General features: G+C 47.2%; 46 protein-coding genes (2 of these 46 cut by a window edge). 30 read left to right on the top strand and 16 right to left on the bottom strand.

Annotated features, from left to right (window positions below; translation table 11 throughout):
* Both JT717_RS17765 and JT717_RS17760 read left to right on the top strand, forming a co-directional pair.
* Positions 1-60, top strand: the final stretch of a protein-coding gene (locus JT717_RS17765; protein ID WP_205512018.1) for a hypothetical protein. The gene continues 909 nt to the left of window position 1, outside the view; only the last 60 of its 969 coding nucleotides appear in the window; its start codon lies off the left edge, out of view; the stop codon is at positions 58-60.
* 16 nt (positions 61-76) lie between these two features.
* Positions 77-634 (top strand): anthrone oxygenase family protein, encoded by a 558-nt coding sequence (locus tag JT717_RS17760; protein WP_205512017.1) that lies wholly within the window; start codon positions 77-79, stop codon positions 632-634.
* A 94-nt stretch (positions 635-728) separates the two neighbouring features.
* On the opposite strand, the gene JT717_RS17755 is transcribed toward JT717_RS17760, so the two are convergent.
* The 5 genes from JT717_RS17755 to JT717_RS17735 form a co-directional block, all read right to left on the bottom strand.
* Entirely contained in the window at positions 729-2,606 is a 1,878-nt protein-coding gene (locus JT717_RS17755) for a RagB/SusD family nutrient uptake outer membrane protein (protein ID WP_205512015.1), read from the bottom strand.
* Positions 2,607-2,680: 74 nt separating this feature from the next.
* Positions 2,681-6,217, bottom strand: a complete 3,537-nt coding sequence (locus tag JT717_RS17750; protein WP_205512013.1) for a SusC/RagA family TonB-linked outer membrane protein — start codon at positions 6,215-6,217, stop codon at positions 2,681-2,683.
* A 150-nt stretch (positions 6,218-6,367) separates the two neighbouring features.
* Positions 6,368-7,435: a FecR family protein gene (locus tag JT717_RS17745; protein WP_205512011.1), complete on the bottom strand. Its 1,068-nt coding sequence runs from the start codon at positions 7,433-7,435 to the stop codon at positions 6,368-6,370.
* A 201-nt stretch (positions 7,436-7,636) separates the two neighbouring features.
* Complete coding sequence (locus JT717_RS17740) at positions 7,637-8,143, bottom strand: RNA polymerase sigma-70 factor (protein ID WP_205512010.1); 507 nt, start codon at positions 8,141-8,143, stop codon at positions 7,637-7,639.
* A 141-nt stretch (positions 8,144-8,284) separates the two neighbouring features.
* Positions 8,285-8,803, bottom strand: coding sequence for a YybH family protein (locus JT717_RS17735; RefSeq protein ID WP_205512007.1), 519 nt, complete (start codon positions 8,801-8,803; stop codon positions 8,285-8,287).
* Between the two features lie 210 nt (positions 8,804-9,013).
* Between JT717_RS17735 and JT717_RS17730 the strand changes: the two genes are divergently transcribed.
* The 16 genes from JT717_RS17730 (at position 9,014) to JT717_RS17655 (ending at position 27,177) form a co-directional block, all read left to right on the top strand.
* On the top strand, positions 9,014-9,550 hold the full coding sequence (locus JT717_RS17730) for a phage tail protein (protein WP_205512004.1): 537 nt from the start codon (positions 9,014-9,016) through the stop codon (positions 9,548-9,550).
* 29 nt (positions 9,551-9,579) lie between these two features.
* Entirely contained in the window at positions 9,580-10,545 is a 966-nt protein-coding gene (locus JT717_RS17725; RefSeq protein ID WP_205512001.1) for a methionyl-tRNA formyltransferase, read from the top strand.
* 13 nt (positions 10,546-10,558) lie between these two features.
* The gene (locus tag JT717_RS17720; protein WP_205511998.1) at positions 10,559-11,893 is read left to right on the top strand and encodes a T9SS type A sorting domain-containing protein; all 1,335 of its coding nucleotides are present in this window, start codon (positions 10,559-10,561) and stop codon (positions 11,891-11,893) included.
* Between the two features lie 297 nt (positions 11,894-12,190).
* Positions 12,191-12,622, top strand: a complete 432-nt coding sequence (locus JT717_RS17715) for a CBS domain-containing protein (protein WP_205511995.1) — start codon at positions 12,191-12,193, stop codon at positions 12,620-12,622.
* A 151-nt stretch (positions 12,623-12,773) separates the two neighbouring features.
* Positions 12,774-13,157, top strand: coding sequence for an NADH-quinone oxidoreductase subunit A (locus JT717_RS17710; RefSeq protein ID WP_240348193.1), 384 nt, complete (start codon positions 12,774-12,776; stop codon positions 13,155-13,157).
* 141 nt (positions 13,158-13,298) lie between these two features.
* Complete coding sequence (locus JT717_RS17705) at positions 13,299-13,937, top strand: NADH-quinone oxidoreductase subunit B (RefSeq protein WP_205511989.1); 639 nt, start codon at positions 13,299-13,301, stop codon at positions 13,935-13,937.
* 194 nt (positions 13,938-14,131) lie between these two features.
* Positions 14,132-15,880 (top strand): NADH-quinone oxidoreductase subunit C/D, encoded by a 1,749-nt coding sequence (gene nuoC, locus JT717_RS17700; protein WP_205511986.1) that lies wholly within the window; start codon positions 14,132-14,134, stop codon positions 15,878-15,880.
* 67 nt (positions 15,881-15,947) lie between these two features.
* Positions 15,948-16,496, top strand: a complete 549-nt coding sequence (gene nuoE / locus JT717_RS17695) for an NADH-quinone oxidoreductase subunit NuoE (RefSeq protein ID WP_205511984.1) — start codon at positions 15,948-15,950, stop codon at positions 16,494-16,496.
* Between the two features lie 4 nt (positions 16,497-16,500).
* The gene (gene nuoF, locus JT717_RS17690; protein WP_205511979.1) at positions 16,501-17,787 is read left to right on the top strand and encodes an NADH-quinone oxidoreductase subunit NuoF; all 1,287 of its coding nucleotides are present in this window, start codon (positions 16,501-16,503) and stop codon (positions 17,785-17,787) included.
* 159 nt (positions 17,788-17,946) lie between these two features.
* Complete coding sequence (gene nuoG / locus JT717_RS17685) at positions 17,947-20,655, top strand: NADH-quinone oxidoreductase subunit NuoG (protein WP_205511976.1); 2,709 nt, start codon at positions 17,947-17,949, stop codon at positions 20,653-20,655.
* 249 nt (positions 20,656-20,904) lie between these two features.
* A complete protein-coding gene (gene nuoH / locus JT717_RS17680; RefSeq protein ID WP_205511973.1) occupies positions 20,905-21,861 on the top strand; it encodes an NADH-quinone oxidoreductase subunit NuoH in 957 nt (318 codons plus the stop codon).
* 126 nt (positions 21,862-21,987) lie between these two features.
* The gene (gene nuoI / locus JT717_RS17675; protein ID WP_205511970.1) at positions 21,988-22,503 is read left to right on the top strand and encodes an NADH-quinone oxidoreductase subunit NuoI; all 516 of its coding nucleotides are present in this window, start codon (positions 21,988-21,990) and stop codon (positions 22,501-22,503) included.
* Positions 22,504-22,690: 187 nt separating this feature from the next.
* Complete coding sequence (gene nuoJ / locus JT717_RS17670) at positions 22,691-23,284, top strand: NADH-quinone oxidoreductase subunit J (protein WP_205511968.1); 594 nt, start codon at positions 22,691-22,693, stop codon at positions 23,282-23,284.
* Complete coding sequence (nuoK, locus tag JT717_RS17665) at positions 23,277-23,582, top strand: NADH-quinone oxidoreductase subunit NuoK (protein WP_205511965.1); 306 nt, start codon at positions 23,277-23,279, stop codon at positions 23,580-23,582. The genes nuoJ and nuoK overlap by 8 nt, the downstream gene beginning before the upstream one ends.
* A gap of 215 nt (positions 23,583-23,797) precedes the next feature.
* Positions 23,798-25,681 (top strand): NADH-quinone oxidoreductase subunit L, encoded by a 1,884-nt coding sequence (gene nuoL, locus JT717_RS17660; RefSeq protein WP_205511963.1) that lies wholly within the window; start codon positions 23,798-23,800, stop codon positions 25,679-25,681.
* Positions 25,678-27,177, top strand: coding sequence for a complex I subunit 4 family protein (locus JT717_RS17655; protein WP_205511960.1), 1,500 nt, complete (start codon positions 25,678-25,680; stop codon positions 27,175-27,177). Before nuoL ends, JT717_RS17655 begins: the two co-directional genes overlap by 4 nt.
* A 32-nt stretch (positions 27,178-27,209) precedes the next feature.
* On the opposite strand, the gene JT717_RS17650 is transcribed toward JT717_RS17655, so the two are convergent.
* Positions 27,210-27,395, bottom strand: a complete 186-nt coding sequence (locus JT717_RS17650; protein ID WP_205511957.1) for a hypothetical protein — start codon at positions 27,393-27,395, stop codon at positions 27,210-27,212.
* Between JT717_RS17650 and JT717_RS17645 the strand changes: the two genes are divergently transcribed.
* Positions 27,388-28,824 carry an NADH-quinone oxidoreductase subunit N gene (locus JT717_RS17645; RefSeq protein ID WP_205511954.1) on the top strand — a complete coding sequence of 479 codons (1,437 nt, stop codon included), beginning with the start codon at positions 27,388-27,390 and terminating at the stop codon, positions 28,822-28,824. The two genes, JT717_RS17650 and JT717_RS17645, sit on opposite strands and share 8 nt — an antisense overlap.
* A gap of 20 nt (positions 28,825-28,844) precedes the next feature.
* On the opposite strand, the gene JT717_RS17640 is transcribed toward JT717_RS17645, so the two are convergent.
* The 3 genes from JT717_RS17640 to JT717_RS17630 form a co-directional block, all read right to left on the bottom strand.
* Positions 28,845-29,459, bottom strand: a complete 615-nt coding sequence (locus tag JT717_RS17640) for a hypothetical protein (RefSeq protein ID WP_205511951.1) — start codon at positions 29,457-29,459, stop codon at positions 28,845-28,847.
* 877 nt (positions 29,460-30,336) lie between these two features.
* A complete protein-coding gene (locus JT717_RS17635) occupies positions 30,337-30,717 on the bottom strand; it encodes a helix-turn-helix domain-containing protein (RefSeq protein ID WP_205511947.1) in 381 nt (126 codons plus the stop codon).
* A gap of 43 nt (positions 30,718-30,760) precedes the next feature.
* On the bottom strand, positions 30,761-31,729 hold the full coding sequence (locus tag JT717_RS17630) for an ABC transporter ATP-binding protein (protein ID WP_205511944.1): 969 nt from the start codon (positions 31,727-31,729) through the stop codon (positions 30,761-30,763).
* 613 nt (positions 31,730-32,342) lie between these two features.
* Here JT717_RS17630 and JT717_RS17625 point away from each other — a divergent pair.
* Positions 32,343-32,735 carry a hypothetical protein gene (locus tag JT717_RS17625; protein ID WP_205511941.1) on the top strand — a complete coding sequence of 131 codons (393 nt, stop codon included), beginning with the start codon at positions 32,343-32,345 and terminating at the stop codon, positions 32,733-32,735.
* Between the two features lie 122 nt (positions 32,736-32,857).
* Here the strand turns inward: JT717_RS17625 and JT717_RS17620 are convergent, their stop codons facing one another.
* From JT717_RS17620 to JT717_RS17605, 4 genes are read right to left on the bottom strand one after another with little or no spacing between them, the layout of a single operon-like run.
* The gene (locus JT717_RS17620; RefSeq protein ID WP_205511939.1) at positions 32,858-33,511 is read right to left on the bottom strand and encodes a response regulator transcription factor; all 654 of its coding nucleotides are present in this window, start codon (positions 33,509-33,511) and stop codon (positions 32,858-32,860) included.
* A gap of 18 nt (positions 33,512-33,529) precedes the next feature.
* Positions 33,530-34,321 (bottom strand): sensor histidine kinase, encoded by a 792-nt coding sequence (locus JT717_RS17615; protein ID WP_205511937.1) that lies wholly within the window; start codon positions 34,319-34,321, stop codon positions 33,530-33,532.
* A complete protein-coding gene (locus JT717_RS17610; protein ID WP_205511934.1) occupies positions 34,300-34,947 on the bottom strand; it encodes a hypothetical protein in 648 nt (215 codons plus the stop codon). Before JT717_RS17610 ends, JT717_RS17615 begins: the two co-directional genes overlap by 22 nt.
* A gap of 13 nt (positions 34,948-34,960) precedes the next feature.
* On the bottom strand, positions 34,961-35,338 hold the full coding sequence (locus JT717_RS17605; RefSeq protein ID WP_205511931.1) for a hypothetical protein: 378 nt from the start codon (positions 35,336-35,338) through the stop codon (positions 34,961-34,963).
* 233 nt (positions 35,339-35,571) lie between these two features.
* Here JT717_RS17605 and JT717_RS17600 point away from each other — a divergent pair, with 233 nt between their 5' ends.
* The 4 genes from JT717_RS17600 to JT717_RS17585 all read left to right on the top strand — a co-directional run bounded on the left by JT717_RS17600 (position 35,572) and on the right by JT717_RS17585 (position 41,565).
* Positions 35,572-37,065: a hypothetical protein gene (locus tag JT717_RS17600; protein WP_205511928.1), complete on the top strand. Its 1,494-nt coding sequence runs from the start codon at positions 35,572-35,574 to the stop codon at positions 37,063-37,065.
* Positions 37,066-37,134: 69 nt separating this feature from the next.
* Complete coding sequence (locus JT717_RS17595; RefSeq protein WP_205511925.1) at positions 37,135-38,349, top strand: hypothetical protein; 1,215 nt, start codon at positions 37,135-37,137, stop codon at positions 38,347-38,349.
* A 17-nt stretch (positions 38,350-38,366) separates the two neighbouring features.
* Positions 38,367-39,815 carry a hypothetical protein gene (locus JT717_RS17590; protein ID WP_205511922.1) on the top strand — a complete coding sequence of 483 codons (1,449 nt, stop codon included), beginning with the start codon at positions 38,367-38,369 and terminating at the stop codon, positions 39,813-39,815.
* Between the two features lie 34 nt (positions 39,816-39,849).
* Entirely contained in the window at positions 39,850-41,565 is a 1,716-nt protein-coding gene (locus JT717_RS17585; RefSeq protein WP_205511919.1) for a GH25 family lysozyme, read from the top strand.
* 42 nt (positions 41,566-41,607) lie between these two features.
* On the opposite strand, the gene JT717_RS17580 is transcribed toward JT717_RS17585, so the two are convergent.
* The 3 genes from JT717_RS17580 to JT717_RS17570 are packed head-to-tail and all read right to left on the bottom strand — an operon-like array spanning position 41,608 to position 44,728.
* Positions 41,608-42,030 (bottom strand): VOC family protein, encoded by a 423-nt coding sequence (locus JT717_RS17580; RefSeq protein ID WP_205511916.1) that lies wholly within the window; start codon positions 42,028-42,030, stop codon positions 41,608-41,610.
* A 32-nt stretch (positions 42,031-42,062) separates the two neighbouring features.
* Positions 42,063-42,806, bottom strand: a complete 744-nt coding sequence (locus JT717_RS17575) for a DUF6597 domain-containing transcriptional factor (protein ID WP_369411714.1) — start codon at positions 42,804-42,806, stop codon at positions 42,063-42,065.
* A gap of 8 nt (positions 42,807-42,814) precedes the next feature.
* A complete protein-coding gene (locus tag JT717_RS17570; RefSeq protein ID WP_205511911.1) occupies positions 42,815-44,728 on the bottom strand; it encodes an adenylate/guanylate cyclase domain-containing protein in 1,914 nt (637 codons plus the stop codon).
* Between the two features lie 642 nt (positions 44,729-45,370).
* On the opposite strand from JT717_RS17570, the gene JT717_RS17565 reads away from it, so the two are divergent.
* The 6 genes from JT717_RS17565 to JT717_RS17540 all read left to right on the top strand — a co-directional run.
* A complete protein-coding gene (locus JT717_RS17565) occupies positions 45,371-46,396 on the top strand; it encodes an endo alpha-1,4 polygalactosaminidase (RefSeq protein WP_205511908.1) in 1,026 nt (341 codons plus the stop codon).
* A gap of 651 nt (positions 46,397-47,047) precedes the next feature.
* On the top strand, positions 47,048-48,154 hold the full coding sequence (locus tag JT717_RS28430; RefSeq protein ID WP_240348191.1) for a hypothetical protein: 1,107 nt from the start codon (positions 47,048-47,050) through the stop codon (positions 48,152-48,154).
* Positions 48,155-48,174: 20 nt separating this feature from the next.
* Positions 48,175-49,308, top strand: a complete 1,134-nt coding sequence (locus tag JT717_RS17555; RefSeq protein WP_205511905.1) for a hypothetical protein — start codon at positions 48,175-48,177, stop codon at positions 49,306-49,308.
* A 24-nt stretch (positions 49,309-49,332) separates the two neighbouring features.
* On the top strand, positions 49,333-51,807 hold the full coding sequence (locus JT717_RS17550; RefSeq protein WP_205511902.1) for a hypothetical protein: 2,475 nt from the start codon (positions 49,333-49,335) through the stop codon (positions 51,805-51,807).
* A gap of 55 nt (positions 51,808-51,862) precedes the next feature.
* A complete protein-coding gene (locus tag JT717_RS17545; RefSeq protein ID WP_205511899.1) occupies positions 51,863-52,921 on the top strand; it encodes a hypothetical protein in 1,059 nt (352 codons plus the stop codon).
* 74 nt (positions 52,922-52,995) lie between these two features.
* A protein-coding gene (locus JT717_RS17540; protein ID WP_205511896.1) for a PA14 domain-containing protein crosses the window boundary here: on the top strand, positions 52,996-57,671 show its 5' portion. 3,298 nt of this gene lie beyond the right edge of the window; only the first 4,676 of its 7,974 coding nucleotides appear in the window; it begins with the start codon at positions 52,996-52,998; its stop codon lies off the right edge, out of view.

The following is a 57,671-nucleotide window of genomic DNA, read 5'->3' as shown; positions in this document are numbered from 1 at the left end:
GGTACCACCACGGTTGATACGGAAGGGCTTTCCCTGATCAAACAATATTTACAACTATAACATAAAACCATATACAATGACTTTCGCCAACATCACTCTTCTGGTCACCGCTTTTACCACCGCACTGATCGCTGGTTTGTTTTACGCCTATTCCTGTTCGGTAAACGCCGGACTGGGCAAATTACCCGATGCCGGTTACCTGGCTGCCATGCAGTCGATCAACCGCGAAATACTGAATCCTTTATTCTTTATGAGCTTTATGGGCACGCTGGTATTATTGCCGGTGAGCACCTGGCTGCAGTACAGCCATCCCGCTTCGATGCGTTTTTATTTCTTGCTTGCTGCCACCCTCGTGTATGCGATCGGCACTTTTGGGGTTACCATTATGGGCAATGTTCCGCTGAACAATGCGCTGGATGCGTTCAATATTCAGGCGGCTTCTCCTGAAGGGATCAGTGAGCACCGGGCGCAGTTTGAAAAGCCCTGGAATCAATTGCACCGCATTCGCACCATCGCCAACGCCATCGCTTTGATACTGGTATTGATGGCTTGTATTATTGGGCAGTCAAAGCAGTCAAATGAGTCAAAAGAGGCAAAGCGTCAAAATAGTCAAAAAGTAGTGCAATCGCTTTAACCTGTCTGACTGATTTTATCTATGTGACTTATATGACTCATTTGACTTAATATGACCCATTTGACTTATGTGACTCATTTGACCGCTTTCATCGCTACCAACCGGGTGTCTGCTGTAAGGCCGGATCTTTTATCAATTCATCCTGCATGATCGGGAAGAAATAATGCGTAGGCGCTACGAACACCCAGGTGGAAACATAAAACCGCTGCATGCTGTATTTTTTTCCACCGATCACTATTTTCCCATTTGGGTCTTCAACCGGTTTCATCCCATTTACCATGCGCTGGCATTTGGGATATGGCCAGAATTTCTGGGAGCGGGTATCATTATCACCACCGGCGGCCTGCCAGGCCTGCTCCCTGGCCAATTCCCTCGCGCTGCTGGGTTCTAAATATAAACGGGCCGTGAACCAGCGTTTGTTCTCATAGAAGAATTCCACCCGCCGTTCCCGTTGAATGTATTCATTGGTTTTTTCTTTATCACCTTTTACAGCCGGTGGCACCGGCGCCATAAACGACCGCTGCCGTATCGTATTCAGCATCGTCATGATCTCATCTGGTGAACCGCCGGTTTCATTCAGGGCTTCTGCATAGATCAGCATGATCTCCGGTAGTCTTATCAGCGGATAATGGATCTGGAAGCCTACGCCATTGCCAGGCCGGTAATCTTCGCGGTAAAACTTGCGCAGAAAATAACCGGTGGTCGTGGAATTGGTAGCGCCAATGCGGTCGGAGCCCGTTGCCATATTCTTTACAGAATTCCGGAACATAGCGCCATTGTAGATAACGTCGCGGTACAGCCGCGGATCGCGTTTAATGCCTTCGTAAGGGTTGGCGTCGTCGTAACCGTCGGCCACCGCCCGGGCATCGTACACCGGGTAACCATAGCCATCGGGCGCAATATATTCATACTCATCTACCTGTTCCTGCACGGGCTGTTGCCGGGAACCGCCGCCTTCCGATGGTGGATAATTGTCGCCCTGCCAGGCTTCCCATTTATCGTTCATCAGCATAAAAATACCTTCTGTTCTGAAGGCATTGAAGTCATAGAATAATTGGTACAAACGCGAATACACTTTATTGTTACTGCCCGAAACAAAATCATTCGGTCCATAATTCGTATACAAACCATAACGGAGCTGGCCGTTTTCCATTTTCAGGTCCAGTACGGCTTTGGCGGCGTCGCGGGCGGCTTCCCAGCGTTTATTATCCCGGGCGCTGTAGCTCGCTTTGCCGATGCGGTTATCGTTGGGCAGCACACCGCCGTTATAGAGTGGGGTAGCGGCCATCCATCGAACAATAGCCTGTAAGGCCAGGGCTGTTCCTTTTTCAACCCGCGCAAATTGCGGATCCGTTTGACTTACCGGCAAAAGGGCGATGGCCGAGTCACAATCTTTACTGATCTTGTCTACGACGGTATGAAAGGGTTCCTGCTTAATGGCCAGATCACCATTGGGATCGATCAGGTAATCGATATAGGGCACTTCGCCATACAACCTGGCGGCCAGGTAATGATAATAGGCCCGCATGAAATACGATTCACCCATCCGGATGTCAAGGTCGCCTTTGTTGAGTGGATTATCCGGCGTACCATAAGCTCTCACCCCGTGGAGGATCAAATTCGCAATGCGAAGGGTGGCGTAAATGTCGCCCCATTTAAAGCCGCTGCCTGGTTGATCACTGGGATTCCAGCCTCCCGTATTATAGGTACGTGACTGGCCATTTTCAACCGTTGATCCCCGGCATTCATCGGTGATGGCGCTGAGTGAAAAATGTTGCAGGAAGGCCAATCCACGCGAACGGGATTTAAGATCGCTGTAGAGATCGGTGACCAGCTTGTTCACTTTTTCATAATCGGCAAATACCTGCTGTTCGGTCATCTGGTCGTCGGGTTTACGATCGAGGAAGTCTTTTTTGCAGGCAGCTATGGAAATTATAAGGACGATATATATAAATAAAGTTGCTTTTTTCATAATAGATGAGTTATTGGTTACCGGTTACCAGTCGCCAGTTACCGGTAACCGGCGACCGGTAACCGGTGACTGTTTTACAATGTAATATCAAGCCCGAAATTCACCACTTTCATGATCGGGTACCAGTTGCCATTGGCATCGTTGGTTTCGGGGTCAACATCAACTGTTTTCAGGTTGTCGAAGGTTACCATGTTCATGCCCTGAATGTATACCCGGGTCCTTTGCAGTCCTGCCCGCTTCATCCACCGGGTAGGCAGGTAGTAGCCTACTTCAAAATTCTTTAAGCGCAGGTATTGGGCATTGTACAGGAACAGGCTGCTGTTGTATTGTTTGTTGTTGTCGTATTTGCCATAATGCAGGGCCGGGTATTTGGCGCTTGCAGCGGTTTCGGGCGTCCAGCGTTGCAGGTGCATGGGTTTTACCTTGCCCACTTCATCGTTCTGGTAAATCGGAAAATCATAGGTGGCTGGTCCGCCCAGTAACAGTGAAGTATGGGTAGCGCCCTGGAACAGGATGCTCAGATCGAATGACTTAAAGCGGAAGCTCATGGGAATCCCAAACTGAATTTCAGGTACCCGCGGATAACCTCTGGCTACCCGGTCATTGAGATCAGTGATCTGACCGTCGCCATCAATATCAACATACTTTACATCACCCGGTAACACTGTACCCCATTTTTGAAAGCCGGTACCATTATTCATTTGATTCAGGTCATCGGCTTCTTTCTGGCTGTTGATAAATCCATCGAACAGGTAAACAAATGGTTGTCCAACGGGCCGGCCTGTACGATATTGCCAGGAGTAATCTCTATTCACTTCGCGCTGGTATTTGATCTTGTTGCGGGCAAAGGAGAAGTTTGGCCGTATAGAATACGTGAAGTGGCTGCCGATCTTGTCGCTCCAGCTGATCTCAAAATCAATGCCCTTGTTGTCTACAATGCCTACGTTCAGGAGCGGAGCGCTGGTGCCTACGAGGGAAGGAAATCCCTGTTTATCGGCCCCGCTGAGATCGGTTATGATATCGTAGCGGTGTTCCTGGAACAGATCAACCGTAATGGTAAGTCTTCTGCTTAAAAATTCCAGGTCGATACCCAGGTTGATCTTTCTGGCCTTTTCCCAGGTAAGTATCGGGTTCGCGAGGCGGCCCGGACGAATACCGCCGGGGTTATTATTGTTTTGCGTGCCGAAATTATAGGAGTCGCCGGAGTTATTGTAAAACTGCAGGTAACCGAAGCGGTTATCACTGGGGTTTGACCCGGCCTGGTCATTGCCTACCAGTCCGACAGAACCTCTTATCTTTAAGAGGTCTAACCAGTTTTGCGTAGCCTGCATGAAACTTTCATTGCTCACTACCCAGCCTACAGAGCCTGCCGGAAATTTGCCATAGCGGCGGCCGGGGCCAAAGTTTTCCGAACCATTGTAGCCCATATTGAACTCGAGCAGATAACGCTGGTCGTAATTATAGGTGAGGCGGCCGGAAATTCCCTGGTAACAAAAAGGCACTTCGTTATTTTTTATTCTGATCGAACGGTTCGCCAGGATCAATCCCGATACATTGTGTTTGCCGAATGTTCTCAGGTAATCGAGTTTAAGCTGGTAATAGGTTCGGCCAATTTCATCGTCGCGCGAATAGGTATTGCCTAAAGTATTATCAGTGGAACGGCGCGGGGTGCTGTATGCTCCGGTATAATGACCACCTTTCATATACACATCTACACCATCTGTTGGATAAAAAGTTGCATAACCGGGATATACGCGGTAGCCTTGCGACTCGGTGGGTACAGAGCGTGTTACCCAGTAGCCACCCTGCCGGTCATAAGAGAACATGCCTTCGAACTTCAATCCTTTGGTGAGCGCGTCCAGTTTATACCCCATAATAAAAGTTCCATCAAGGTAATTGACGCGTTGATTGAGGTAACCGGTTTTTGACAATTCGCCCAGCATATTGAACCGGTAGGTTTGGGTGCCGAACAACATGCCATTGGGAAAATTCACATTGTAAGCTGCATTCGCAGGATGGTTGTTGCTCTCCAGCACGATGGGGTAGTGAGGAGGCTGGGTATTGGCGATTTCAATGACCCGGTTAGCGGTAGTACCTGGTGCATTGCGGTCGGTTAAGCGGGCGCCGAGGATGAGGGTGGCGTATAAAGAGGGCGTAATATCAACGTCGATATTCGACCGGAAATTATACCGCTTGAAAATGGCCTGGGTCTTATACGGGTCATTTATGGTTTGCCGGTAATTCCCGTTCTGTTGAAAATAATTACCCATGATAAAATACCGGGCTTTATTGCTTCCGCCCTGGATGGTTAAGCTATAATCCTGTTGAAAGCCGGGTTTGAATGCATAGTCGAAATAATCGATGTTATAGCCCAGGCCATCGGAATTGTCGCCTTTAGCCTTCCTGTAATTTTCGATCTGTTCTTCTGTGAACAGGTTCAGGTTGCCCGGAGAAACCCCGGGGTTATCATTGATCTTGGCTTCATTATAGAGCATGGCGTAATCGGCCGAGCCCAGGTATTCAGGAAAATGGATCGGGGTATTTATACCGTCGGATACTTTAAAGTTCAGGGATGCTTTTTCCGAGGCCTTTCCTCTTTTGGTTGAAATGACAATGACGCCATTTGCGCCGCGTACGCCAAATACAGCCGTAGCGGATGCGTCTTTAAGGATCGTGAAGCTTTCAATTTCGTCGGCGCTCAGGTAATTCAATGATCGCTCAACACCGTCTACAATTACGATGGGCCGGGCATTGCCATAAGTGCCGATACCCCGGATATAGATGTCGCTGATGTCTACCCCAGGTTCGCCGCCGGCAAACTGGTTAACGTTCAGGCCGGGCAATCTGCCGGCCAGGGCATTGGTTAAATTGGCGGTTGGACTTTGCTGCAGTTCACGGGAGGAGATGGCAGCTACAGCACCGGTGACCGTCATCTTTTTTTGTGTACCATAACCTACTATCACTACATCTTTTAAATTCTGGGCATCTTCTTTTAGGGAAACGGCCAGTGTCGTACGTCCCTGCAGGGCAATTTCTTGGGACTGAAAGCCGATAAAGGAAAATACGATGGTGGCCTCCGCGTAAGGAACTTGTAAAGAGAACCGCCCTTCGGGGTCGGTTGTGGTACCGGTAGAGGCGCCACGTACCATCACCGATACGCCAGGCAAGGGCGTGCCTTTGTCGCTGAGTACCTGTCCGCTCACGGTAATGGGTGGGGGCGCTTCGTGATAAAAGACCTGTTCAACTGTTTTTTTCGGACTGGCCGGCGAGTTGTAAAGCAAGATCTGTTTATCGTCTATGACGCTGAACAGAATGCCTACCGGTGAGAGTACATTGGTAAAAAGCTCAGCGAGTTTCCTGTTAACCAGCCGGCAGGAAATTTTTTTGTTCAGGTTAATGATGTCGCTGCTGTAAATAAATGATACGCCCGTTTGCCGTTGTATTTCTTTAAGTACTTTTTTTACTTCAACCTGTTCTATGCTGAGGTTGATCTTTTTGTCGAGCACATTTTGTGCATGGGCCTGTACTGTATTGCTGCAGGTAATGATGAAGATCAGTTGCCACAAAAGGAGGCGTGCAACGATCCCGAATTGCAATCGTTCTTTTCTCATAGTGAAGATTTTTTTCAATCAGTAAATAGGTTCGCAGTTTTGGTTTTACATAACAATAGGAGGGCCTGTCCGCATTATGCAGCGCAACACATACCACGGGTGGCCCGGTGTTTTCGGTTCAACAGATTTTAAGTGATGAAATAACAGGTGCTATTGATCGCCTGCTCTGGTTTCTTTTATAATTATTTGTGTGCCGTTTATCTCGTAGTAGGTTTGTGTTGACCTACAGATATATTCCAACTGGGTGAAGAGGCTATACGATGAAAGGTTTCCGGTAAAATGACGCCTGCCCAAAGATTCGTTTTCTATGGTTATCAAAATGCCATATGCATCGCTCAGGGTTTCTACCAACTGCTGTAAAGGCGTTTCTTCGAATACAAACGGTTCTTTCACTGGCTGGCTGCCGGTAACCGGTTGTGGTTTTCTATTTGACAGGGGTTGGGGATCGGCAACCAGACCGGTGATCATTTGATCGGAAACAGCATTGAAAGTTAGTTTTTTGTTTGGGGTGAGCACTATACCTGCACTGCTGTCCTGGCCGGTTCGGTTTTCACTTGGCTGCTGTTTATACACCATCACTTTTCCTGTAACGACTGCCACTTCTATTTTCCGGTCGCTAATATGTTGTGTGATATGAAAGCTGGTGCCCAGCACTTCTGTGGTTAATGCATCGTTCAGGTGCACCTTGAAATGTTTCCTTTCATCATGGTGCACATTGAAAAAAGCGCTGCCCTGCAAATAGATCTCGCGGGTTGTTCCCGTAAACACCGTTGGAAAATACACGATGGCGCCGGGTTGCAGCGTGATGAGGGTACTGTCTGCCAGTTGCACCAGCCGTTGCTGCCTGGTTGTATTGAGCGCGCTGTCGTACCCCGCCTGCCGGGCGATCAGGGCCAGCGGAAGGTTTTTAACGGGTTGTTGCCGGTAGAACAGGATGGCTGTAGCGATCAGGAGCAGGATGGCGGCTGCAGCGGCGATGCGATACCACATGCGCGTGGTGATTGGTTGGCGGCTCACCGGCGCCGGCTGCTCCTGCACATTGGCGCGGATCTTGTTCCAGAGCCGCGCTTCGATCAGTGATCTGTCGGCCTCTGATAGATGCAGGTTGCTGTTCCGGATCAAGGTTTCATACCATTCCAGTACAAGCTTTTCTTCTGCTGAACTGCACTTGCCTGCAAGGTATTTTTGTAATAGGTCATCAAAGTTCGACTGGCTCAATAACGGTGTTTATTATATGACGTAGTTTTGAAGGTGATCCCTAAAATATTGTGAAAGATTTTTTTGAAGAGAGCGGTGAATGGTGAATGGTCAATGGTGAATTGCCAACTGCCCACTGCCCACTGCATGGTCAATGGTGAATGGTCAATGGTGAATTGCCAATGGTGAATTGCCAACTGCTACCTGCCAACTGCCAGTGACCTACAACAATGTAAAGTAAGTGTTCAGGTAATTCCGTAAATGCTGGCGAAGCAGTTTGAGTGATTTAGTGATGTGGTATTCAACGGCTTTTTCGGTGAGTTGCATATGACCGGCAATTTCCTTTACCGATTTATGTTCATAGCGGCTCAGTTTAAAAATGGTTTGCGTTTTCTCGGGCAGTTCGTGCAGGTGGTTTTCGATCAGTACCAGGAGTTGCTCCTGTTCAAGTTCCTCCGCCATACTGGCTGTGGCGGCACCGGGTTGATAATTTTCCAGGAACTTATTTTTCACCGCCTGCTGGCGGTGAAAATCTATGACCATATTTCTCAGCGATACCGTGAGAAAGGCGCCCCAGTTCTTTACCTGTAAAGTGGCGCGGTTACGCCATATTTTTTCAAAGAGGTTTTGAACCAGTTCTTCGGCATCGGGGCCAGAACCGGTGTATTTAAAAGCCACACAATATAATTGGTACCAGTATTCTTTATACAAAAGTTCAAATGCAGCCATGCCATCCCGTTGGAGGCACAATTCATTTCCGCTATGTGAGGAAGCGCTGGCAAACATACTGTAGGAGGAAAGGGTTTACTTCTAATTTACTTTGAAAGTATGTGTTTTTTGCCAGATAAAAAACGATTTTGCAGAAATAAATTAGGGCTTTTTCATGGGCATGCTGCTGTTCCCGATATCGCGGTAGATCTTCCAGGTGCCGTTTTCGGGCTTCCATACCACTACGTATTTGCCTTTGTCGATTGTTTTATTGTTAGCACCGATCATTTCATAGGTTCCGGTTTCGGCCAGCACTTCGGCACTGCCCACCACATCCTGGGTAGTGATCTTCAGGTCTTTCATGCCCATTCTGATGGCGCTACCCCAGGCCGAAACAATGTCTTTCCCTTTAAAAGGTTCAGCGTTGTTGAACATCAACCATCCATCAGATGCATAATGCGCCGCCAGGGCGTTTGAGTCGCCTCTTCGTGCTTCTTCCATAAATTTCGCATTATCATTTTCGATGGCTGCTCTGGCTTTTGATAGATCAAATGCGGCGGCGGAGTCGTTCCTGGTATTGTTAGCCGTATTATCCGTGTTGCCCGTATTATCGGTGGCAGCATTTTCGCAGGCAGCGAGTAACAGCAGGCCCAGTATGGCGAGCGAGCAATATTTTTTCATGTTGGTATTTTGTACTAAGGTAAACGCTTTGGCGCCAAAAGTTGATCGCAGAAAAACAATTTTGATATATGTCAATTCACGCTGCTCTTCTATTAATACAACACTAACACATAAGTGAAAACATGATCATTATCAATTTTATTGATGTACTTCGAATATATAATTATCCTAATTTTAAAAAACCATTTTTTCACCATTAAACTACGTCTCATGGAGGGTTATATTGGTCAAGTCGTTTTATTTGCCGGTAACTTTGCTCCCCGCGGTTGGGCGTTCTGCCAGGGCCAGCTTTTATCAATCGCACAAAACACGGCGTTATTCTCTATTCTTGGAACAACTTATGGTGGTAACGGTCAAACTACATTTGGATTGCCGGACCTTCGTGGTAGGGTGCCAGTTGGAACCGGAGCTGGGCCAGGATTGAGTACCTGGGATCTTGGGCAGGTGGAAGGTGTAGAGAATGTCAGTCTGACCGTTACACAAATGCCTGCACATAATCATCTTGTTGAGGTAAGCACGGGAGCTGCAGATACAGGTACTGCCAGTAATAATTTTCTCGCCAATGCAAATGCGCAGTTTGGCGCTGACGAAATACCTGTAAATACATATAATGGAGCGCCAGGCGGTACATTGGCTGCTAATAGCATAGCTATTACCGGTGGCAGCCAACCACACGTAAACATTCAGCCTTCGCTCGGTATGAATTACATTATTTGCACACAAGGTATCTTCCCTTCAAGGAATTAAGGAACTGCTGATTAGGCCTGTAATAATTTATGAGAACAGGCATTGTTTCAAACTCAACACTTTGTTTGCCGCTTTTGAACTACCTGAGATCTGCAGGAGAAGATCTTATTGTCTATTCTGCAGAACCGGCGGTTTATGATAAAGGCGCTGTTGCTGCTTTTTGTGCAGGAGCAGGTATTACCTGTATGCACGAGAAAAGCAGCGGACAGTCTGTATACGATTGGGCAGCAGCAGAGGAACCCGACATTGTATTTGTTATTGGCTATGACCGCATCATCCGCACAAACCGGTTAGCCACAGTCATGCCCCATATTTATAATGTGCATTTTGGCCATTTGCCGGAGTACAGGGGACCTAACCCTGTATTCTGGCAATTAAAAAACAGCGCTCCGACACTGGCGATTACCATCCATCGCATTAATGAGCGGCTCGATGCTGGCCCCATAGCATGGACAAAAGAATATGCAAACGAAGCTTTTTTCAGTTACGGCTATGTGCATCAGCTGATGAGTTATTATCTGGTGGAAGGGGTTAATCACCTGCTTCAATTGAAAAAGCAGGCCCAGCCAATACCTGTTAAGGAGCAGGATGAACGAAGATCGGCCTATTTTAAACGGCCAAAAATCCAGGAAGTTTGCATTAGCTGGCCAACCATGAGCGCAACAGCGATCTGCAACCTGGTAAGAGCCTGCAATCCCTGGAACAATGGCGCCATCAGTTTTTACAATGGTTTTGAAGTGCGGATCTCTGACGCAGAGCCGGTTGATCATCCAGCCATTGCACATCGTGTTCCCGATCCTATCGCTAATGGAAGATCCGGCAATGACGTTCACCTTGCCGGGACGATCCTCGATACTTCCCCGTCGCTAATGGTCGCATGTAATAATAATGAAGCGATCAACATTCACACCCTGATAGTTAATGGCATTCTCATGCCTGGCCGTTTTGCAGCGAATTATGGCTTTATAAAAGGCCAACTATTTAGTAATATCTAAAACATCCCGTTTTATGATAAAAAAGTTACACTTCGCTTACATTGTAGGCGTATGGGGGTTGTTCTTATTATCCCATAATGCTACGCTGGCCCAGGGCACCACATTAACGGCCGGGGATATCGTTGTCCTGGGTTTTAATGCAGATGAAACAGGGCCCAACCAACGTTGGGCATTCATGACGATGGTAGATCTGGCGGCTAACACAAAGATCAATTTTACCGATGCCGGGTATGATGGCACTACCGGTGCCTTCAGGGTTGCAACTGCCAATGAGGGTCACATGCAATGGACTACTCCTTCAATGATTCTGCGGGGAACTATTATTTATGCCACAAATACTATGATAAATGGATCAACGGCCAATGTGAGCGGACAGGTGGGCGGTACGTCGGCTTATCTAAGCCCTGGCGGCGATCAGATCATTGTATACCAGGGTACGCTGGGTACTGCTGCCGGTGCTACCTTTATATATGCGATGAATACCGGGCAATCCGGTTCCTATCCGACAGATGGCAGCTGGATGACGTCAGGAAGTACGATTGCCGATTATCTCTCCTGGTTACCGCCAGGTTTGAACAGCAGTACTACGGCCACTTTAACCTCGAATATGCTGAATACTGCGGATGGTACCGGCACTTTGGGCTCTCCCAACTATGGTTTCGATAATATGTATTATGGAGGTACTACCACGGGTTCAAAAGCAACATTGCTCACAGCCCTGTCGAACCCTGCCAATTGGGTGGGTAGTGATGCGACAGTTTTTAATCTTTCCAGCGGCGGTGTTTTCCCTTCTACCTTCACCATACTGCCGGTTACTTTGTCGCATTTTGATGCACAATTGCAGGCTGGTGAAACCGTTCAGCTTCGTTGGGAAACTTTACTGGAAGACAATAACGATCATTTTACCATTGAACGAAGCCCTGATGGCATTCATTATACGGTGATTGCCACTCTGCCCGGCAAGAGTGATCATAACAGTCCAACAAATTATACCTATACAGATCATAGCCCGGAACAGGGAAATAATTTTTACCGGTTAAGTCAAACCGACCTGGATGGTAAACGCAGCATCCTGGGCGTGCGCGAAGTGAGTATACAAAACATCTCCCTGCGTTTAGGACCTAATCCCGCTGTTCAATTTATTGATGTGGCTTTTAACCGGGGCGACTGGACTGAAATAAAATTGTATAACAGTGCCGATCAGCTGCTGCAAAAATTGTCATTACGCGAAAGCGCTAGCCGTATCCGGATCAGTTTACAAAACTATCGGCCTGGTACTTATTTTCTGGCCTTCATTGGCAGCAATGGCAAAGCGCATACCGTGCGAAGGTTTTTGAAAAGGGAGTGAGGTTAATTTGCTAATGTGCTAATTGACTAATGTGCTAATTCCAACCCGGGCGTTGACAAGCAGCTGTAATTCGATAGAGTGATAATGAAAGAGCTGGCCATGGTATCTGTACTAAGATTTAGATAAACGTTGACCATAAGCAAGTTCCCTGAAACCGATTGCCAACTGCCTACTGCGAACTGCCAACTGCGAACTGCGAACCAGCCCCAATCGACCACCCGCATTTTCCCGGATAAATTTTTTATTTAATAAAAAAAATTTAACTTAACAGTATAAATAGCTCTTAAAACAATTACCATGGATACGGTAAAAGATATACTGCAGATCAAAGGACACGTAGTATATACGGTTAATCCGGAGAGCTCCGTGTACGAAGCGCTGGAAACCTTAGAGTCGAAAAATCTCGGTTCACTGGTTGTACTGGAAGAAAATGGTAAACTGGATGGCATTTTTACAGAACGTGACTACGCCCGCAAAGTAATATTAAAAGGAAGATCCTCAAAAGAGACCAGGGTACGGGACATCATGACCGAAAGCCCGGTGTTTGTTACTCCTGATTCAAAGATCGAATACTGCATGCAATTAATGACTGATAAACATATCCGTCATTTGCCTGTACTGGAAGACAATGAATTAATTGGACTCGTTTCTATCGGTGACCTGGTCAAATACATCATCGATCAGAAGGATTTCATTATTCAGAACCTCGAACATTATATTACCAGTTAAGCAACCAACCTGATCGTACTTACATTGTGGTGTTTGGCCTCAGCCTTTCGATTTGATCATCTGAAGGATGTTCATGCAGCTGCATGAATGCCCCTCACGACAGCACTATGTTATGCCAGGAAATGAAATCCATAGTAATCCATTATGGCCAATGCTATTGTACGCAGGATTGGTGGTCTTTCTGCTCGCTGCCATTCTGTTACTGTCTTACCTGTTAGGTCAACATCACCACGACCGTGCTACCAATAAGCCATACGAAGGAGGTATAGAACAAACTGGTTCTGCACGACTTCGCTTTTCTGCCCAGTTTTACCTCGTTGCCATGTTGTTCGTGATCTTCGATGTGGAAGCCGTGTTCATCATCTTATGGGCATTGGGCTTTTACGAACTCGGCTGGCCGGGCTACATCGGCGTTGCCATCTTCATCGCCCAGCTGGTAGTGGTATTGATTTACGAGTGGGGCATCGGCGCCCTGGATATCGGGCTAAATGTTAAAAAAATCATGAAAAAATATAAGCAGTTGACGAGTTCATAAGTAAATGAGTCGATATAGTTGATAAAGTGAATAGAGGAATGTGATATGATTAGCATGTAACAAGTTAAGTGCATTCTGAGTGGCAGCATCCTTCCTGGCCGGGCGCTGAAACTGCCAACTGCAAACTGAAAATGGTAAATTATGAAGTGGTGGTTAAGCAAAGCAAATAATCCAACCGGCAGCTATGCCGGGAACGGCAGTATGGAAGAGGCCGTGCGGCAAAGTATTATGCTCACCTCCGTGCAAAGCCTGCTGGCCTGGGGACGGAAAAATTCTATGTGGCCTTTCCACTTTGGCTTAAGCTGTTGCTTCGTAGAAATGGCTACCAGTATCACCAGCAAGTATGATGTGGCGCGCTTTGGCGCCGAAGTCATCCGCGGTACGCCCCGCGAAGCCGATGTTATGGTGATAGCCGGAACCGTATTCATTAAAATGGTGCCCATCATTAAACGTTTACACGAACAAATGATGGAACCCCGCTGGGTGATCTCCATGGGCAGTTGTGCCAATAGCGGTGGTATGTACGATATATACAGCGTCGTACAGGGCGTAGATAAATTCCTGCCCGTTGATGTATATGTGCCCGGTTGCCCGCCCCGGCCTGATGCCTTTATGCAGGGCCTGGTATTGCTGGCCGATTCCGTTGGAAAAGAGAAAAGGCCTTTAAGCTGGGTCATCGGTGAACAGGGCATTATTAAACCAACGATGACGGCTATGAAAGAAGTGAAACGGGAAGAGAGAATGAGCAGGGTGAATTTTAAGGGAGTGGACGAAATTTAAAGAGTTTGTTGTTTGTGGTTTGTTGTTTATGGTTCTTTCTGTGCAGCTGGCCGCTTTTTGTCGGACGGCCACCTATGTGAAAACATAAACTAAAAACAATAAACCAGAAACTGGAATTTTAAAGAGTTTGTTGTTTGTGGTTTGTAAAAAACTATAAACCATAAACCAAAAACAATAAACCAGAAACTGTATTTATGGACGATGCCGATTCCATATTGCAACGATTGCAGCAACAGCTGGGCGTGGAAGCTTTATACCAGCAGCAAACGGTTGATGATATACTCACCCTGTGGGTATCGAAGGAGCGGATTATACCTGCCATTCAGTTCCTGAAGACAGAACTGCCCCGTCCATTCAAAATGCTGTATGATCTGTTCGGGATCGACGAAAGGAACAGGAACCGGTACAACGGCCTGCCGATGGCTGATTTTACGGTGGTGTACGTCTTATTCTCCTTTGATCGCAATTGTTTCATTAAACTCAAAGTGGCCCTGCGGGGTGAATACCCTTCCATAAATTCCATTACTTCCATTTTCAAAAATGCCAACTGGTACGAACGCGAGGTGTACGATATGTTCGGCATCCGCTTCGAGGGGCACCCGCACCTGACCCGCATCCTGATGCCGCTTACCTGGGAAGGACATCCTTTGCGCAAGGAACATCCGGCAAGGGCAACCGAATTAGGCCCTTTTAAGTTAGAAGATGAATACCAGGACCGCCAGCAGGAAGCACTCCGCTTTAAACCCGAAGACTGGGGATTGCTGGAACATGGAGATGACGCCGATTTTATGTTCCTGAACATTGGGCCCCAACACCCCGGCACCCATGGTGTACTGCGCATCATTTTACAGTTGAATGGCGAAGACATTGTTGACGCCGTGCCGGAGATCGGCTTTCACCACCGCGGCGCCGAAAAAATGGCCGAGCGCCAAAGCTGGCATACCTACATCCCGTATACCGACCGCGTCGATTACCTCGGTGGCGTTATGAATAATCTCGCTTACCTGCTGGCGGTTGAAAAACTGGCGGGTATTGAATTGCCCGACAGGGCCCTGGTCATCCGCGTAATGCTCTGCGAATTGTTCCGCATTGCGAGTCACCTCGTTTGGTTTGGCACTTTTGCGCAGGACCTCGGACAATTGTCACCCGTGTTTTACATGTTCACCGATCGCGAAAAGATCTTCGATATCGTGGAAGCCATTTGCGGCGGCCGCATGCATCCCAACTGGTTCCGCATCGGTGGCGTGGCGCAGGACCTGCCCAATGGCTGGCAGCGGCTCGTACAGCATTTTGTTGACTACTTTCCGCCCAAGATCAAAGAGTATGAGAACATGGTCATCCGCAATAGTTTGTTCAAGGCCCGCACCAAAGGCATTGGCATTTATACCCTCGAAGAAGCGATCGAATGGGGTGTTACCGGTCCGGGCCTGAGAGCCTGCGGACTGGAATGGGATTGGCGTAAAAAGCAACCATACGGTGGCTATGAACGGTTCGAATTTGATATTCCGACTGCCCGGAATGGCGATTGCTTCGACCGCGCCCTGGTACGGGTAGAAGAAATGCGGCAAAGCCTGCGCATCGTTAAGCAGTGCCTCGAAAATATGCCGGCCGGAGATTATAAATCGAGCCATCCTTTGACCACACCGCCTTTGAAGAAATTCACCATGCAGGATATTGAAACGCTGATCACGCATTTTCTGAATGTGAGCTGGGGACCGGTGATCCCGGCAGGGGAAGCCATGAGCTGTATCGAAGCGACCAAAGGCGCCAACAGCTATTACTGTATCAGTGATGGCAGCACCGCGGCCTATCGTGTTCGCATCCGCACCCCGTCATTCCCCCATATGCAAATGGTGCCCTTTATCAGTAAAGGATATACGGTGGGTGACCTGTTAAGCATACTGGGCAGTATCGACTTTGTGCTGGCGGATATAGATCGTTAATAGCCCGGCCATATTCCCAGTCCCATTCGCCATTGACCACTGACGAAAAAAGCCTGAACTATTATAAATGATAACACAAAAAATAAATAAAGACAATGTAGCTACTTCCGGCAGCACCGCCCATTACACCACGGGTTTGCAGGAAGAACAGTACCTGACCGATCTGGAACGGCAGGCAATTGATCACGAAATTGCCCTGGTTCCCTATAAAAGCGCAGCCGTTATTGAAGCATTGAAAATTGTGCAGCATCACCGCCGCTGGATCAGCGATGAGAGCGTAAATGCCATTGCCGCTTACCTGCAAATGAGCCCGGCTGAAGTGGACAGTGTGGCCACTTTCTATAATCTCATTTTCCGCAAGCCGGTCGGCCGCCATGTGATCCTGGTATGCGATAGTATTTCCTGTTACGTGATGAAGTATGGCGACATCTACAAAGCCCTGCAGGAAAAGCTGCACATTAAATTTGGTGAAACCACCAGCGATCAATGTTATACTTTATTGCCGAACTGCTGCCTCGGTTGTTGCGACCATGCACCGGCATTGATGATCGATAATGATCTGTACAAAGACGTAACAATAGCTATGCTCGACCGCATTTTACAAAAATATACCTGATACCATGGAACGTCCGCTCACACAATATATTCATCCCGGCTGCCCGCCATTCGATCTCAGGGAATATGAGATGACGGGTGGTTATTCCGCGCTGCGAAAAGCACTGGGCAGCATGTCGCCGGAAGAGGTGCAGCGGCTGGTGCAGGAGAGCGGACTGAAAGGCCGCGGCGGCGCCGGTTTCAATACCGGTATGAAATGGAGCTTTGTGCCCATGGGTGAGAATGCCCCGCATCCAAAATATCTCGTTGCCAATGCCGATGAAATGGAGCCAGGCACTTTCAAAGATCGCTTATTGCTCGAAGGCAATCCACACCAGTTGATCGAAGGCATGATCCTGGCGGCCTATGCCATTCAGGCGGATATCTCCTACATCTTTTTACGCTGGGCTTATAAAAAAGCTGCGCAGTTATTGCGTAAAAGCATTCACGAAGCATATGCTGCCGGTTTGCTGGGTAAAAATATTCTGGGCAGCGGCTTCAGCCTGGAAATGCATTTACACACGGGTGTTGGCCGCTACATGTGTGGAGAAGAAACAGCACTGTTGAACGCCCTTGAAGGAAAACGCGCCACGCCCAGGGCAAAACCGCCATTTCCGCAAATAAGTGGTTTGTATGGCAAACCCACCATCGTGAACAATGTAGAAACGCTTTGTAACCTGCCGCATATTGTAAATAATGGGGCGGCCTGGTTTAAAAGCCTGGGCAATGGCAGCGCCGATAGCGGCACCAAACTATACGGTGTTAGCGGAAAAGTAAATAACCCCGGTTGCTGGGAACTGCCCATGGGCGTAACCGTTCGTGAGCTCATCGAAGAGCATGCCGGTGGCATGAAGAACGGTTACCAGTTAAAAGGTTTCTTGCCGGGTGGCGCTTCTACTGATTTTATGACCATCGAACACCTGGATGTGAAAATGGACTTTGCTTCTGTGGCGGCGGCCGGCAGCCGATTGGGAACAGGCACCATGGTGGTGATGGATGATGCAACCTGTCCGGTCGGCTTTGTACATAACCTGCAACATTTCTTTGCCCAGGAAAGTTGCGGCTGGTGCACGCCCTGCCGGGAAGGGCTGCCCTGGGTAGAAAAAATGTTGTTGAGCCTCGAGCATGGAACAGGGACGATGGAAGATGTGGAGCTGCTGCAAATGCATACCCAATGGCTGGGCCCCGGTAATACCTTTTGTGCTTTGGCGCCCGGCGCTATGGAGCCATTGCAAAGTGCGCTCAAATATTTTAAAGAGGATTTTGAACGGCATGTGACGATGCATCGGTGTCCTTACCATAATGGTGGTTAGTTGCAAATTATAAGTGAACGTGATATAGGTATAAAGTTACCGGTTGCCGGTCACCAGTCGCCGGTAAAGCGCTAAGGCATTATTGTATGGAACCCGGTAACCGGTAACCGGTAACTGGTAACAGCATATATCATTTGACGAAGCAATCAAGTTTATTTCATGTCAACCATATTCATCGATAACAAACAATACGAAGTAAAAGCCGGGAAGAACCTGCTGGAAGCCTGTTTGGGTGTGGGCATCGATCTGCCTTATTTCTGCTGGCATCCGGCATTGGGTAGTGTAGGCGCCTGCCGCCAATGTGCCGTTAAGGTGTTCAGGGATGAAAACGATACCCAGGGCCGGCTGGTGATGAGCTGTATGGAGGGCATCAGGGATGGATTGCATTTATCGGTGAATGATAAAACGGCCAAAGCGTTTCGCAGCCAGGTAATAGAATGGCTGATGACCAATCATCCGCATGATTGCCCGGTCTGTGATGAAGGCGGCAGTTGCCACCTGCAGGATATGACGGTGATGACGGGGCATGATTACCGGCGCTATCATTTTAAAAAGAGGACCTATACCAATCAATACCTGGGGCCATTCATTCATCATGAAATGAACCGCTGCATTCAGTGTTACCGGTGTGTGCGGTATTACCATGAGTATGCCGGTGGTAAAGACCTGAACGTATTTGCGGCACACAATCATGTTTACTTCGGGCGCGAACGCGATGGCGTGCTGGAAAGTCCGTTCAGCGGCAACCTGGTAGAGGTTTGTCCGACCGGCGTATTTACCGACAAAACATTACGCGAACATTATACCCGGAAATGGGACCTTACCACAGCGCCTTCAGTTTGTCATCATTGTGCTGTGGGATGTAATACCATCGCTGGAGAACGGTATGGGCAATTGCGCTGTATCACCAATCGTTACAACAGCCAGGTGAATGGTTATTTCCTTTGCGATCGCGGGCGCTTCGGTTATGAGTTTGTGAATAGCGAAAATCGCATCACCCAGCCGATTATCCGCAATCAGGCAGTGGAAGCAGTTGATGAAACAAGCCTGCTTGAGCATCTGCGTACTTTATTGACCAATCATACTGTCATTGGGATTGGTTCTCCGCGGGCTTCTATGGAAAGTAATATAGCGCTGATGCAGCTGGTAGGCAGGGAGAATTTTTACCAGGGCATAAGCGATAACGAGGTCTTTGTGGAAAGGCGGATCGAGGAAGTGATGCAATCGGGTGTCATAAAAGCGGCTTCCCTCCAGGATATCCAGCACTCAGACGCCATCGTGATCCTGGGCGAAGATATCTGGAATACAGCACCGGTGATGGCATTGGCCGTTCGGCAGGGCGTAATGAAAACAGCAGCGCAGCATGCGCTTGAAAACAGGGCAATAGCCGAATGGCACGATGCGGCCGTTAAAGAGATCGTGCAGCAGGAGAAAGGGTTTTTGGCCAATTGTACGATCGGCGCTTCGCCGCTCGATGAGATCAGCAGCAGCATAATTCACAAAGCGCCCGAAGATCTGGCCCGCCTGGGTTTTGCCATTGCCCAGCGATTGAATACAGTTTTGCCGGCGGTACAGCTGAATGATGAAATGAGCACCCAGGCAGCCATCATTGCCGCCGCCCTGCAAAAAGCAAAACGCCCCGTAATCATCAGCGGCGCCGGTTTGTATAATGAAGCCCTGATCAGGGCGGCATTCGATATTGCAGCGGCCTGCAAAGCTACAGCTACTGAAGTGCACCTGGCCTATGTAATGCCCGAATGCAACAGCATGGGCCTGGCTATGATGCAGGCCTCGGGATTTGAAAATGCGGTGCTGCGCGCCAGCCGCGCCAAAAACGTCGCTGCCATTGTGCTGGAAAACGACCTGTACCGCAATATGCCTGCACAGATTACCGACGTATTCTTCAACAACTGCCAGCATTGTATTGTGCTCGATTCATTAAATAATGCTACTACCCAACATGCCGATGTACTGATACCAGCGGCCAGTTTTGCTGAAGGGGATGGCACCCTGGTAAATTATGAAGGCCGCGCCCAACGGTTCTACCAGGTATTTGTGCCTGCCAATAAGAACATGCAGGAAAGCTGGAAATGGCTGATGAAAATGCGGTTGATACAATCAGGTGCAGCTATCGATAAACCCTGTCATCCCGAAGAAGTGCTGATGATGGGTGAACAATTGTTGCCCCAGTTGAAAGGGATCTCTACTGCCGCGCCCCGCCGTGACTTCCGGGTGAACGGACAAGCATTACCCCGGGAGCCGCATCGTTACAGTGGCCGCACGGCCATGTTAGCGAACCTGGCAGTGAGCGAACCCAAACCCAAACAGGATGGGGACTCGCCTTTTACATTTACGATGGAAGGTTATTCCGGGATGCCGCCATCGCCGCTGATCCCCTTTTTCTGGTCACCGGGATGGAATTCCATCCAGGCCGTAAACAAATACCAGGAGGAGCCAGGTGGTTCATTGAAGAATGAACATGCAGGTAAACTACTGTTTGAATATAAGCGGGATGCTACACCGGTTTATTTTAAGGATATACCGGAAGCATTTGTGGTGCGAACTGACAAGTGGCTCTTGCTGCCGCAATACGAGATCTTTGGGTCGGAAGAATTGAGCGTGTACTCGAAAGGCATCAGCGAACGCTCACCTGCGGCCTATATAGCCATGTCGGCATTGGATGCAGACCAGATGAGTTTGGTAAACGGATCATTGATCACTGTAAAAATATTTGAACAGCTCTATGAATTACCGGTGCGCATACATGCAAACATTCCCAAAGGCGTAGTGCTGATGCCGTCGGGATTGCCAGGGGTACCGGCGATGGCCTGGAATTCATGGGTTCAGATAATTAGTATTAAGTTATAAGTTCACAGTTCACAGTTAAGAGTTCAAAGTTCATATTTCATAATTATATGTTATTCACCGGCTAAGGATTGAGAATGATGTGAGCGTAGCGTCAAATGGTTGCCGCGAAACGGGTAACCGGTAACTGGTAACTGGTAACTGGTAACTGGTAACCGGTAACTGGTAACTGGTAACTGGTAACCGGTATCCGGTATCCGTGTAACCTGGAACCTGGAACAGTAATACAAACTACATGATCACTTTTTACTCATGAGTGCAACAGAACACATACTGATCGTAATTGGCGTTTTATTCGTGCTGCTGAATATTGCGGCCGGATTGATCTGGGTTGAACGCCGTTTGCTGGCGCTGTGGCAGGACCGGCTGGGACCTAACCGTGCTGGTCCGCTCGGAATTTTTATTGTGCTGGCCGATACGTTGAAACTCTTCTTCAAAGAAGACTGGATTCCGCCTTTCGCCGATAAATGGGTGTTTATTCTGGCGCCGGCTATCGTGGTGGGCAGCGTGCTGTTGAGTTTTATAGTAATTCCATTTGCGCCGGGCATCGTGGTCGCCGACCTGAATATTGGTATCATTTTCTTTTTGGCCATGTCATCGTTCGGCGTATATAGTATTGTGTTAGGCGGTTGGGCCTCCAATAATAAATATGCTTTGCTGGGCGCTTTACGCGGCGCTTCCCAAATGATCGCTTATGAAGTGTTTATGGGGCTGTCGTTAATGGGCGTGGTAATGCTGTCTGGCTCTTTTAACCTGGCTGATATCGTAGCTGCGCAAAAGAATTTATGGTTTGTAGTAACCCAGCCTGTGGGCTTTGTGATCTTTTTTATTGCGGGGATTGCCGAAACACATCGTTTGCCATTTGATATTCCGGAAGCAGAAAGCGAGCTCATTGCCGGTTATCATGCCGAGTATTCGGGGATGAAATTCGGAATGTTCTTTATCGGCGAGTACCTCGGCATTACATTGATCTCTGCGATGATCGTTACCTTGTTCTTTGGCGGCTGGCTGGGACCGGCGTTCCTGCCGCCACTGGCCTGGTTTGTGATCAAGTTGTTTTTCTTTATTGGCTTATTTATTCTTTTACGCGCCTCCCTGCCGCGCCCGCGCTATGATCAGTTGATCGGGTATGGCTGGAAGATCATCCTGCCCATCGTACTGGCTAACCTGCTGATCACGGGGGCTGTTGCTTTGTTGATAAGAGGATAATAAAGGCGAGTGCGGAGTGGTAAGTGGCGAGTGGGGAAGTAAGGCGAGTGGGGAAGGCCACGCATCAATGAAAAACGAAAATTTGAAAGCAATCGTGTAGCAATATCATAAATTAAAGTAAACGCTATGATCAGCCATCTTCGAACCATGTGGTTGGTGTTTATTCACCTTTTCAGGAAGAAAGCAACCATCGAGTATCCGGAAGAAAAAGTGGAATTGCATCCACGCTATCGCGGCCGCATTGTATTGACCAAAGATCCAGATGGCGGCGAACGCTGTGTAGGATGCTATTTGTGTGCAGTGGCTTGTCCGGTCGATTGCATCGCCCTGCAAGCGACAGAAGATGAGAATGGCCGCCGCTACCCTGATTTTTTCCGCATCAATTTCTCGCGCTGTATTTTTTGTGGCTATTGTGAAGAGGCTTGTCCGACCTATGCCATACAACTGATCCCTGATTTTGAAATGGCTGAGTATAACCGGCAGAACCTGGTGTTTGAGAAGGAAGACCTGCTGATCGATAGCCAGGGAAAATATCCGGGTTATAATTTCTACCGGGTGGCCGGCCTGGAAGCAGGCGTAAAGAAAAAAGGCGAAGGTGAGCATGAGGAAAAGCCGGTGGATGTGCATAGTTTGTTACCGTAAGTAAAAGGGATGATGTGGTAATAGAAATGCTTCCGTGTCTGTTTGCTCATGGAATATTGTTGCAGGATTCAGGGTACAAGTTCCACGGCTCCCTGCAACCGGCACCCGGCACCCGGCAACACCTGGTTCCGATCCGCTAACACCAAATAACCAATAAACAAACATATTAACCTGTCAACCTATCATCTTGTCAACACTCTTCTACATATCATCAATAGTAGCAGTGCTGTCTACCATCATGGTGATCACGCGCTACCATCCCGTACATGCCCTGCTCTACCTGGCCGTGTCTTTTCTGTCGGTAGGAATGATCTTTTTATCGCTGGGTGCTCCTTTTGTAGCAGCGCTTGAGATCATTGTATATGCCGGGGCCATCATCGTGTTGTTCATATTTGTAGTGATGATGCTGAACCTGGGCAACGAAACTGCGCAGCAGGAAAAGGAATGGCTGAAACCAAAGGTATGGTTAGTGCCATCAGCGCTCGTATTGGTTTTACTTGCAGAAATGTTGTTGCTGCTCTTTAGCGGCAATCAGCAGGTAATGCAGGTATCACAGGTAGATCCACGCAAAGTAGCGCTTTCATTATATGGTGAATATATCATTGCTGTTGAGCTGATCGGTTTTCTGTTGATGGCCGGCATTGTGGGCGCTGCCCATATCGGCAAACATAGAAAACCTTCTTTACACCGCTTCCTGCAAAATGGCGATGCGGAGAAAGAGCGCGCTTCCGCCCTGCAGCAGGAAACAATTCCAAACGAACAAACCGTATTACATGACTGATAGCGTCAATATGGTATTAATGGTAGCCACGGTCTTATTTGCCCTGGGGCTCGTGGGTGTGCTCACCCGCAAGAATGTAGTATTCATGCTCATCTCGGTAGAGATCATGCTGAATGCGGCCGGAATGGCATTTGTAGCGGCAGGGTCCAAATGGCAGCAACCTGATGGACAGGTGATGTTCCTGTTCATCCTGGCCATGGCCGCCGCCGAGGTCTCGGTCGGATTGGCGCTCGTGTTACAGATCTATCATCAGCATAAGACCATGGATGTGGAAGATTTGAAAGAACTCAAAGACTGATGTGCTGATGTGCTGATTTGCTGATGTGCTAATTAGCTAATGTGATAATTTGATAATGTGATAATGTGATAATGTGATAATGAAATACAATCTATCAGTGTATGTAAAGTGTAAAGTATGAAGCGTAAATTTTTAACTGAGAACTGAGAACCGTGGACTGAGAACTTAGAATTGAGAACTGTGAACCGAGAACTATAAACAATAAACCAAAAACTGTGAATAGTTTACTGCCATACATCCCTGCTTTACCATTATTTGGCTTTGTGATCCTGTCATTGTTCGGCCGGCGCTTGTCGAAACCCGTCACCGCGTGGCTGGGCGCCGGAACAGTTTGTATCGCTGCGCTCATCACTATTACGGTGGCACTGGCATTTTTGCAAACAACGCCCCCTGGCGGCGCTTATAGTCAACTGTTGTGGTCATGGTTCACGGTGGGCAACCTGTCGGTAGATATCAGTCTGCGCGTAGACGCACTTACCCTCGTGTTCATCTTTATCATCACTTTTGTTGGGGCCCTCATTCATATCTATTCCGCTTTTTTTATGTGGCATGACCGGGATATGGCGCGCTTTTTTGCTTCCATGAACCTGTTCGTGTGCTCCATGTTGTTACTGGTTATGGCCGATAACCTGGTCTTGATGTACCTGGGCTGGGAGGGCGTTGGTTTATGTAGTTACCTGCTCATTGGCTTTTGGTATGAAGTGCCCTCCAATAGCCGCGCGGCCAATAAGGCCTTTCTTATTACCCGCATTGGGGATACGGCTTTACTGATCGGTTTGTTCCTGTTGTTTAAAGAGCTCGGTACACTCAACATGAATGCCATTCTGCAGGAGGCGCCGCGGCATTTTACCACCGGTGGTTCAAACATCGTGCTCATCACCGTATTATTACTGGTAGGCGGTATGGGTAAATCGGCCCAAATCCCTTTACAAACCTGGCTGCCCGATGCCATGGCGGGTCCTTCGCCGGTAAGCGCGCTGATCCATGCTGCTACCATGGTAACAGCCGGTGTCTACCTGATTGCCCGCATGCATGGGCTGTTCCAGTTGTCGCCGGTCACCATGGCCATTGTCGCTATTGTCGGCGCCATTACGCTGCTGGTGGCAGGCTGCAGTGCGCTGGCGCAAACAGATATTAAAAGGATCCTGGCCTATTCCACCATCAGCCAGATCGGTTATATGTTCCTTGCATTGGGCGTAGGCGCCTGGAGTGCAGCCGTTTTCCATTTCTTCACCCATGCTTTTTTCAAAGCGCTCTTGTTCCTCGCTGCCGGGGTTGTAATTGAAGCCCTGCATCATGAGCATAATATCTTTATGATGGGCGGACTGCGAAAGCGAATGCCTGAAGTGTTTATCACGTTCCTGGCCGGGGCGGCGGCATTGAGCGCCCTGCCCCTGGTGAGCGCCGGCTTTTTCAGCAAGGATGCTATCCTTTGGTATAGCTGGAGCAGTGCCGGCGGAAGCGCCCTCTTATGGTTCATGGCATTGGTAGGTGCATTCATTACCGCATTGTACAGCACCCGCTTAATGCTGGTGGTCTTTTGGGGCGATATGAAAACACCTGTTCATCAGCAACCTGACCGTGGCATGGTCATTCCCCTGGTCATCCTGGCCTTTTTCTCCATAACAGCGGGCTTTATTGAATGGCCGCATAATATGATCCACCTTTCGCTGTTCTCAGACCATGTTCAACAGGTATTACCGGGAACAGTTATGAAGGAAAACCTGCCGCCTGAGTGGTTGTTCCAGGCGATCGCAGCGGTGGTTACCCTGCTCGGTGTGTATCTGGGTATTACCCTGTATTACGGTAAATCGGGGGTGCGCTGGCAGCAATCGCCACCGCTGGCTGCTACCCGCGAATTCTTTTTCAGCGGATGGAAATTCGATCAGCTGTATAATTTCATTTTTGTAAAACCATTCCTGTTCCTGACCCGGATAAATAAAAGCGACGTTATCGACCGGATGTATAACGGCATTGCGCAGGCCAGTCTGCGCCTGAACGGCTGGTTCTCTGTTTCCCAGAATGGCTCCCTGCGATTGTATATAGTAGGGGTGCTCGCAGGCATCCTGTTCATTATAACGCTTCAACTTTTGTTATGATACTGGTACTAATGATAGGTGTTTTACTCGTGGGCGGACTAAGCTGCTGGCTGGTGGCCCAACGGTATCCCTTAATGGGCCGGTGGATCGCTTTGATAGCGGTTATCATTGCTTTCCTGTTGCCCGTCGGCTGGTATATACAACACGCACCGGGTATTACGGCAGTGGGTAAGAATTGGCTGATCGATTACCAGGTGAACTGGATACCTGCATTCGGCATCAGCTTTCACCTGGCTATGGACGGACTCAGTTTTATTTTGATCCTGCTTACATTTTTGCTGGGCGCCTTATCGGTCTTGTGCTCCTGGAATGAGATCCGTGAAAAGACAGGCTTTTATTTCTTCAATCTCTTATGGACACTGGCTGGCATTGCCGGCGTTTTTGTCGCCATGGATCTTTTTCTCTTTTATTTCTTCTGGGAAGTGATGCTGGTGCCCATGTATTTCCTGATCGCCATCTGGGGCGATTTCAATCGCCGGTATGCGGCGTATAAGTTTTTCATTTTTACCCAAACCGGCGGACTGCTGATGTTGCTCGCCATCCTGGCGCTGTATTTTATCCATGGCCAGCAAAGCGGCGGTCAGTATACATTCGATTATTTTGCTTTATTGAATACAACGTTCAGCAATGATGTCACCGCCCGCTGGATCATGCTGGGTTTTTTAATTGCTTTTGTGATCAAACTGCCCATGGTGCCCCTGCATAACTGGCTGCCCGATGCCCATAGCGAAGCACCTACGGCCGGCAGTTTGATCCTGGCCGGTCTGTTATTGAAGACAGGCGCTTATGGCATTATCCGCTTTGTGTTGCCCCTCTTTCCAGAAGCCTCGGCCAGTATAGCGTGGTGGGCCATGTTATTGGGTGTGGTAGGTATTGTGTATGGCGCATTGCTGGCCTTTGCGCAAACCGATCTCAAACGGCTCATTGCCTATACATCGGTAAGCCACATGGGTTTCGTGTTGCTGGGCGTTTTTGCTTTCCGCGAAATTGCTTTGCAAGGGGTGGTCATGCAATTACTGACCCATGGCGTTAGCACGGGCGCCTTGTTTGTGCTGGCCGGCATGTTGAAAGAAAGATTGCATACCAGGGATATCAATCACATGGGCGGTTTATGGACGGCCATGCCGCATATGGGTGCGCTGGCAATGGTATTCGTGATGGCTTCCCTTGGCCTGCCCTTCCTGGGCAATTTCATTGCGGAGTTCCTCATCCTGCTGGGCGCTTTTGACGTAAGTCCGGTCTTGGCCATCATTGCCAGTGCCGGTCTGGTATTGTCGGCCCTGTATTCGTTGCGCATTATGCAGAAAGTGTTTCAGGGACAGTTGCAACCGATTTCAGAACAGCCCAGGGACCTGAGTGTGCGGGAATGGATCATTATGGCATGCCTGACAGCCGCTATTATATTTTTGGGGCTTTATCCTCAACCTGTATTTGATGTGGTTAAAGGCGCTTTAATTACCAGTTACCAGTTGCCCGTAGCCGGGGGCTTCAATTAAAGGCAGGCTAAGCATTGGCGGCATGCTGTCGCTCAGGGCGGCCTGGAAACCGGTAACTGGTAACTGGTAACTGGTACCCGAACCTGTGTGCTGTCGCTCAGGGCCTGGTAACCGGTAACTGGTACCCGAACCTGTGTGCTGTCGCTCAGGGCGTGGTAACCGGTAACTGGTACCCGGTAACTTGCAATAGTAACCTGTAACTCTTTTACAATGGACAATCTACAATTACTCGCTCTTCTCCCTTTCATGGTGCTGGCCACTGCAGCTGTTGTGGTGATCCTGCTCATTGCATTCAAACTAAGTCATACCGTCATACAGGTTACCGGTTTTTTCATGATGTGCGGCGTGGTGCTTGCCATGTGGTATGTGCGGGATACCCTGCCACGTGAAATACCACCCTTATTAGTAGTGGATGGCCTGGCCGCTTTGTTTACCGGACTGATCATTTTTTCGGTATTGGTGGTCGGACTGCTTTCCTATATTTATTTTGAAGAGCGGGAAGAGAATCCCAAAGAATATTATATCCTGCTTTTCCTGGCCACACTGGGCGCGGCTGTGCTCACCATCAGCCGGCATTTTATTTCTTTCTTTATCGGGCTGGAATTACTGAGTGTAAGCCTGTATGCCCTGATCGCTTATTTACGCAACCGGAATAACGCCATAGAAGCGGGTGTAAAATACCTGGTGCTGGCGGCTTTAACATCGGCGTTCCTGTTGTTCGGCATGGCATTGATCTATATGGAAACGGGCAGTATGGAATTTACAGCCATTGGCAATGCCATTGCAAAGCAGGGAACTTCTGTATTGTTCTTAATGGGTATTGGATTAATCGTAGTGGCCATTGGCTTTAAGCTGGCCCTGGTGCCTTTTCATTTATGGGCTGCCGATGTATACCAGGGCGCGCCGGCGCCGGTAACGGCTTTTATAGCAACGGTTTCGAAGATCGGCGTATTTGCCGTTTTTGTGCGATTTGCCCAGGCTATCCATTTACATGAGAATGCTTTGGCTATTTCCATTCTTACGGTGATTGCCATTGCCTGTATGATCGCCGGCAATGTGCTGGCCCTCATGCAGCAGAACATCAAGCGGCTGCTGGCCTATTCATCCGTTGCGCATTTTGGCTATTTGCTGGTGGCGTTTTTGTCGGGCGATGCCGGCGTTGGCGCCGGGGTATTTTACCTGCTGGCATATAGTATTACGTTATTGTCGGCTTTCGGTATCATTACCTTGTTATCGACCCGGCGAAAAGATGCCGATGAGTTGAACGGATATCGCGGACTGTTCTGGCGCAATCCATTAATGGCTGCGGTATTTACGGTGGCGCTTTTATCGTTGGCGGGCATTCCGCTGACGGCAGGGTTCCCGGCCAAATTCTTTATCCTCACGGTTGGGGTGCAACAGCATATGTGGTTGCTGGCAGTTGTACTGGTGCTCAGCAGCGTTATTGGTTTGTATTATTACCTGCGGATCATCAGCACGCTGTTTGCCGCGCCGCCATTATCACCGGTCAAGGAGAAAAGCCTGCATCCCTTCTTTTATGCAGCAACTTATGCCTCCCTGGTGGTGTTGATGTTCCTGCTGGCCTGGATCGGCATTTTCCCTGGTTTTATCGTAGACAATGTGCAGGAATTTTTGGTGATACGATAGGGTTGAGAAGGGGATACTCATTATGCAATATACCGGCTCAGTATTTCAGAATACACTACCTGGTTCCGCGAGCCAACCGCTGCCATCCGGAAAAAGAAGTTGATGCCCAGGGGCAGGTCAGAGATAACAATTTTCCGTTTAGTACTATTGACCGTTTCCCATGCGTTGTCCGCTCTCAACGGCCCGGGAGTATATTGATACAGATATGCTTTCGCTCCCTTTACTCTTTTTGCCTGTAAGATTATTTGTCCATTGTTTTTGCCCGGCAACACCTCAAATTCCCTGGGTTTTTCCAATACTGTTTTTTTAGGCGGCTTCGCTATCTCAAATCCACTTCTTATAAGAAGCCATTCATCGCCTTTAGATTTTAATTGTATGATTTCGCCCAGTTCCCTTAATAATGAAATGAGTTTTTCTTTCAGATCGTTTTTAATTAAGATCTTCTGAGTATCGCCAAAAGAAGCATCGCGCCTGGCGTGTTGAAATTGTTCTGCTGTTATCCGTACGGGAGCTAATAACGGTTCTATGTCGGGATGATCTTCATTGTTGGTTAGCTTTCGGCAGATGTAAATGGCTATTTCATCCAGTTCCGAATCGTTGTACTTGCGAAAATTCAATGCCAGTTCTTTTTTCATGCAGTTAGTTTTTAAAAATAATAATAACTGTGCATTGAATCCCCCGGAGACGCCTGCCCCCAAACCTGGTTAAGATGCATTCCGGATTTAGGTGGGCGTATGTACTTAAAAATAAGCAATTGTTCAGAAATTATTTCAAAGAATATTCAATAATTACATTATTTGACAAAAAGCAAGTGAACTTGTCAGTAAGAAGCAAATCTTGTTACATTTAACCACAATTTGTAATTTGTAAAGCATTTTCGTCAACTATTGGTTAAAGTTGTTAAAAAACGAAGAATGTTGCTAATATTTGATAATACTTGATAAAAATCAATAACGGTTGCTATTAATTGGTTAATATTGACAACAGCTGGTGCTTATTAACCAATTTTGATACTTATTAATACGTTCACGCAAAAGTTGATAAAATTTGAAATTCTTCCCTTAATTTTCACATCTTTGTTTTGAATGACCTTCAATGTCAAATGAACCAGCCAAATCAAAGAAAGCATGAGCAATAAAAAAACATCCTCGAAACAGAAGGAACCGCTGCGGACCAGGATATTTAATTTCATTCATTCATTTATTGCAGCCTTCTTTAAGGCAGAGAGTGAATCTTAGAGAAATAGGTTATAGGAAATGCAGAGGGGCGATAGGTTATGCGTAGACGCAGCCGGCAAGATACAACAGTAGGCCATAAGCGAAGAATGGCACATAAAGCATCAAGTTATTTAGTTTGTAAGTTCATAAGTTTTTCAGTTCTTGAATGCAATACTTACCATCCGGAACAAGCTCAACTTTAAGCTATGAACTTAGGAATTAGAACTATGAATCCAGAACTTTAAGCTATGAACTTATAACCTTGAACTGAGAACTGTGAACTTAGAACTTTGAACTATGAACTAATACTTTCCCGGTAAGTTCTGGGCGTCATACCGGTAAAGCGTTTGAAGAATTTTACAAAATTTGATGGATCATAGGTAAGTTGCCGCGCTATCTCGGCAATAGACAGGGGAGAAGTAGCCAATAATTCTTTCGATAGTTTAACCAGGCGCTCTTCAAATAGGTCGCAGCTCGAGCGGCCCGTCACTTCCTTTACCGTATTGCTTAAATGGATGGGATGAATATGCAGTATGTTGGCAAAATCGGCGATCTCATGCATGATCTCTACCTGTCCGGCCCTTAGTTCCTCGATATGTTTATCGAGCTCGGCAACATACAGGTTTACGATCTCCCGCTGGCGGGCCGATGTTATGGTGCTGGTGGTGGGTCCCATGGTTGTTAATTTTTTAAAACGATGCCTGGTTGCTTCTGCAAATTTACTTCTTAAAACTTATATATACAGAATCCCCTGCAGTAACTGTATTTTCGACAGTTCGCACTATAACCATACGTTCCGGCAACGCTACTTCAATCTCATAACCGCTGCCCAGGAAAGTTACCTCGGTAACTTTACCGGCAATGGCCGTTTTGCTTTTTTTAGCGGACAGGGTAAAAGCTTCCGGCCGGATGAATAATTTCCTGCCATTCCCATATTCATTCGGTATTTCACCAAAGGCAGCAGCTTCCGCTTTGGAAAATGCATTGAACTTGCCAAACAAGCCGGCTACATAATCATTGACCGGCTGCCGGTAGATTGTTTCCGGTGTATCCTGTTGAACGATCTGGCCGTTTTTCATAACAATGATCTCATCGGCCCAGCTGAGGGCATCTGCCGGATCATGGGAGACCATTAAACAGGTTATACCCAGTTTTTCACCCATGGCCCTGATCACTGCCCGCAGGGTGTTGCGGTGCAGAATATCGAGGTTCGAAAAAGGTTCATCCAGCAGAAATAATTTTGGAGCGCCGATGAGCAGGCGCGCCATGGCGATCCGTTGTTTTTCACCGCCGGAGACCTGGTCGGTCTTCCGCTTTAGCAGATGACTGATATGGCAGATCTCGTAGAGGTTTTGCACATCCTGTTCGGGCAGGGTATTGGCATATTCAAGGATCTCTTCTACCCGGTAATTATTGCGCAATTCAAAATGCTGCGACAGATACGCCATTTTTGGATGGCCGGGGATCAGTTTTTCATTCGGTCCTTCTACATGTTTGTTCTCAAACAATACATCACCGCTATCAGGTTGTACCAGTCCGCCAATGATCTTGAGCAGGGTACTTTTTCCCGAGCCGGATTCGCCCACGATCGCCAGTTTTTGAAATTTCTGCTGGCTGAACGAAATCTCGTGCAGCACGGGATTGCCGTTGATTTCCTTACTGACCGCCGAGACTTTTAGTAATGCCATGTTGCCTGGTATTGTTTCCAAATTCAGGCGCCGGGCATGAATTATGGAAAATTGTCATTTGTTGTAGGGCAAAAGTAATTAAAATGAATTAACTGCCTCAATCGGCCTGTTTGGCTGGATTGTTTGCACGAATATCGTTCAAAATGACATGGTTATTGGCCAATATTCACGTTTATTAGTTTATACTTTACGTTAATGTTCGGTTCTTATCTTTAGTAGCAATTACATGTATCAATGTGCGTAACGAATGCTATTGATCATGTTACCTAAAAATTTGTAGCAAACCTTACCATTAATGAGCCTGCAACCTAGACCGTTGCTATTATTGGCTATTGTTATGTGTGTGTCATTTGCGATAAAAGCGCAGGAAAGTAACGCACAACCGGGGGCGCATCATTGAGGAAAATCATTACTATGCTTATGGTTTAAAAATTACGGGCTTTAGTACCCGGAAGCTGGCTGATCCAGGGGAAGGCGATAATAATAACAAATACCTGTATAATGATAAAGAATTGATCGATGATGGGGAACTGGATTGGTACGACTATGGCGGTCAGGGTATTGCCAGGCGGAGCTTTCGAGACATTTCATAATACAATAATTTTTAGATAACATGAAACTAGTAGGGTTTATTAAGGAATACAATAATTTGAAGGAAAGTATTGCGCTTGACGATTTACTCAATTCCAGATCACCTGTGACAAATGATGTCGAAAGAATTTTTCAGTATTTAGATCAGGGTGTTCTGGTGTTAGGCTGGATGGGATACTTTATGGATGTCAAAACCAAACAACCCATTGCCCCGGATTCGTATTTTACAGATGGCGTTTGGGTTTGGCCGGCATACTTTCCCTATTATCTGAACATGTTCCCATTCATGCAAATTGACCCGGACTTTGTACAATACTTAATTGCGAAAGATTATAAATTCGAAAAAAATTTTGAAGACCGTATCGACGCTTTAGAAGATGAACTCGCAAGAAAATTTAAAGAAGTAAAATTATAAGTTGATTAAGAATGCTGGTAAGTGTTACCTGCTAATTAAATAAACATATCAAGGTCCTGTCTATGATGAATAATTTATAAGCCGACAGGACTTTTTACAGGTAAAAAACTATAGTCACCCACTTAAAACTTCTCTACACTATACACCTGGTGCCTTATCGCATAAATGACCAAACCTGCGGTGTTTTTAGCGCCGGTCTTCAATAATAAACTGTTGCGGTGGCCCTCTGCGGTGCGTTTGCTGATGAACAGGCGTTCCGCTATTTCGCCCGTGGTGAGCTCATGGCAGATCAGTTCCAATACCTCTTTTTCGCGCTCGGTGATCTCGTCGCCCATGATAATACCGCGGTGTTTACCGGCGATATTCTTATGCATGGCCCTGATCGTATCATCATTAAAATAGAAACCGGTTTTGGCAACGGTTATAATGGCCTTTCTCACTTCGTCGGGATCGGTATTTTTAGACAAATATCCATTGGCGCCCTTTTCAATCAGCGTAATAATATAACTATCCGTGTAGTGAATCGACAGGACCAGGATCTTGATCTGCGGATATTTTTCCCGGATGATATCAAAGGTTTGCAGTCCATTCATTACCGGCATGGAGATATCCAACAGCAGCACATCCGGTAAGCGGCCTGCCTGTTCCAGTTGCGTCAGGAGCTCGAGGCCGTTGCCGGCTTCCAGGCAAAAACGTATGCTGTTCCCATCGTCCAGTAATTCTATCAACCCCCGCCGGAAAAGCCGCTCATCATCTGCAATAGCAAGATAGATCATATATCATGTTTTATATGTTCAATTCACAGAAAAACTGATAACACATTCAAACCCTTTTCCCTCGCTGCGATAATCTACTTTTCCCCTGATCAGTTTTACCCGGTTCTCAATATTCTTAAAACCCAGGCCTTTAAAACCGTGCATTTGCGACAGGTTAAGGCCCCGGCCACCGTCTTTATATATCAGTTGTATGTCCCGGCCGCCTGCCAGCAAGGCCAGGTAAATATGACTGGCCTGTGCATGCCTGATAGTATTGCTTAACAATTCCTGTATAATGCGGTAGAGGGCAAGTTGTTTTTTCTGATCCAGTATTACCTGCTCCAAGCGGTAATCGGTAGTTACCGTAATGGCTGAGGAACTGTTGATCCAGCTGCTTAGTTCTTCAATGGCCGATGCAAGCCCGAACAGTTCCAGGCTGGGTGGCACTAAATTATGGGATACCCGGCGAACCGTGCCGATCATGGCATCGATGATCTCTTTGCTGCGGGCGGTGAGTTGTTCAAGTTGTGGGTTATCGTTCCCCTGTTTTTGCAATTGCGAGAGGGTCAGGCGCAGGGTAGCCAGTTTGCCGCCGATCTCGTCGTGCAGGTCGGCTGCAAAGCGTTGGCGTTCGGTCTCCAATGCTTCCATATTACTTTGCAGGAGGTCGAGTTTCAATTTCGTGTGCATGTCGCGCATGGCTGTCTGCTGTTGCCGCAGCCGTTTGCGGTACAGGTAAATGAATGCCACCACCGAAGCGGCCAGCATAAAGAAGATGAGTGTGCCACAAAAAAGCAGCAGGTAAATATCTAAGGTTTTCGTTCCCTCCATAAACCGATCGAAATAAATACATACAACAGTATGCTTAAAAAAGAATGCACCGCCCAGATCCGGGTGTTCAAGGTTTTGCCCAACGGTAGAATGTAATTGCTTAAGATGAATAAAGTAAACGCCCCTGAAAAGTAGAGCAGGATGCCCGAGTTGATCCAAACTACCGAATGATGAGTGGCGCCGGTAGTTTGTACCGGCAGGTAGAGCTTGTAAAAGCAGAGCAGGGCCAGGATGATGAGCAATAGCGCCTCCAGGGCCCTTGCATAGTTATTGAATGTGTAAATGCTTTGAACAAAAATAGAATTGATCAAAGTAAACAACACAAAACAGCCTGCTAATCCCCGCAACAACCATTTGGGGAATGTATTGTGAAAGAACAGATCGTAGTAGATATACAACAGCACAAATTCAGATAATGTATAAAAGTGAAGCAGGGGCAGGTTGTTGCGTCCCAGCTTCATAAGGAGGTAAGAGGATAACTCTACGGCACAGGCAATAAATACATGAATGCCCAGCACTTTTAGTCCGGCATTATAATTCCTGTAAAACAGTATACAAATGAGTACAGGAACAATAACTATCCATGCAGAACAGAATAGCAGGATTTTCTGCAATACAGTTACCATAAAAACGGGTTGGCTATTGTTCACCGCCTGCGAGCGGACTTTCTGCGTCTTCGCATAAAGGCGGGCAGGGATGTGAGAAATCATACACGCCGCTGACGATATTGGCGTCGCCGGCTTTTAAGATATCTTTCTGATCGCGGTCGGCCCCCACGCAAAGCAGTTTTTCTTCAAGAATATTCTGCTCATGACCGGGTGTATGTTGAATGCCTACTTTCAAGCCCAGGTATACACGAACATACTCAACCGAAGGTTCTTGTAGTATTTTCCGGAAATCTTCCGCCTTGAAAATAAAAGAGTTTGCTGTCAGGAAATGATCTGAATTGCGCCAGTTGGTTGTCCAGGTTATAGCCGTGCCGAGTGGCACAGACAGGAGGGAGGCTTCTACGCTCATGGTAATATAGGTCTAACGGTTTAAAATGATTTTGACATCTTAAATATACCTCTTTTTAGCTATTCGCTCCCATTAAATGCCTGCAAACAGGTATAAATACCTGTTTTTAAAATCACGTATTCCAGCGCTTATTTCCGCCTGCTGCCAAAAGCATCTTTGCTGAACATTCAGTACAAACAAAAAGCAGGTGTAAATCCCTGCTTAGATCTGTGAACCAATTAAATAAAACACATATGCCATCAAGCATTCCCTACGACCCATCCCTGGTGTTGGGCAACGTGGTTAGTCAGGCCAAACTAGACAACCTGGTCGCTATCAGTGCGCTGCAGGCGCCGGTAGACGCTGCTGAGGACACGCTCAATTCCTTCATTGCCCTGAAGCGAAGTATCGATATGACCGTACAGGAAATGATCAACATGCAAATTGATCCGGCCGATCTCATCAAAGAAAGCGAGGAGGTGGGTAACCAGATCAAAGCGGCGGCGACCGATTACGCCAAAGCAAAACTGGATGCCGAAAAAAGCATTCAACCATTGAAAGCAAAGATCCGCAGCCTTAACGATGAAGTGGAAAGTCCGATCGATTACAACAAGAGCCAGTTGAAGCAGATGGCCTTGGCCGCCGATTCGCTGAAAATGAACAGCCAGTATTTTGCTTTTGATGAGAACCAGCAAAGTTCGGCCACGCATGCAGCTACCGTTGCTGCATTCGTCAGCGAGCAGCTCAGCGTATTTGGCGATTCCTATGCTACGGAAGCCCGCACTTCTGCCCAGTCGCAAATGAATAGCCAGCATGCCCGGCATAGCATCGCCGGAACATTGGTGCTAAGCATTACCTGTACGCATAAAGACGCCCAGTTACTGGCGCCGTTGATCATTGATGTTGATAAAGCCATCCGGGTATGGAACCGCTTGTTTCCAGATGCGCTCATAAAAACGAATAGTATGGCCAGCATGGCGCAGATCGCCGCCGGGGCGGAAACGGCCCAGGAGAAATCATTTACGATCTTATCGGGCGCCACCTACGGTTCCTGTTTTATAGGGATGGTGCATGTGCTGAACACTACCGATACTTCCAGCACGGAGACCATGTACTCCATTGCTGAAAGCATCCAGGGCCAATTCAGTGTGGGCGGCTGGTTCGCTGCTGAGTCCGGCGGTTTTGGCGTTGACTCCAGCTTTTCCAGCGATGCCAAGAACCTGCTCAGCTCGCAGAAGATCTCCTCGCACTGTACACTCATTGCCATGGGCTCTATTCCTTCTATAAAATCGAACCAGGTGACCATGGCCGTTAAAGGCTTCACCGATGATGATGGCGCCAAATCGATGAGCGCTTTGCAGAAACTGCAAAATGCGACTGCCGACGACATTACCACCATCGATTCGGCTGCTGCCAATGCCCGCTCCGGCCAGCAGATGATCTCCATGCAAACGGCGAAGGTGAATGCCGTGCTCAGCGGGTTGAGCGATATCGATAATAATAACAATAAAATGCTCGACACCAATTCCATGATCGACGCCATGGAGGATTATATCAATAAATGTTTAAATGGGAATATCGGGGTGCCGATTAACTACTATACCAAACCGATCACCCGGTCACAGCTTGCGCAAATGTGGTTGCAAAAATACTATCCCAGCAAATGGAACCAGGCGGGAAAAGGGGATGACAGTGATAACAGTACAAGCGGCAGCAGTAACGGTACTAATGCCGGGGCCACTACATAGTTCAGTTATTCAGTTCATAAGTTATTCAGTTAAATCAATTATTAATCAATCAACCATAAAAAAATAGTTATGAATTACAGTAAAGTACAGTTCATTTCATGGGAAATAAATACAGGGCCGGTTCAGGAACCATGGCCTGGATATCCAACCTTGTTAAAAGGCTATTATCCCGGGATACGATTGAATGGCGCCAAAGACGATCGCCTGGATGTAAATTCTCAATGTGTGGATATCGAAGCGCGGATCGCATTTACAGCAAACGCTATCACCCAGGCGCATAAGCTGGCAGATGCCAGTGCGGATGTGCTGAAGATCTTTATGGCGCCTGAATTTTTATACCGCGGTGCGGGCGGCGCTTATTTGCATGACCTGATCAATGGTTGGCAGGGCGCTGCGCCGGCCGAGTTCAATCTGCTGGCTCCTTTTAATAATAAATGGGGCGGCTTGTTTGGAGGACTGCAAGCGCTGGCTGCCAATGACGATTATAAAAACTGGCTATTTGTGTTTGGGACTGCCATCAGTGCTTCCTTGCCAACCTTCAAAGACACTGATGGAAAATATTACCTGGATAGCAAAAAGCTGGGCGAGATCTATAACTCATCGCTTATTCAACTCGGCGGCAGCGGTAATACAGCTGCTCATTATGCCAGCCGTAAACATTATATTTCGGGGATCGACTTTCTGCAATGGTATACCCGTACCAATACCGTCCAGTACAAAGGCCATACGGTATTGCCTGCTGATCCAAAAACGCTGATCCCGGCCGATGTCTTAGGCGTGGCCGAAGGGGCTGCGGTATTCAACATCCCCAATGTGAACGACAGCAAAGGCAAAGCGATTGATTTTGGGATTGAGATCTGTCTCGATCATGCGAGCAGTGGAGGCAATGGCGCCAATGATTATGGCCGCCTGAGAACTGCCAACCAATATGTAAAGATCCAGCTGGTGCCTTCTGCCGGGATGGACCTTGTAGAAGATTCGATCCGCCTGCAACCAGCCGGTGGCCCAACCACCAATTCCTATGCATTCAATTGTGATGGCTTGAATAACCTGGTGCCTGACACCGAAGGTTGCCATACCCAGATATGGAATGGTGCAAATGGAGCGAAGGTACCGGTTACCAGCAGGTTATTTGAAACAAGCAATGGCGCACAGGTGGCAAATACCCAGGTAGCCCGGGTAGTATCAAATATAATGACGCCAGGGAATGGACAGATTGCCGATACCCAGCTCTGGAAATCCGGTGCAGGCAGCGTGCGCGTGATCAGGACCTTACCATTGTAATCATTCAATGTAAAACAATGACAATCCCATTCGATCATCCATCAATGGTCTTAGGTAATGTAGTAAACCCCCGGGTGCTGGAACTGATAAAGAAAGCCGGCAGCCTGCAAGCCAAACTGGATGCAGCACGCGAGAAAATGAATTCCCTCGTAATGATGAAAAGGAGCCTGGCCATGACTATTAATGAGCTCACCGATATGAATGTAGATGTAACTGAACTCAAAAACACCATTACCAATGTGGACGCTTCTGTTACGCAGGCAGCGACCGACTACATGACTGTATGTATCGAAACGCAGCAAGGCATTCAGGTATACAGGGAACAGATCAGTGCATTGGAGCCGGATGAGATGTTGGAAAGCCCGCTGGATTTTTCCCGCAGTTTGATCAAACAATTGCCTTTGTCGGCCGAGTCGCTGCAAATGGATGCCCAGTATTTCTCCTTTGGCAGCAACCTGCAGGATGATACGATGGCCAGCATTGAGAAATATATCAAAGAGTCAACGAGTAACCTGGGCAGTCAATCAGGTGAGCTCGCCAAATCGGCCGCTGCCCAGATCAACCGGCAGCGGCAAAATCATAACCTCGCTGGCACCCTGATCATTACCGCCAGCTGCAGACACCGGAATGTAGCCATCATAGAACCGCTTGTGCTGGATATCGACAAAGCCATAACCGTTTGGAACAACAGTAAAAATGGCGCAGCAGATACGATCGATACCAGTGACCCCGCCCTGTTGAAGCAACAGGCGGGGACTTCCACGGGAGCAGCGGCAAATAGCATGACGGTTTTGTCGGGTGTTGTCTATGGCTCAGGTTTTATTGGGATGGTGCACATGCTGCAATCCGATGCAACCGATAGCGGGCCAACAGAAACAGACACCACCCGGTTGCAGGAGAAATTGACACTGGGAGGCTGGCTGGAAAATGCATCGGGCGGCTTTGGGATCGATGCCTCAGTGATGAATGAGGTAAAGAAAATGCTGAGCACGCAGAAAGTGAATGCCCATATAAGTGTGATCGTTATGGGTGCTGTTCCTGCTATCAGCAGCAGCCAGGTAAAGCTGGGCCTGCGGCAGGTTTTAGCACCCGATGCAGAAAAAATGAACGAGTATTTATCGGCGTTATCGCAAGATACGGCGGCCACTGATTCTGTTGAGTCTGGGGCCGAGAAAGCCAAAATGGGAAACCGGCTCTTGCAAATGCAGAACGGCACCATGAAAACGGTGATCCGTTCACTGGGTGAAATAGACCAGGGTTCCAATAAGGTGCTCGATATCAATTCCCTCATGAATGCGTTTGAGAACTATCTGCTCATGATCAAAGAAAAAGAAAGCAGCGGTGTGCCCGTTCATTTCTATATAAAGAGTATTTCCAGACAGCAACTGATACAAGCGTGGATGGAAAAGTACTATCCGCAAAAGGAAACACCTGCTTCAGGTGGTGTTGATAAAACAACTGTATAATAGGATGCACATGTTCGTTCTGCTAAAGCGTATAATGAACTGGTTATTTGATATACAATTACTACAGGCCGTTCCCGTAGTGGCGGTAGTTGCAGGGTTGATATATCTCGTTTACCGGTGGCTTCAGCAAAAACAACAGCGCCGTAATTATACGGTTCTTAAACAACAGTTGGGCCGTGACCTGCATCGGTTAAGTGAATTGTATGCAAACGCATTACGTAAAGCCAGCCACTTGTTGCAGGAATATGTAAGAACAAAAGGAAGCCAACTGCAGGATGCTTTGCTGATCAATGATCAGGATGCGGTTGTCGTAGACCGGGGCGCTTACTTAAAAACGTATCATTCCTTGCTGGCCGATAAAGAAGCGCCGCGCTTTCTTACGATTTTATTGGATGTTTTATATGAAGTACAAACGCGCTGGCAGCAGCTGCAGCACATACAGGCTGGCTTTCACGGTGTTTATGGGAAAGCATATACGACCTATTATAACAATATCGCAGACCTGATGACGCTGAACGAAGAATTGAAAGAATATCTGCGGGGCAAAACCCTGAACCGGCAGTCAGCCGATTGGGTAAAGGGTTATTTTTCCATCTTTGATCAATGGCTGCGCAATGGCGCCAATAAAGACATGAGCGTATTACAGCAGGAGATCGTGCAGCAGCTATCTGATCTCAACAAGCGTCAGTCCGGGGTTGCGTTTGCCGCTAAAACCAATGACAAAGCGCATCAGTGTATACAGTCCTTTGAGACCATAACAGCTTTAGATAGCGAATATCTCAATACCCTGCAGCAATTCCAGCAAAGCAACAAAAGAGCGGCGCGGGTCATGGCTTTATTATCGGGCGAAAAAATGACGGAAATGACGCCATTGTACAAGGATAGTCCGGCGCCGGCAAAAGCAGTCTGGGTATTCGGGAAAAAAGAAAGAATGGCCGCATGGGCAGCGCTGTTGTTATTGGTCGTTGGTTGCTTCCTGGGTGGCCGGTTCACCGGCCAGCGGCAGCAGGCCGCGATGGCCGGTAATAACACCCCTGCAACGGTACCTAAAGACACGGTTCTGCAGCAACAAAGATCAGACCCCGTTCAACCCAAACCAACAGGCGCGGTATTGCCACCTGATTCAGTGGCTATGGTAAGCGGACTGGATATTTCAAAATACCAGGGTAACCTGTTGAAGGACCTGCCCCAACTCGACAACCTGCATTTTGTGATCTGCAAGGCAACGCAGGGTACTACGCTGATAGATGCCGAATTCAAATACAACTGGCAGCGCCTGCAAGAGCTAAAACTGGTAAGGGGCGCATATCATTTTTTTGTAGCCAACGATGATCCGGTACAACAGGCGCAGCATTTTTTACAAACAGTAGGTGCGTTGGCGAAAAACGATATTCCGCTGATCATTGATATTGAAGAGGGCAGTTTGACCGGGGCCGTCAATACCAATAAATTGCAAAATGATTTGCTACGGTGTTTGAAATATCTGCATCAGCATTCAGGCAGAGAGCCGGTGATCTATACCGACCTGTCGTTTGCGAATACTTATCTTCGGCAGCCTGCATTGGCAGACTATCCCTTATGGTTGGCTGAATACTCCCGGCGACCTGTTCCGGTATTACCGGAAACCTGGAAGGCGAAAGGAATTGTTTTTTGGCAGAAGAACGATACGCTGACGATCGATTCAAGAAAGAGTGATTTCGATGTTTTTGTTGGAAATGGAAGTGAATTTGCGAAATTTTTAACTCCCTAGCCTGATTGGCAGAGAACAATAAGCTGCCCTTGGAGTTGGGGGTTAGCCGGCCTTTTCAGCAAATCCGAGTATGTAACCATTAAGGTCTTTCAAATAAAATTCGTGCATACCGTACCATGCAGTTTTCAGATCGGTTATTTGCAGGCTTTTCTCTTTCATTTTTTGATGAAATTCTTTGATCCCCTTGACGTCCATATAAAATGAGACCGAGGCGCCGATAGGTAAACCCTGCGCAAAAACAACATCTTCCCTGAATGAGTCGGACCGCTGGAAAAAGATCTCTACATTATCCTTTTGCATCATTGCATAAACATATGATTTGTCTTCTGCAAAGGATTGTTCTATTCCGTCTTGTGATTCCGGAACGCACATCACCAGTTTGAAACCGAGAAGCGATTCGTAGTAAGCTACAGTTTCAATTACATCTTTTACTTCGAAATTTGGGGTGAGTTTCGTAATCTGCATTATAATCTTTTTTAATGATCGATAATGTAAAATTACTTACCGGATCTCGTTGTCAATTGTAAAAATCGGACGTTCTGGTTTTTGAACAGTTCGCGCGGTGTAGTGCCTGTGTGTTTCCTGATCTCTTTGATAAAATGTGACTGGTCAAAGAAATTATTATCAGGAAACAGGTTTCCTTTAGCAATCTCATGATAGGAAGCGTTGCATCGAACCACGTTTAGAAAGGTTTTTAGCGAAAAGCCAAACCGACTGGTAAAATACCGGTTGATCTGGCGACTGCTCCAAAAAACATTAGTGGCAAGTTCGTCGACAGTATGAATTGGCTTGTTGTAGACCAATTCAAACAGTTTAAGCTTTCTGTTGTCGATCTCTTGCAGGTGTTTGATGGAACTTTCCAAACGATTGGTTATTGCCAGGGCAAATTTGTCAAAATCATTGGTTTGGTACTTGTCAATATTCCAAAAGTGTAATGGCAGGGTTTTGCTTGTGTTGAGTATGCTCCTTATCTCGTGTTGAAACAAATATTCGGTTGCTAAAAGTTTGAAGCGAATGGCAAATAGTTTTGTTTGTTTTGAGATCTTTACATTTACCGGTTTTGTCCAAACGCCCGTTAACTTTACCCGGCTTAAAATTCCTTTTTCAAATGTTGCGATCAGATCGAAATAGCCATCAGGAATGATCGTGTGTTCAAGTTCAATGTCTGCTGTTTCATATTCCCAAAAACATTCAATAAAATTGGTCAAGAATCCTTTTGGTTTTATTTCCCTGTATTTCATGCTCAATTTCAGATGCCCATTCTTTGTTTTAACCCTTCAAACCTCGGATCTGCTTTCACCACTTTGTATGGCGGATATTCGATGAAGCAGGCTACGGGGCCCATTCTTTTATCGATGCATTCGTTGAGATAATGGAAGGTTTTGTCCAGGTCTCCAATGCCCAGCCACACCGCGGCAAGGTCACCATCCACCACGGAATCGGGTTCTTCCTGTTGTCTTTGTTCCAGCTTATGCACGCAATCCATGGCTTTATCCATCATCCCGCAACGTGCATAACAAACGCCCAAGCCCATCAGGCCTTTCAGCGGATGATTCGTGAGCCGGTGCACTTCTTCAAAGAGCACGAGGGCCGATTGCCAATCGCCCTTCATGCCAATCGCCCATGCTTTCAGTTCGATCGCACTGCGCATTTCGGGATTCATCTCCAGCAGCTTTTCAGCCTGTCGAATGGCGTCATCGAAACGCTCTTCAAAGATATACATCGTGCCCAGCGACCGGATGATCGTAGGAGAGAGGGGGTCGATCTGTTCAGCCTGCTCGAGCACTTTCACCGCCTTCGATTTTTCAGCTTTGGCAATATAATAAAAGCCCAGGAGGTCGTATGCTTCCACACGGCTGGGGTTCAGTTCAATAGCTTTTTGTAAGGCATCATATGCTTCCTGCCATTTCCATTCGTAATATAAATTGGCCATGGCTTTGGCAATATGCCCTTCGGCGATCGTATCATCGAGCTCAAGAGCTTTATCGGCATACTGGTGGCCGATCTCGAATGCGGTATGCGGGATCATTTGCCCCATCGATCCCAGCGCGCAATAGGTCTGCGCCACCATCGCATAGGCCTGGGCATAATCGGGTTCCAGGGCGATCGCCTGTTTAAAACATTCGATGGCTTTGCGGTTATCTGCCGGGGTGATCTTGTTCTTGAAGTGTAAACCTTTCAGGTAATGGGTATATGCCGTAATATTTTTGATGCTCGATTTAATGGTTGGTTTTTCGCGGGCAGTGAGATCTTCTTTCAGCTTATTGGCAATAATGCTGCTGATCTCATCCTGTACCTCAAAGATATCATCGAGCTTGCGGTCATAGGTTTCGCTCCAGATATGAAAACCATCGGCGGCATTGATGAGCTGGGCGGTGATCCGGACCCGGTTGCCCGCTTTGCGCACACTGCCTTCGAGGATCTTGTCAACGTTCAGTTGAATGGCAATGTCGCGAATGTCGTCATGTTTTCCCTTAAAGGCGAAGGCCGACGTGCGGGAGGTTACCTGCAGGCCGTTTACCCGGGTAAGGGCATTCAGCAGTTCTTCGGTAATGCCGTCGCTGAAATATTCATTGTCGGGATCAGCGCTCATATTTACAAAGGGCAGTACGGCCAGCCGGTTCACCGGGGCGGCTGTTTTACCCCGGACTTCATTGCGCCCGGGCACCACAATGCCATTGTTGGCTATGGCGAAAACCCTGACGGGCTGTTTGATATTCTTTAGTTCAAAATACCCCAATTCACGGGTTTGAATATGTTCCTGGTTGCGGATCTCGTCATACACTTTTTCTGACACAAAAACCCCACCGGGCACGGCCAGCGATTCGATGCGGGACGCCAGGTTAACGCCATCGCCGTAAATGGATTCTTCTTCGATGGTCACATCGCCGGTATGGATGCCGATGCGCAATTCCACCCGCGGCTCTTGTTGTAATTGCCGCTGAATGTCAATGGCGGCATGAACGCTATCGATGGCGCTGTTAAAAATGCTCAGGGAGCCGTCGCCATAATATTGTAAAATTTTACCATGGAACCGGGCGATGGTAGATTCCAGGACTTCTTTAAGCCGCTGGCGTTTACTGCGGGCCAGTTGTTCATTTTCCTGCATGAGGGCGGTATACCCTGTCATATCGGCAAATAATATAGCTGCAAGTTGACGCATAACAGCTGCAATTTAAGTAATCTCCGGCTAGTGGCGCGTAGGAAGTAGCCAGGGGGCGCTCCAAGGGCTTAATGGCGGGTGGGAATGGTGAATGGTCAATGGTGAATGGTGAATGGTGAATGGTCAATGGTGAATGCGCAATGGTGAAAGGTCAATGGTCAATGGTCAATAGGCAATGGTGAATAGAGGTCGCTGTCATTGCTGGTTAATGGTTAAACGGTAAGCAAACCTGCACTCTGTTATTTCTGAGCAAGCTGACAATTGGATGATCGCAAAAAAACCGGATGAATTTTTTGTAATCATAAAATATTGCCTTATTGAATTATCGAATTATCGAATTATCGAATTATCGAATTATCGAATTATCGAATTATCGAATTATCGAATTATCGAATTATCGAATTATCGAATTATCGAATTATCGAATTATCGAATTATCGAATTATCGAATTGTTGAATTAGCACATCAGCACATTAGCAAATCAGCACATTGATCTTTGGTTTTTATTCACATACGCATAGCTGGTATAGTTATTGAAAGGATGGGGCAGTTCTTGAAAATGCTTATATGCTAACGACAAATATGTACAAGCTGTATGCGATTTTTACGAACAGGCACATTGAGCAAACAATCCTTATAATATGAAGAAGATCCAGACCCGCTATCTATGGATAGCCGCATTTTTAGTTTTTGGAGCAGCCTGTAAGAAGAATACAGATGATGCTGATGTAAAAGAAAAAGACCCTTCGAAGATCAATGCAGTGGTTGATCATGTAGAGGAAATGAGAACTTTCATTGAAGACATCAGTGCGTATGCCCGGCAACAGAGGCCCGGTTTTCTCATCGTACCGCAGGATGGACTGCCCCTCTTGACCAACACGGGCGATTCCACCGGAACGCCGGATACTGCCTACCTGAATGCGATCAATGGGGTAGGACAGGAAGAAGTATATTATGGCTACGATAATCAAGACGATGTAGCTACGCCCAGCACTGCCCGCAATGCCTATCTGCGCATGTTGCGGCTGGCCGAAAGAAATGGCAAGCAGGCCCTGGTCACCGATTATTGTTATTCGCCAACAAAGATCACCAACTCGTACACCAACAATTTCAACAATGGTTTTATCTCCTATGTTGCTACGAGTCGCGAGTTGGACAATATTGCCACAACTACGCCGCATAATGTACATGCCGGTAACGTAAATTCCCTGGCTGATGCGAAGAATTTTCTCTACCTGATCAATCCGCATACCTATACCAGCAAGTCGCAATTCATAAAAAAGGTAGATTCTACGAATTTCGATGTGCTTATCCTGGACGGATTTTTTAACGATGATTCAGAACCGTTGACCTATAACGACGTTCAACTCTTAAAAACAAAAGCCAATGGCGGCCGGCGCCTGGTATTGGCCTATGTCGCTATCGGACATGCGGAAGATTATCGGGCTTACTGGAATCCTGACTGGTTAACGAATCCGCCCGCCTGGTTAGATATCGCAGAAGATGAAGATTGGGAGGGAAATTATATGGTACGTTACTGGATGCAGGATTGGAAGAATATTGTTTACGGTAACGATACATCTTATATAAAGCGGTTTACCAATGCAGGTTTCGATGGTGCTTACCTCGACCTGTATGATTACGAATATTGGGAAACGCATGATTAGGGTATAAACCCGAGGGGTGGAGCACGAAGATGTCTGACGTTTCACCATTAACACCAATATTCTTTTTGCATACATAGCCATGAACGTATCGCGATTCCGCCCCGGCGGAATGACTAACGGAGAACCCGCTGAACAGCGGGTTCTTTTAATTATCAGCGTATCATAGATGTATATGCTAAATAACCTAACGGATCGCATTTGCACGCTTTTGGCCTAAAACGACGCGCTTTTCGTCCAAAACGGCACAGTTATTTTTTATTAGGTTGTTTTTAACAGGATGATTAATTTTATTTTCAACCGGCTGTTTTTTTGTTATGTGGTTATGTGCCTAATTTGGTAACTAAAAACTAACGGAGAATTTGCCGGTCGATGATCAGGTAATGTATATTTGCATCACAGCACTCTCAAAAAAGACCTGCAACCATTTTAATAACCCAACCAAAACCTGTTTATGATTTGTAGTATGAAATCGCAACCTTATCGCTTTGCCACCCATTTTTCCAGTCAATCATTTTTCCAATTTATTTATTGAAGCGATCAGCTTTGCTGGCTAAACTGACAATGCTTTAGTTGTTCGGTTATTTATTGTATTTACCTCTCGTATTTCGAGAGCAGGGATCATATTTTCTAATTGTAAAACTCTAGTGTTTTATGAATCGCTTCCTTATGTTGCTTGTACTCACCTGTACGGGCCAGGCAATCTATGCCCAATATGTATACACGATCAAGGCTGATAGCGTGAAGATCACTAATACCTGTGATACAGCGGAGTTGATCATTGAGAATCACACCCAAAATGTGCCTGGCTTCTTATATAATAAAGGCAGAGGTCGCACAGAGTTCAGGCGCGGGGCGTTTGCCATCAATGATAGCCTTTATCTTATAGGTGACGATACGATCAACTTGTATAAAGGCCGGGTGAATGTAACGGCTTCGAATGGTTTACATGCTACTGACGGCCACGTGAAAATGGGCGGTGAATTGGTTGACATGGAAACGGATCTGAAGTTCCGGTTCACGGAAGAAGAGCTTTTTACCTCCAAGTGGTTCAGGATTAAATCGCATGATGACAATTCTTTCTTCCAGATTCAGGAAATGTATGAGGGGGAAGATCATAATGGGCAGCAATATAACCCCACTTCATTGGTTTTTCATTCCTGGACGCCTTATTCACATGCAGGTTTTGGGTGCGATCATACTGGTTTCGCGGCTACTGCGGGTGTACCGGGAAATGTGAATAAAGCAGTAAGGTTTGATACTGTTGCTTTGCAGGTGATCAATGGGCGTATCACGGTTGGTTTCCCGGGCGGAGGTCCTCATTACAGTCTTGGCAGAGCATGGTTGCAGATTGCCGCCGGAACTTCTGCTCCCGGTACCGCCGCCATGAAATTTGCACCTGGCGCATTACTCACTAACATAGAAAATGATGCAGTGGAATACGATGGCTCTGATCTGTACTTAACAGCAGGTTCCGTTCGGTACAAACTCGCAAAAATGCTCGACGGCCAGTTGACTACCAGTTTTGGCGGCCCTTCTTTAAGCGCCTTCAATTCAGTTACTACCACGCTCTCTGTTAATGGGGCAAGACCAGGGGATGTGGTGAACGTAAGCGCTAACAACGGCGCGGTTAATCCCCCTTCCATAATAGTCACTGCATATGTAACATCCAATAATACGGTAACGCTGCAGGCATACAATGCCAGCAACAGCGCAGTAACAATTGCGTCTGATACGTATAAAGTGAGGGTAATCAAATAATAATTTAACCATTGATTGCAATGAGAAGAATAGTCCTGATCATATTTCTGGTAGGCGTAGCACAATCATTATGCGCGCAGTATGTTTACACGATCAAAGCTGATAGTGTGAAGATCACTAACACCTGCGATACAGCGGAGTTAATCATTGAGAATCATTCCCAGGATGTGCCAGGCTTTTTATTCAACAAAGGCAGGGGAAGAACAGAGTTCAGAAGAGGATTGCAGAAAAGCAACGATAGTATATACGTAATTGGGGGCGACACATTACGGATGAATGCCTGGTTGCAGGGTGGAAACAGGTTTGGAACAATCGGGAGTATAGGAACCATGGACAATAATCCAATAGATTTTTACTCAAATAGTGCCTTTAGAGGTCGAATTAGCAATAGCGGCAATTTTTTATGGGGTACCACCACCGAAGATGGAAGGTGGAAGATGGAAGTTGAAACTGGAAGTGTGGGCGCGATTAAAGCCATTAACAGGTTTGATGTATGGGCTTTAAGCCCTACGCAATCATCGAGCGTAGTAATCTCAAACGGAAACTTTGGTCCTTATTTAACACTTGGTGTAGCAGGAGGTTATTACGCCTGGTCTCCTATGGCAATTCCTTCAGATGCTGTTATTTCTACAAGACCACAGCACAGACTTATTTTAAGTAGCAAGGTGGTTATCATGCAAAACAATACATTGGTGGGAACGAATGTAGACAATGGTAACAGACTACAAGTTAGTGGTACTACTTATCTCAGTGATACTCTTAAAATGCCCAATATTCTTTCCAAGTCTGATACGGTAAATTATAAGCCTGTTGCAATTGATGCTAATGGAAATGTAGTTAAAATGGCAGGTTGGAATCTTACTCAGTTAAATCGTACCGCTGTAAACGATGCCGGTTACTCGGTGCTATCCTCGGATTACCTGATTGCTTATACCGCATTGACCGCTGCCCGTACAGTAACCTTGCCCAGTGCTTCAGGTATGACGAATAAAGTTCTAATCATAAAAGATGAAAGTGGCGCTGCTGCCACTTACAACATTACAGTAAATGTATCGGCTGGCGGAACAATAGATGGCGCCGCTTCCAAAGTGATCAGTACGAATTACGGGCTTATAGAATTATATAGCAACGGATTGCACTGGTTTACGAAGTAATTTAAAACTTAATAACCTTTTCGTTTGCAAAAGTGGATAGGGACCATATTGCTTATACTGTTAAGCTGGCTAACAACTTTTAGCCAGGTTGATAAGTCTGCCATTACCAAACCGGCTACAACACTTTATTCAGCAGCTAAAAACAAAGCAAACACGTTGAAGGATTCCGTAATTACATCAACCAAACAGGTGTTGCAGCAATCGCCTCTACAACGAGCTGCAGGTACGATGCCGCATCCTGTTGATACGGCCATCCCGAAAAGAGTAATGCCGGCAGAACCAATCGCAGACTCAGAAGACGATGGACCCACCGCCTGGCTTCTGGAGCACCGGGGGTGTAAAACCGTCATCAGAGTGCCCATCTATGCGTATGTATACGTGCCCGTGATGAAAGAACCAGTGCGAATGATGGAACCTGCAAAACCAGCCCGTACGCCTTTCCTGCAGGTGCATGGCAACATTATGTACAATGTGAATTATTACAGTAATATCGATACGCCTTTTAACGAACAGGATATTTACCAGCATACGGTTCAAACTTATCTGGACGTAACTGTCAAAGGACAATATCCGATGCGGGTGTACCTCACCAACCGGTTCACCAACTCTAAACAGTTCCGGAATTTTTCAGATCTCAATTTGAATTATAACAATACCCAGTTCACCCAGAAAATAAAGACGCAGGTGCGGGACAAGTTCCTGGCCTCTTTACCATCCCCAACGGCGCCGGATAGTTTAAAGAATGAATTGGAAGCAACGATCAAAAAATTAAAAATGCTGGATGGATGGATCAAAAATCCCGGCCTGATCCAGAAAATGGTAGAAGCAAGGGAAAAAGCCATGCGCGATTCCCTGGCCCGGCTGGTGAAAAAACCGGATACCACGCTCTCGTTACCAGTTACCGGTTACCAGGTGCCGGTTCCCGGTTTTGAAAAGTTGACCGATACAATACTAAGCAGTTTGGGAGCAGATACCACTGATATTAATATACTATACACAAGGCGAAAGCAACAGGCAGATTCCTTACGTACCCGTGTAATAGCCTTGCAACATATGATCAAAGCGGCCAAAGGAAAGTCGCAGGCAGCAGTAAATAAAGTGTTAAGAGATATTGAACAAGCGAAAAATCCAGCAAGGCTAAAAGAGATCATGCAGGACAATCATATTAGTGATACGGTGCTGCCCAGGGGCTATAAGACTTTAATGGCTATCCGCTCATTTGGTATCGGCAGGAGTGTAGTCAATTATTCAGAGTTGTCTGCCAAAAATATCTCGGTGAATGGGTTCCAGGCAGAGTACAATCCCGATGCGTATTATGCAGTGGCCACGGGTAGTGTTGATTACCGGTTCCGCGATTTTATAGTAAAAGGACCGAAGCAGTCGGGACAATACCTCACGGTGTTGCGCTATGGCCGTGGCTTAAAAGACGGCAATAATATCATCTTCACCTGGTTTGGCGGCCGCCGGCAATTATACAATTCAGGTACTGTAGATTCCCAACAGGTACAAACGCCTTCTTCTGGCCTGATGGGTTTTACGCTGGAAGGTACTTACCGGCTTACTAAAAATATTCTGGTGACGGCGGAAGTGGCCAAATCTTCTTATCCCGTATATGCAAAAGATTCTTCTCACAATAACAGCCTGCCTGCCCAGATGCTGGAGATGAGCAATCGTCATAATGAAGCGTATTCCCTGAAAGCAGATGCTTTTTTTCCTAAAACGGAGACTACGGTGCGTGGCACTTTCAAACGGCTGGGGGCGAATTTTCAGTCATTCAGCACCTTTACCGATGGTTCTGCGCAAACGGCCTGGAGCGCCCATGTGCAGCAGTTGTTCTTCAGGCGGCAACTGACCATGGTCGTGGGCGCCAATACCAATGATTTCAGTAATCCATTCATCGGCAGCCAGTATAAAAGTACTACAGTGTTTAAAAGCATACAGGCCACCTGGCGCAGGAACAGATGGCCGGTGTTGTCGGCCGGTTATTTTCCCAGCAGTCAGATCACGAAACTGGGCGATGGCCAGTACCAGGAAAACCTCTTTTATACACTTACCGGTAATGTTACCCATACTTATAAAATGCGCCAGTTGATGATGAATTCGGCCCTGGTGTACACCCAGTTCTATAACCGTTCTTCCGATTCAGGATTTGTGTACTTCAATACGAAGAACCTGTTGCTGAGTCAGTCTGCTTTCTTTCAACAGCTGACTTTGCAGGCCAATGCGGCTGCAGCCCTTAACCAGGATTACCGGTTATACACGCTGGAAGGAAGAGCCTTGTATAACATTAATAAATACCTGTCTTTGGGTGCAGGTCTGAAATACAATCATCAAACGCAGTTCAATATAGAACAGCTGGGGTACTCTGCAGAAACGACGGTGCAGCTGCCGAAGCTGGGACAAATACAATTTTCAGCCGAGAAAGGATTTATTCCCGGTATGAATAAACAACTCGTGCCAAACAATACAGGCAGGGCAACTTATTTTAAAACATTTTGAACAGGTAATTATGTCTAGAAAATGGATGCTGTTTTGTTTACTGCTGTCCGGTGTAATGGTTACATCACAAGCACAGCTAAGCATGACGCTACAGGTGCCACCGGCAGGCGTACTCATGAAGAACCAGCTATGGAATGTGGTGCTGGTAAATGCCAGTAATTCCAATATGCTGGTAAAGGTGAATCTGGTATTGCTGGATGCGCAGACGAACCAGCCGGTGATCACTGCGGTATCGGCGCCCGTGTCATTGGGCAAAGGCGCCCGGCAATTGCAGGCCAAAGATGTTTCGCCTGTTCAATATACCTATAGTATTCCCGGCGGGAAAATTGATATGGACCCGAATGGTTTGTTGCCTGCAGGCCGTTACCAGGCCTGTTACTCGGTGGTGAGCGCAGATAAAGGCAATATTACCTGGGTGGAAAATTGTATTCCGGTCAACGTAGATCCGCTGAGCCCGCCCTTGCTGAATACGCCTGCCAATGAAGACAAACTCATTACGCCTTATCCGCAATTTACCTGGTTGCCGCCTACGCCATTGGGATTGTTCAATGACCTGGGTTATGCTATTGTAGTGGTAGAGGTTTTGCCCGGGCAGGGAAAAGCCGACGCCATACAGCAGAATGTGCCATTGAACGCCGCGGTATATACGAAAGACCTTTTCTGGAATTACCCGGCATCTACCAGGTCATTGGATACCGGTAAAGTGTATGCCTGGCGGATCGTGGCTATGAATAGCGGGAAAGCGGTGGCGTTAAGTGAGATCTGGACCTTCCGGGTAACGGCCGTTCAACCATCTGCTGCCTCTGTAAAACAAGCCCCTTATGTTGAAGTACAACGCGCCCAGGATGCATCGATCGCCACTGCAGGCAATGTGTTGCGGGTAACGTATAATAATGCAGCCGCCGATACCTCGATAAAATATACCATCACCAGTATTGAAGAACCCGGCAACCCGGTTGTGCAGGAAGGCGAAGTGCCGGTGCAATATGGCCCCAATCAATTACAGGTGCCCATTAAAAAGAATAAAAGGATCGTTAAGAACAGGGTATATCTGTTCCGGTTTACCAGTAGCCGTAATGAAAGCTGGACTGTGAAATTCACTGTGACAAAATAACCAGCGATCATAAAGAACATAGAACCTTAATACGACTTGAATAATTACTGTACCACCATACATACCCCAGTACTATGATATTGAGTTTAGCTTATAGGTATCAGAAACATATAGCCTTGTTCCTGTTGAGCATTTCATTCGTTCAGGTGACGATAGCGGAACGGATGGGATCTTGGAATGCGCCCCGCAGCTCTGGCATTCCTTATACTTATGAAATGCCGGCCGCTGAAGCGGTAAATGTGTTCATGTCTTCGAACAGGCCTGTACGTGAACATGCGCCTGACATTAAAATCGTAAAAGCAAATGGTTCGCCGGGGACCAGGGAAAATAACCAGGGCGTATTCATTGGCGGGCCTTCGCAACCCGAGAGCCAGTCCTTCTCCTCGGTCAACAGCAACAATATGGTAGACCTGTTCACGGGCGACTTCAGCTACAACATTCCGTTGCTGGATGTGGGCGGTTACCCGGTTAATATTGCTTATCACTGTGGAATTACCATGGATGAAGAGGCCAGCTGGGTAGGATTAGGCTGGAACATTAACCCTGGTTCCATTACCCGGAATATGCGCGGTGTGCCGGATGATTTCAATGGCGGGGCCGATACCATGACGAAAGTGTCGTCAATAAAGCCAAATAAGAACTGGGGAGTTACAGTGGGGGCAGATTTTGAATTGTTTGGTCTTTCTGCCTATGCAAAAAACAACCAGATCGTTATAGATACCGTTAGTAAAGGCATAACCGTTGGTGGAAGTTTTGGTATTTTTCATAATACCTATAAAGGCTGGGGCTTTGAACGTTCTTTGAATGCCTCCATAAATGTGGGTAATAAATCAACCGGTACCCTGAGCGGTGGCCTTTCCCTGACGGATAATTCACAGGAAGGTATTACCATACGACCCAGTTTGTCTTACCAGTATACGTTGAATACAAAGAATGAGAATTTTACTGCCGGAGCCGGCATATCGCTGGCTGCTCCCTACAATTCCAGAACCGGTTTAAAGGCGATTCAGCTAGGAATGAATGTAAAGCCAAGGATATACGGGATCAGCAGACGGCTGGAGGCCGGTCTCGACTTTGCCTGGCCAACCTATTCGCCCAGTATCACCATGCCAATGACCAATTCAAACACCAGCGTGACCATTAAAGTAGGATATGAGGCAAAAGGAACCCATCCTACAGGATATATAAGCGGCTATTGGGGGCAGGAGTACATAGCGCCAGCGGATACGGCTGTGTCGATCCCTGTATTCGGTTACCTCAATTACCAGAACCTGGTTGGTAACCGCGATGCCGTAACAGATTTTAACCGCGAAAAAGAAATGATCTACCGCGAAAAACCGGCTATTCCACATATCGCAGTGCCATCTTATACCTATGATGTGTTCTCCATGTCTGGCGAAGGTACCGGTGGCAGTTTCCGGCCTTACCGCGGCGACATAGGATTTATTGCAGATCACCGCAGCCGCACAAAAACAACTACTGGTGCTGCGAGTGTTGATATCGGGTTGGGCGACGCGGTGCATGGCGGGGTGGATCTGAACCGCAACTATTCATATACACAAACCGGGCCCTGGGAATCGGAAAACATTATAGGAAATACGATCAATTTCAAAAACAGCAAAAATCTTTTTGAAGCGGTGTATTTTCGCAATCCCGCGGAAAAAACGATCAATACAACTGCTTTTTATGACGCCATAGGAGGCGATGATGTAGTAGTGCCAGCCCTCGCACAGGACAGCAGGAACAGCCCGTCAATCACTGCCTCAAACACACTTAACAGGTACAGGGGAAAAACCAAAGTAGGCAGCATCGATATCAATGCAGCCAGTGCTGCGCGCAACACCCGCGACAAACGGTCGCAGGTGATCACTTACCTTACGGCGCAGGAAGCAGCCGTTTCCGGGTTGGATAAATACATATATCATCATACGATAAACAAGTTCGGTTCCCGCCATTGTGACGATGTTTCCGTAAGCGATAAATTGGGAAATGGCGTTGGCGTGATCGGATATTATTACCCCAATAGGGAGTTTAAACCTCCCTACTTTAATCCCACACAATTAAACTCTACTATTTACTTCGACTGGGAAAGGTGGACTCCTTACTGGCTGGATAAGAAAGGGTACCCGAAAATTTTGATTGACAAAAATTTTGTGAATGATAATTTCACTGTCCGCTGGCTTGGCAGCCTGAAAGCCCCGGTGACCGGCACCTATGATTTTGGTGTGCGCATGGACGACAGGTGCAGGCTGTGGATGAACGATACACTGTTGTTTGATAACTGGAAGCCAGGTTCCGGCCCCGATTGGATGACGAGAAGGATAAACCTGGTCAAGGACCATTTCTATAAACTTCGCGTAGAATACATAGAACTGGGGGGTAATGGGTATGCACATATGGCATTTGCCTGGAGAAGACCCGATCAGCAAAACCGCCCGTGGGACAAAGACCATAAAGATTCTATTCCGGGAATATACATGTATCCTCCCACCTATGTGGATACTGCTATTGTAGACGAGGTCATTACCCGCGAAGACCGCGTAAATAATTTCCGTAAAAGCAATCACATTTCTGAAATAAATGTGTTGAATGCCGACGGACGGCGATATGTATACGGTATACCGGTCTATAATATTCAACAGAAGGAGGTAAGTTTTTCTGTAACGAAAGACAATCGTCAGAATAACCAGACGGGCATGACCAGTTTTTCTTCTGATGAGAACAGTACGCGTAATACCAGTGGCAAGTCAGGTTATTACAGCCGGCAGGAAACGCCTGCTTATGCACACTCGTTCCTGTTGACGGGCATTTTGTCGCCCGACTATGTAGATGTTACCAGTAATGGTATCAGCGATGATGATATCGGCGATGCGGTAAAATTCAATTATGCCAAAAGCGCCGGTATTGCAAGTCCCTTTGAGTGGCGCGCGCCTTATAACGACAGCGCCAATTACAGCGAAGGGCTGAAGACCTATAACCGCGACGACAAAGCGCATTATATCAGCGGTAAAAAGGAAATGTGGTACCTGCATTCTATTGAATCAAAGACCATGATCGCCACTTTTACCCTGCAACACCGGGAAGACCTGCAGGCCATCAGCGAAAGCGGCGTCAAATTGAACAGTGGAAAAGCCTATAGCCTGAAACAGATAGACCTGTATTCAAAAGCTGACTTTTTAGCCCGCGGTACAAATGCAACTCCGGTAAAAACAGTTCATTTTGAATATAGCTATGAGTTGTGCCGTGGTATAAACAAATTTGGAAATAACCAGGGTAACGATTCAGGTAAACTGACCTTGAAAAAAATATGGTTCACTTATAATGGCAACGAGAAAGGCAAGCTGAATCCGTATGTGTTCTATTACCACAACAACAATCCCCGGTACACAAGCAATGCCAGCGATAAATGGGGAACCTATAAGGATCCGGCGCAAAACCCTGATGCAACAGCAGGCAATCCGCTGACCAATGCCGATTATCCTTATGCAATACAGGACAGCGCCCTGGCTGCCTATAACGCAGCTGCGTGGATGCTGGATTCAATAAAATTACCTTCAGGCGGGCGCATCAAAGTGAAATATGAAAGTGACGATTATGCGTATGTTCAAAACAGGCGGTCGACACAAATGCTGCAACTGGCCGGCTTTGGACAAACCAGTTCCGGCTCGTATAACGATAGATTGTATACAGTGGACGGCGATCTGAGCACACACGATCATTTATTTGCTTATGTAAGGATTCCGGTACCGGTTTCTACAAAAGCAGAATTGTTTGCCCGTTACCTGGAAGGTATGAGCAAATTATACTTCAGGCTATATGTGCAGATGCCGGATAATGATGGGTATGGTTCCGGCTCCGAGTATGTGCCCTGTTATGCGGAGCCCGATGTAGCGGCCGCCAACTGGTATGGATTTACCAACGATCCCAATGTGATCTGGATCAAAATGGCCGGAGTGAATAATGACGGTGATGGCGGCGGATCATTGAGCCCGCTGGCACAGGCCGCTATCAATTATTTACGGTTGAACCTGCCATCAAAAGCATACTACCGGTCAGAGCCTGGTGATGATCTGAACCCCATGGATGCAGTCCGGGTACTGGTGCCATCATTGCCCGACCTGTCGAACATGCTGCTCGGTTATACCAAATCAGCACGGTTCAGGAACCAGGCTGCGCATACTGTTCCTGCCCGTTCATATGTACGGTTGAATTGTGCAACCGGCAAAAAATTAGGCGGCGGCTTACGGGTAAAGACCATCCTGATCTACGATCACTGGAACGCCATGACGCAGAAAAAGGAAACCGTACTTGGACAGAATTATGATTATACAACCACGCAGACCATACATGGAAAAGAAACGCGCGTAAGCAGTGGCGTGGCTGCATGGGAACCGGTGATCGGTGCAGAGGAAAATCCTTTCCATCTGCCCATTGAATACCAGGACCGCGTGTCGATCATGGCGCCTACTGCAGCGCAGTATAGTGAAGAGCCATTGGGTGAAGCATTTTTTCCGGGTGCATCTGTTGGTTACAGTAAAGTACGGGTGAGAAGTATACATACCGATAAAACGCGTTCTGCCAATGGCTATGCTGAAACAAGGTTCTATACAACCTACGATTTCCCCACTACCTGGGACTGGTCGGTGCTGGATAATGACACCAAGAAACGCTATAAACCTTTGCTCAGGAATTTCCTTCGCATAGATGCAAAAAGCTTCCTCAGCATTGCCCAGGGCTTTAAAGTGGAGCT

The organism is Longitalea arenae (assembly GCF_016924755.1).
GTDB classification, from domain to species: Bacteria; Bacteroidota; Bacteroidia; order Chitinophagales; family Chitinophagaceae; genus Niastella; species Niastella arenae.
This window is presented reverse-complemented; position numbering and strand designations above follow the sequence as displayed.

Coding starts and splice junctions, on each gene's coding strand:
- JT717_RS17760 (WP_205512017.1), top strand. CDS start 77: ATGACTTTCGCCAACATCACTCTTCTGGTCACCGCTTTTACCACCGCA.
- JT717_RS17755 (WP_205512015.1), bottom strand. CDS start 2,606: ATGAAAAAAGCAACTTTATTTATATATATCGTCCTTATAATTTCCATA.
- JT717_RS17750 (WP_205512013.1), bottom strand. CDS start 6,217: ATGAGAAAAGAACGATTGCAATTCGGGATCGTTGCACGCCTCCTTTTG.
- JT717_RS17740 (WP_205512010.1), bottom strand. CDS start 8,143: ATGGCTGCATTTGAACTTTTGTATAAAGAATACTGGTACCAATTATAT.
- JT717_RS17735 (WP_205512007.1), bottom strand. CDS start 8,803: ATGAAAAAATATTGCTCGCTCGCCATACTGGGCCTGCTGTTACTCGCT.
- JT717_RS17730 (WP_205512004.1), top strand. CDS start 9,014: ATGGAGGGTTATATTGGTCAAGTCGTTTTATTTGCCGGTAACTTTGCT.
- JT717_RS17725 (WP_205512001.1), top strand. CDS start 9,580: ATGAGAACAGGCATTGTTTCAAACTCAACACTTTGTTTGCCGCTTTTG.
- JT717_RS17720 (WP_205511998.1), top strand. CDS start 10,559: ATGATAAAAAAGTTACACTTCGCTTACATTGTAGGCGTATGGGGGTTG.
- JT717_RS17715 (WP_205511995.1), top strand. CDS start 12,191: ATGGATACGGTAAAAGATATACTGCAGATCAAAGGACACGTAGTATAT.
- JT717_RS17710 (WP_240348193.1), top strand. CDS start 12,774: ATGCTATTGTACGCAGGATTGGTGGTCTTTCTGCTCGCTGCCATTCTG.
- JT717_RS17705 (WP_205511989.1), top strand. CDS start 13,299: ATGAAGTGGTGGTTAAGCAAAGCAAATAATCCAACCGGCAGCTATGCC.
- nuoC (WP_205511986.1), top strand. CDS start 14,132: ATGGACGATGCCGATTCCATATTGCAACGATTGCAGCAACAGCTGGGC.
- nuoE (WP_205511984.1), top strand. CDS start 15,948: ATGATAACACAAAAAATAAATAAAGACAATGTAGCTACTTCCGGCAGC.
- nuoF (WP_205511979.1), top strand. CDS start 16,501: ATGGAACGTCCGCTCACACAATATATTCATCCCGGCTGCCCGCCATTC.
- nuoG (WP_205511976.1), top strand. CDS start 17,947: ATGTCAACCATATTCATCGATAACAAACAATACGAAGTAAAAGCCGGG.
- nuoH (WP_205511973.1), top strand. CDS start 20,905: ATGAGTGCAACAGAACACATACTGATCGTAATTGGCGTTTTATTCGTG.
- nuoI (WP_205511970.1), top strand. CDS start 21,988: ATGATCAGCCATCTTCGAACCATGTGGTTGGTGTTTATTCACCTTTTC.
- nuoK (WP_205511965.1), top strand. CDS start 23,277: ATGACTGATAGCGTCAATATGGTATTAATGGTAGCCACGGTCTTATTT.
- JT717_RS17655 (WP_205511960.1), top strand. CDS start 25,678: ATGATACTGGTACTAATGATAGGTGTTTTACTCGTGGGCGGACTAAGC.
- JT717_RS17645 (WP_205511954.1), top strand. CDS start 27,388: ATGGACAATCTACAATTACTCGCTCTTCTCCCTTTCATGGTGCTGGCC.
- JT717_RS17640 (WP_205511951.1), bottom strand. CDS start 29,459: ATGAAAAAAGAACTGGCATTGAATTTTCGCAAGTACAACGATTCGGAA.
- JT717_RS17635 (WP_205511947.1), bottom strand. CDS start 30,717: ATGGGACCCACCACCAGCACCATAACATCGGCCCGCCAGCGGGAGATC.
- JT717_RS17630 (WP_205511944.1), bottom strand. CDS start 31,729: ATGGCATTACTAAAAGTCTCGGCGGTCAGTAAGGAAATCAACGGCAAT.
- JT717_RS17625 (WP_205511941.1), top strand. CDS start 32,343: ATGAAACTAGTAGGGTTTATTAAGGAATACAATAATTTGAAGGAAAGT.
- JT717_RS17620 (WP_205511939.1), bottom strand. CDS start 33,511: ATGATCTATCTTGCTATTGCAGATGATGAGCGGCTTTTCCGGCGGGGG.
- JT717_RS17615 (WP_205511937.1), bottom strand. CDS start 34,321: ATGGAGGGAACGAAAACCTTAGATATTTACCTGCTGCTTTTTTGTGGC.
- JT717_RS17610 (WP_205511934.1), bottom strand. CDS start 34,947: ATGGTAACTGTATTGCAGAAAATCCTGCTATTCTGTTCTGCATGGATA.
- JT717_RS17605 (WP_205511931.1), bottom strand. CDS start 35,338: ATGAGCGTAGAAGCCTCCCTCCTGTCTGTGCCACTCGGCACGGCTATA.
- JT717_RS17600 (WP_205511928.1), top strand. CDS start 35,572: ATGCCATCAAGCATTCCCTACGACCCATCCCTGGTGTTGGGCAACGTG.
- JT717_RS17595 (WP_205511925.1), top strand. CDS start 37,135: ATGAATTACAGTAAAGTACAGTTCATTTCATGGGAAATAAATACAGGG.
- JT717_RS17590 (WP_205511922.1), top strand. CDS start 38,367: ATGACAATCCCATTCGATCATCCATCAATGGTCTTAGGTAATGTAGTA.
- JT717_RS17585 (WP_205511919.1), top strand. CDS start 39,850: ATGAACTGGTTATTTGATATACAATTACTACAGGCCGTTCCCGTAGTG.
- JT717_RS17580 (WP_205511916.1), bottom strand. CDS start 42,030: ATGCAGATTACGAAACTCACCCCAAATTTCGAAGTAAAAGATGTAATT.
- JT717_RS17575 (WP_369411714.1), bottom strand. CDS start 42,806: ATGAAATACAGGGAAATAAAACCAAAAGGATTCTTGACCAATTTTATT.
- JT717_RS17570 (WP_205511911.1), bottom strand. CDS start 44,728: ATGCGTCAACTTGCAGCTATATTATTTGCCGATATGACAGGGTATACC.
- JT717_RS17565 (WP_205511908.1), top strand. CDS start 45,371: ATGAAGAAGATCCAGACCCGCTATCTATGGATAGCCGCATTTTTAGTT.
- JT717_RS28430 (WP_240348191.1), top strand. CDS start 47,048: ATGAATCGCTTCCTTATGTTGCTTGTACTCACCTGTACGGGCCAGGCA.
- JT717_RS17555 (WP_205511905.1), top strand. CDS start 48,175: ATGAGAAGAATAGTCCTGATCATATTTCTGGTAGGCGTAGCACAATCA.
- JT717_RS17545 (WP_205511899.1), top strand. CDS start 51,863: ATGGTTACATCACAAGCACAGCTAAGCATGACGCTACAGGTGCCACCG.